Origin of the sequence: Streptomyces sp. NPDC059917, assembly GCF_042730635.1 — a bacterium.
Lineage (GTDB): Bacteria > Actinomycetota > Actinomycetes > Streptomycetales > Streptomycetaceae > Streptomyces.
On record NZ_JBHWLC010000002.1, the window covers coordinates 1 to 56,148 of the forward strand.

The following is a 56,148-nucleotide window of genomic DNA, read 5'->3' on the forward strand; positions in this document are numbered from 1 at the left end:
GTAGGCGGGCGATCCTCCGCCTTGCGATGCACGGCACCAGACGCCGCGAGCCGCGCCCTTCGGGCGCCCGGCGCTACTTTCGAAACACGCCCTAGTGGTTCTCGGTGGGCCGCAGGTCTCGCGGGATCAGCTTCCAGGTGGTGACGGCCGCGATCACCGCGAGGCCACCGGCCAGGAGGAACGCCGGGGTGATGGCCAGGGTGTAGGCCTGTGAGGCGGCGTCGAGCAGGGCCTGCCCGGCGCTGCCGCCGAGCCGCTCCGCGGCGTGCGCGGCCTCGCCCACGGAGGCCCGTACGGCGCCGAGCGTCGAGCCGTCCAGGTCCAGCGCGGGAAGGTTCGCCCGGTAGAGCGCGGCGGCCGTGGAGCCGAGGATGGCCACGCCCATGGCCGAGCCGAGTTCGTAGCAGGTCTCCTCGATGGCGGCCGCGCTGGAGACCTCGTCGGCGGGCGCCGACGACATCAGGGTCACCGACGCGACCGTGGTGGCGAGGCCCGCGCCCAGGCCCATGACCGTCAGGGCCGCGGCGAAGGCGGGGTAGCCGAGGTCCGAGAACTGCTGGAGGCCCCACGGCAGGGCCATGCCCGCGGCGAGCACCACCAGCGCGGCGCCGAGGACGTGCCGGATCGCGAAGCGCTGCATGAGGGCGGGGGCCACCATCGAGGCGCCGATCAGGGCGAGCGGCGCGGGCAGCAGGCGCAGGCCGGCCTCCAGCGGCGTGTACCCCTGGCCGTACTGGAACCACTGGGTGACCAGGAACAGGATCGCGCCCATGCCCACCATCGGCAGGAAGATCGCGGTGGCGGCCACGCTGAAGGCGGGCCTGGCGAAGAGCCGGACCTGGAGCAGCGGGTTGTCCACGCGCAGCTGCCGTCGGACGAAGACGGTCAGCGATACGGCGGCGAGGACGAGCAGCGCCCAGGGCAACGGCTCCGCGACACCGCTCTTGCCCAGCTGCTTGATGCCGCCCGCGAGGGCGAGCATGCCGACGATCGACTGGCCGACGCCCCACCAGTCCCATCGTCCGGCGGCCCGGGGCGAGCGCGATTCGGGCAGGTAGCGCAGTCCGGCCGCGACGATGACCGCGGCGACGGGAAGGTTCAGGAGGAAGGCGGAGTGCCAACCGAAGTCCTGCACGAGCAGGCCGCCGACGACCGGCCCGAAGGCCATGCCGCCGCCGAAGACCGCCGCCCAGACGGCGAGGGCGAAGGCGCGCTCCTTGGCGTCGGTGAAGACGCCGCGCAGGATCGACAGGGTGGACGGCATGATCGCCGCGCCGCCGACGCCGAGCAGCGCGCGGGCGGCGATGACGTGCCAGGCCTCGGTGGAGAAGACGGCGATGAGCGAGGCGACGGCGAAGATGCCGAAGCCGACCATGAGGAGCCGCTTGCGCCCCCACCGGTCGCCGAGGGCGCCCGCGGTGACCAGGAGTCCGGACAGCGCGAGCGCGTAGACGTCGATGATCCACAGCTGCTGGACGGCCCCCGGCTGGAGGTCGCCGACGAGCGAGGGGAAGGCCACGTTGAGGATCGTGGTGTCCATCGAGATGAGCAGGAGGCTGCCGGAGAGGATCGCGAGCACGATCCAGCGGCGCGGGTCCTGCGTGCGGGTGCGCATGGGGATTCCGTTCACGGTGGTGCGGGTGGTGGTGCGGGCCGGTACGGAGGAGCACCTCGACGGGTCGGCCGGCGCGGCTCCTTCACCGCTCACGCCTCCACCAATCGAGCCTCACTCGTCCCAAACGATACAAAGATGTCTCATTTGAAGCAAGCGAGACCCGAAAAGGACCCCGGAACCCTCTCTTCCGCCAGATGAGTAAAGGTTCAACCATGTCCCCTTTGCCCCAGGGGCACGTTCGAGAGGTTAGGTTAGCCTTCCCTTTATGCAGCTCCTACATATGGCCGCCTCGGCCGGCTACACCACGCCTCCGCTGTGGCGCGTCCTGACCAAGGCCGGGTACTTCATCGGCCTGACGGGAGCGATCGGTACCACCGTCACCTACGCCACGTCCGTACGCCCCGCGCTCCGCGCGCCCTCGACCCGGGACGGCGACGCCGAGGTCATGGGACGAAGAACCGCGGGGTACCTCGCCTGGGCCGGGGTCGTCCTGCTCGTCGCGGGCTACTTCCAGCTCGCCGCACGCCTCGCCCGGGCCGGAAAGGGCATGCCGTTCGGCGACGCCCTCTCACCGGCGCGGATCGGCGACTTCCTCGGCGCACCGGCGGCCAAGGGCGCGTGGGTCGCCCAGGGCACGATCTACACGGCGCAGAACGTCCTCCTGGTCCTGACCTCCGCGACCTTGATGGCGCTGTTCCTCCCCCGGGCCCGCCGGCACCTGAACGCGCTGGCCCTGACCGCCCTGCCCCTGAGCCTCGCGGTGACGCTCGTGGGGGCCGTGCCGGCCACCGCGCCCAAGGACTCGGACAAGGTGCTCGACCTCGTCCTCGGCCAGGTGCACATCGTCAGCGGCGTGGTCTGGATCGGCGGCCTGGCCTTCCTCGCGGCCCTCGCCACCGCCCGCGGCCGACTCGGCGAGGGCGCGGGCCTGATGTGGGCCGACGTCTGGCGCCGCTTCTCGCTGGTCGCCCTCGTCTGTGTCGGCGCCGTCCTCACCTCGGGCCTGTGGATGGGCTGGAAGCACGTCGGCGCCATCAGCCAGCTGTGGACGACGACCTACGGACTCTTCCTCCTGGTCAAGATCCTGCTGGTGCTCGGCATGGTCGCGGCCGGCGGCCTCAACCAGTTCTGGCTGATGCCCCGCATCGCCAAGGCCCGCGCGGCGGACGACACGTCCTCGCTCGTGCACCTGACCCTGCGGCACTTCCCGAAGGTCGTCTGGGGCGAGGTCGCCCTCGGCGTCGCCGTCCTGGCCGTGGTCCCGTTCCTCAGCGGCTCCGCCCGCTCCGAGGCGGGCAGCCCGCCCGCCGTCTCCACCGGCAGCATCTTCACGGTGGGCCTCCTGCTCGTCCTCACCCTGGTGGCGTCCCTCTACATCACGGTGCGCACCTCCGACGCCCTGGCCCGCCGCACCACCTCCACCCCTGCCCCCGCCCCCTCCTCCTCCACACCCGCCTCCGCCTGACCCCGCACACACAGGCAAGGCTCAGCTGACCCCACCGGGTCCTCCCCTCCGTCCGCGCGCGGCGGGGCGCCCCGCGGCCCGCGCCGCGGGACGCCCCGCCCGGACCGTCAGGCGACGGTGACGAAGCGGGCGGTGCTCGGCACCCCCTGGGCGTCCAGGGCGAAGAGCATGTAGGTGCCGGGCAGGACCACGCCCTTGTCCGCCGGGACGGAGACCGTGTAGGTGCCGCCGCCCGCGGCCGTGGACACCAGCGGGACCCGCCGCTGGTCGTTGTCCGTGGAGTGGGTCGCGGCCGCGGCCCGCATCAGGACGAAGGAGGCCACCGATCCCTCGGCCGTGACCGAGAGCCGGGCTCCGGCATCGACCCGGGGCGGCACGCCGCCGGTGATGACGGGACGCGGCTTGGCCGAGCCGTCGGCGTTCAGCAGGTACGGCGGGGTGAACACGGCCCCGTCGGCGTGGTTGGTGGCGCAGTCGCCGCACAGGCCGCCGCCGCCGGAGAAGATCCGCCCGTCGGGCAGCAGGTTCGCCACGCTGTGGTAGTTGCGCGGGATGGCCATGGTGGCGAGCTGGGTGAAGCTCCCGGTCGCCGGGTCCCACAGCTCGGGGGTCAGTACGGACGTGGCGTCGCTGAACGGCACCGGGTACGACTGCCCGCCGAAGACGGCGACCTTGCCGTCGGGCAGGACGACGCTGTTGCCGAAGGCGCAGGCGTACCCCATGTCGCCCGTGCGCGCGGCCCGGACCTGGTCGCCGTCGATGCCGACGGTGTACGCGCGCCGGGTGGCGGGCGTCTTCTCGTACGCGGGCGAGCCGCCCAGGGTGAGCAGCTTGCCGATGTCGTACGCGACGGCGTTGCCGGTCATGGCGTCCTGGCTGTCGGCCCGCGCACCGGCGGAGGTGATGCTCCCGTTCCCGGCGGTCGTGATCCAGTTCATCTGCTTGCTCGGCCCCAGCTGGAGCACCTTGCCGCCCGAGGTGGCGTGCAGCCACATGTGGTTGTCCGCGCGGTAGGCGCCCGCCGGGTCGGCCGTCATCGCCGGGAGGGCGGGGGCCCCGGGCAGCCTGCGCCAGGTGCGGGTGTCCGGGGACCAGACCTCCCCGGCCTTGTCGCCCGCGGCTCCGCTCCAGGAACCGCCGAGGACGAAGGCCTCACCGGTGGAGAGCAGGGTCATGGCCTGGTAGCCGCGGGCGATGTTCATGCTGGCGGTCGCGGACCAGGCGTCGGTGGCCGGGTCGTAGATGCTCGCCTTCTCCGCGTTGCTGCCGCCGGTGACCAGGACCCGGCCGTCGGCCAGCATCACGATGCCCGGGCAGAACATGTCGTGGCCGGTGTTGTCGATGCGGCGCTGGGTGACCTTGCCCGTCTTCAGGTCCAGGATCGCGGTCTGCGTGTAGCCGTTGCTGCCGCCGAAGCGGTCGACCGCGTACGCCGACCAGGCCAGGAGCTTGTCACCGGGCAGGACGGCGGTGGCCACCGGCACCAGGGGGAAGCCGGTGATCCGGCCCCAGGAGCCGTGCGCGGCCGGATCGGCCGGGCCGCTCAGGCGTATCTCGGCGGCGGAGGTCCAGGGACCGCGCGCACCGGCCTCGCTGGTCACGCGCAGGCGTATGTAGCGGGCGTTCTCGGTGCGGGTGAAGGTGGCGGTCTTGACGGTGTCGTCGTCGCGCCAGGTGCCCGCGGCGACCGGTGCGCCGAAGGTGGCGCCGTCGGTGCTGGTGCTGATCGTGTAGGCGCCCGCCCGCCCGTTGGGGCCGTCGTTGCGGGGCTGGTAGACCAGGGCGGAGACGGCCGTGGTGCGGTGCGTGTCGATGGTGATGGTGTGCGGCAGCGGGGTCGGGGTCCCGGCGTACTTGCTGTGCCAGATGGTGGCGGCGTCACCGTCGAGGACGTTGGCCGCGCGGCCGTTCGCCGCGCCGGTCTCCTCGTCGCTCGCCGTGGCCGTCCATCCGGTCCGGGGCAGGTCGACGGTGGCGGCCGGGGTTCCGGGGTCGCCCAGCAGGTTGAGCTCGGCGGCGGAGCTCCACGGGCCGCGGTTGCCGGCCTCGGTGGCGGCGGTGAGCCGCACGAACCGGGCGCCCTGCGGGGCGAATCCGAGGGTCTTGGCGCCGGCGTCGTCCGCGAGGGTGCCGGTGGCGACCGGAGCGCCCCAGTTCTGGCCGTCCGCGCTCAGGCTGATGCCGTACTCACCGACGCGCCCGTTGGGTCCGTTGGTGCGGGGCTGGTAGAGGAGCGCCGAGACCACCACCGTGCGGTGCATGTCGATGGTGATGGCGTGCGGCAGCGGGGCCGGGGTCCCGGACCACTTGCTGTGCCAGATGGTGGCCGCGTTCCCGTCGAGGACGTTGGCCGCGCGGCCGTTCTCCCCGCTGGTCTCCTCGTCGCTCGCCGTGGCCGTCCATCCGGTCCGGTCGAGGAGCGGAGCCGTGGGTTCCATGGCGTTCGCCGGGGCCACGCCGTGGTGCGGCGACTGTTTCGCCGTCTGCTGGTCGAAGGGCACGGGCGCAGGTCGCGGCGCCGGGTCCCGACCGGCGCGCCCGGTGCTCGCCACACCGAGCAGGGGGGTGATGCCGACGAGCAGCGAGCCGAGGGCGAAGGCGATGAGCAGATGGGAGCGGCGCAGAGCTCGGGAAAGGGTCAGGGCGCGGGTACGGGTACGGGTGCGGATGCCGGTACGGGTGCGGGCGCTGGTGCCGGTGCGTCTGGGATGCAATCGGAACTCCTGGGCGAAAAGTGAACCGCTGCGGGCCCCTAGAAGATAGGTCAGCGCACTCCAACTCGCCGCTCCAAAGAGGGAGTTGACGCGAACTGGCGCCGCAACGGGCGGAGCCGCCCATTCCGCCGGGCCCGACGGCGCCACGCCTCACCACCTTCGAGTGGTGTCGCCCACACTCCGCATGCCCAGCTTCCAAGGCGGGGGCACCAGAAGGCACTTCGATCCGCAGGGCGAAACGACATCCCACCTTGAAGCCCCAAGGGAAGCCGCTGACACGCGAGTTGTGACCCCGTAAACCCCAGGGGCACTGTCAGAGGCAGGTGGCACCATCTGGGCCGGTGGTCCCATCAGCTACAGGGGGTAGGCATGGAGAGCACGACTGCGTACGCATGGCCTCGCGGGGCGGAGGCGGCGGACAGCGCGGCATTGGAGCGCTGGCTGGCCGACCACGGCTGGGAGGTGGACCCGATGGTGTTCATGGCCGGGGGCCTGGGCCCGGCGGTCCAGGTCCGACCGGTCGGGTCCGCCCCCGACGGCGAGTCGGGGCTGCTCATCCTGCCGGGCGAGACGGTGGAGTTCGCCGGGACCAGGATGCGGATCGCCCACCACGCCGGGGTCCCTGCCGGGGCCTGCGCCTAGCACTGCGGCGGCTCCGCGTACGTCGTCACGCCCGCCCGGTCGGGCGCAGTTCCCGTTCGAGGGCGGACAGGGCGAAGGCGTGCGCGGAGGTGTCCTGCCAGCGGGACCGCCCGAACATCACGTCCTCGGAGAGGCCGCTCAGCATGGCCACGGCCCGGATGGTGAACTCGGGAAGGTCCACCTCGGCGAAGTGCCCCAGGTCCCGACCCTCGCGGAGGATGGCCTCCAGTCGCTCGTCCCAGCCGTCCAGCAGGGCGGTGAGGGTGCGCCGACCCGCCTCGTCGTGGCGCTGGGCCAGCACCTGCGTCCACAGCGCGTAGCGTTCGTCGCCCTGGTGGCGGGGCAGGTAGGCGCGGACGAACAGGTCCAGCTTCTCGGCGGGGGACGCGGCCCGCTCGGTGGCCCGCTCGAAGCCGTCCCAGAGGTCCGCCTGGCTCCAGGCGAGGACCTCGAGCAGCAGCCGGTCCTTCTTGCCGAAGTGGTAGAGGATGTGCCCGGTGCTCATCCCGGCCCGCGCGGCGATGTCCGACATCCTCAGGCCCGCGGTGCCCTTCTCCGCGATCACGCTGATGGCGGCCCGCATCGCCCGCCCCCGCGCTTCGTCCCCGCTGGGCTGACGCTTCCGGTCCACCGGAGGCCGGGCCGGCCAGGCCTCTGACGTCGACATGAGCACACCTCGGTTCGATGGGGTTAGATTCTTAGTCTAGATTATTGCTCTAGACTGAAAATCTAGTCAGTTCCGCCATTCCGGGAGACAGTCGTATGACGCGCCGATTCGATGTTGTGGAGACCTCCGTCGCCGACCTGCGCACGGCGCTGGAGAAGGGCGGGACCACCGCGGTGGACCTGCTCGACGCCTACCTCGCGCGGATCGACGCGTACGACCGGCCCGGTACGGCCACGGCCCTGAACGCGATGGTCGTGATGAACCCGGACGCCCGCGCCGAAGCGGAGGCCTCCGACGCCCGCCGCGCCCGCGGCGAGACGCTCGGCCCGCTGGACGGCATCCCGTACACCGCCAAGGACAGCTACCTCGCCAAGGGCCTGACGGCCGCGTCCGGCTCCCCCGCCTTCGAGCACCTCGTCGCACAGCGCGACGCCTTCGCCATCGAACGGCTGCGCGCGGGCGGCGCCGTCCTCATCGGCCTGACCAACATGCCGCCGATGGCCAACGGCGGCATGCAGCGCGGCGTGTACGGCCGCGCGGAGAGCCCGTACAGCGCCGACTGGCTCACCAGCGCCTACGGCTCCGGGTCCTCCAACGGCTCCGGCACCGCCACGGCGGCGTCGTTCGGCGCGTTCGGCCTCGGCGAGGAGACCTGGTCCTCGGGCCGCGCCCCCGCCTCGAACAACGCGCTGTGCGCCTACACCCCGAGCCGCGGCGTGATCTCGACCCGCGGCAACTGGCCGCTCGTACCGACCATGGACGTGGTCGTCCCGCACACCCGCACCATGGCCGACCTGCTCGAACTGCTCGACGTCGTCGTCGCCGACGACCCGAACGCGCGCGGGGACCTGTGGCGCGCGCAGCCGTGGGTGGCCCTGCCCGCACCGTCACAGGTGCGCCCCGCCTCCTACCCGGCCCTCGCGCCCGCCGACGCCGCAGCCGCGTCCGAGGCGCTGGCCGGCAAGCGCGTCGGCGTGCCCCGCATGTACATCAACGCCGACCCCGGGGCCGGAACGAACCCGACCGGCGGCATCGGCGGCCAGACCGGGCAGCGCGTGGACACCCGGCCTTCGGTCATCGCCCTGTGGGAGGCGGCCCGCCGCGACCTGGAGGCCGCCGGCGCCGAGGTGGTCGAGGTCGACTTCCCCGTCGTGTCGAACTACGAGTCCGACCGCCCCGGCGCGCCCTCCCTGTTCACCCGGGGACTGGTCGGCCGCGACTACCTCACCTTCGAGATCGAGGACCTGTCCGCCTGGGCCTGGGACGACTTCCTGCGCGCCAACGGCGACCCGGCGCTCTCGACCCTGGCCGAGGTCGACGGCGCCCGCATCTGGCCCAAGCAGGAGGGCGAACTGCCCGACCGCTACGAGGGCTTCGACGACACCGTCGGCGACTACCCGCGCTTCGTGCGCGAGCGCCCGTACGCCTCCCTCGCCGACATGCCGCTCCTCGAAGAGGGGCTGCGCGGGCTGGAGGAGACGCGCCGGGTCGACCTGGAGCTGTGGATGGACGGGCTGGGCCTGGACGCGGTGGTCTTCCCCGCCGTCGCGGACGTGGGCCCCGCGGACATGAACGTCGACGCGGCGTCCGCCGACCTCGGTTGGCGCAACGGCGTCTGGGTCGCGAACGGCAACCTGGTCCCCCGCCACCTCGGCATCCCGACCGTGACCGTGCCCATGGGCACCATGGCGGACATCGGCATGCCCGTCGGCCTGACCTTCGCCGGTCGCGCCTACGACGACAACGCCCTGCTGACCCTGGCCGCCGCCTTCGAGAGGACCGGCACCCGACGCACGCCCCCGCCGCGCACCCCCCGCCTGCCGCAGCGGTGACCCGCCCGGCCGAAGCCGCCGTCCGGGGCCTCGGGGCCTCGACGCCCCGGCGGCGTCAGGTCGTCGCGGACGCCTTCGCGATCAGGTCGCGTGCGGCCGGGCCGTAGACGGCCGAGGGCCGCAGGAGCGCGAACGCCTTGCGGAACGGGGAGACCCGGCCCTCGTCCGTGATCGTCTCGGCCCCGCGGTACCCCTCGACCTCGACCCTGCGGTCGTCGAAGATCGAGAACCCGCCTCCCGGATGGACCAGGAGGCGGGCCCGGGCCGGGACGATCCCCAGGGACAGGCCCGGCAGGTCCGTCGCGTCCAGCAGTCGGCGCAGCTGGCCCCGCATGACCTCGGGGCCGCCGAGGTGGGTGTACAGGGCCTGTTCGCCGAGCAGGATGTGGAAGGTCCGCCCGTCCCGGCCGATGTACCGCGCGCGGGCCGTACGGGCGGCCACCCCTGCCTCGACGTCGTCCGGGGTCCCGTAGAAGTCCACGACGAGGCGCAGCACGGCCGCCGCGTACCCGGGCGTCTGCAGGAGCCCCGAGACGAGGTCCGGGCTGTAGCCCTCGTAGTCGCGCGTGGCCCTGACGAGGTCCAGGAACGTCTGCTGCACCGGGCCCGTGCCCGTACGAAGGAGGTCGTCCCACGCCGGGGGCGCGTCCTGCGGAGGTGTCGTCATGCACGCGATCGTGACACCGGGACGGCCCTCCGGCACGAAGGATGGCCTGAACTGCTCGCAGAGCGGCTCACCTTCGGTGCGGAAACGATCAGACGGCGGAGAGGGAGACCTCGGTCGCCTTGATCAGCGCGACGACGGAGGATCCGGCGGCGAGACCGAGGGCCTCGACGGCGTCCTTGGTGATCGCGGCGGTGAGTTCGCCGCCCTCGACGGAGACCTTGACGGAGCCCATGGCGCCGCCGGTCGCGACGTCGGTGACGGTGCCCGGGATCTGGTTGCGGATGGAGATGCCCTCGACGGGGCCGGTGGCGAGGGCGACCTCGGTGGACTTGACGAGCGCCTTGACGGCGGAGCCCTGCGCCAGGCCCAGGTCCTTGACCGCGTCGGTGGTGATCGCGGCGGTGATGTCCTGGCCACCGGCGAGGCGCACCTTCACCGAGGCCATGGCCTCGCCCGTGGTGACGGCGGTGACGGTGCCGGCGATCTGGTTGCGGATGGACAGGCTCATGGAAAACACGCCTCACACAATAGGAAACGAAAATGCAGGCCGTTCTGTGACCTGCGTCATCTTCGACATTACCCGATGAAAAATCATGCTCCACACGGCTGCATCGCATTCACCAGCCAAATGGCCGTAAGTGGCTCGCGCATTCGAACATGGCCTCTGAACTGGGACTTTCGCCTCGCCCCCGTGATCGACTCCCCTGCTGGACGACGGGTCTCCACAGGGCAAATGCGGCGCCCCGATCGGTCGAGCGGCAGCAAATGCCCTGGCGAAATCACCGACTCGCCCCGCATGTGCGCGGGCCGATGTGAAGAGGCGGAACGGAGGGGATTTTCCGCACCTCGGCAGCCGCCGCGGCATGCCGTCCCGTACCTGCCGGTCCTCGCGGCAGGTCCGCCTCTTGGGTGATCCACCGGATCCGCACGGGCCCCACCTGCCCGTTTCCGTGTCCGGATCCAGTCGTCCCACCGGGTCGGCGATTGGTTGACTGACGGGCACAGGCCCCGGGCGCGAGAGCGGCTCCTCCGCCACGGGGCCCACCGCAGGAGACCCCTGCGCGCCGATCGCGGTGTTCGGCGCGCAGGGGCCCTGACGCTCCGGGGAGGCGCGCCTGCCCGGCCGGGACCTCGGGCGGCCGGTCCCGGTGGGGCCGGTGTCACGGGCGCGGGCACGGCTCAGGCGGAGCCCGGCAACGACGGGCGGCCGCGACGCACGGACGGCTCCCGCGTCGCCTCCCTCAGGATGCGGAGCTGCCGTCCGGCGGTCCCGAGCACCCCTCACCGCTGTCCCCCGAAGCCCGCATGCCCCTGGCCCGGGCGATCTCGGCCCCCGTGCCGGAGCCGAAGAAGTCGAGGACCTCGAGGGCGGGGCCGGGCCGGGAGGCCGAGGCCAGTACGCCCCCGCTGAACGTCGAGGTGATGGCGGTGTCCCCCGGCAGCGGTCCGGCGATGGTGACGCCCGGCAGGTCCATCAGCTCGCTGTGCTGCTGAAACGCCAAGTCGGCCCGGCCGCCGGACAGCAGGCTGCCGACCGGCACGCCCGGCGGTGCCTGGACCAACCGACCGGCGAGCGCGTCGGCGAGACCCAGTCGGCCGATCAGATCGAGCAGGGCCGTCCCGCTCGGACCGGTGGAGTAGGCGATCTTCCTCGCGGACCGCAGAGCGGCCCGCAGGTCGGCGTCCGAGTCGAGCGGCGGAACCGGTGATCCCGCCGGTACGGCGGCCACGACCTGGGAGGTCCACAGCGGCCGCGCCGTGCCCACCAGGAGGTGGCCCTCCTGCGCCAGCGCGGTCAACGCCCCGTCGGCGAGCACGAGCAGGTCGGCCTCGGCGCCCTCGCGCACCCGCCGTGCGATGTCGACCCCACCGGCGGCCTCGAAGCGCACGGCGAGCCCGCGCTCGAGCCGGATCCGCTCGGACAGCTCGGCCAGCAGCAGCCGTGTCGCCATCGAGGACAGCCCGCAGATCGCTGTGTTCACGTCGCCTCCTTGGTGTCCGGCAGAGCGTACGGCGCCCGTCGGGGCCGCTCGACGCGGGTCTGCGAAACTGACCGGGTGAGCGCAACCCGGAGCACGGCGGCCGGAAAGGTCCTCGACGTCCTCGCGGCCTTCGACCGCGAGCACACGTCGCAGACACTGTCGGAGATCGCCCAGCGCACCGGCCTGGCCCTGAGCACGACCCACCGCGTGGTGGCCGAACTGGCGGCGTGGGGAGCGCTGGAGCGCGGGGAGGACGGGTCGTGGCACGTCGGGCTGCGGCTCTGGGAGATCGCCTCGGGGTGTCCGCGCACCCAGATCCTGCGCGACGTGGCGCTGCCCTTCATGCAGGACCTCTACGAGGCGACCCACGAGAACATCCAACTCGCGGTGCGCGAGGGCACGGAGCTGGTGTTCGTCGAGCGGATCGCCGGGCACCGGTCGGTGGAGCTGATGACGATGGTGGGAGCCCGCTTCCCGATCGGCTCCACCGGGATGGGGCGGGTGCTGCTCGCCCACGCGCCGCCGGACCTCCAGGAGGAGGTCCTCGGATCGCCGCTGCGGGCCTGGACCCCGCACACCGTCACCGACCCCAGGACGCTGCGCGCGCAGCTGGGCCGCATCCGCCGCGAACAGGTCTTCGTCAGTGACCGGCAGCTCTCGGAGAGCACCGTCGCGGTGGCCGCGCCCGTGCGGATCGGCCGCAACGGGCAGGTCGGCGCCGCGCTCGGGATCGTGATCGCGGCACGTGGGGCGAGCCGTGCGCGCGGACTGCGCGAGCCGCTCCTGAGGGCCGCGCACGAGATCTCCGCCGAGCTCGGCCGCCGCACCCGCCCCGCTCCCTGAGATCCGAACGGGCTTCCGCCTGACGGAAACGCCGGAGACCGGCCACGGCCCCGGGTGCCAACGTTCGACGTGTGCGAAACGTCCATCGTTGCTCAGGAGATGCCATGGCCGACGCCGTCGTCGACACCGTTTCCCCGGTTCCCGTCGCGGTCCTCGGCGCCGGTCCCGCCGGTCTGATGCTCGCTCACCGGCTGGGGCGGGCCGGAGTCGACACGATCGTGGTCGACACCCGCTCCCGGCACGAGATCGAGACGACGCAGCGGGCCGGCATCCTGGAGGCCGACGCGGCCCGGGACCTGGTCGAGACCGGCGTCAGCGACCGGATCCTGCGCGACGGCCACGAACACGAAGGCACCGAGCTGCGGTTCGGCGGCCGGGCGCACAGGATCGACTTCAAGGCGCTGGTCGGCGAGTCGGTGTGGCTCTACCCGCAGACCGACGTGTTCATCGACCTGGCCGACGCGCGGGACCGCGACGGCGGCACGGTCCACTTCGGGGTCGCGGACACCGAGGTCCTCGACGTCACCACCCGCGCGCCGCGGGTCCGGTACACCGCGGCCGACGGAACCCGGCACGAGGTCCGCGCACGGTACGTGGTCGGTGCGGACGGCTCCCGCGGCATGTGCCGGGGCCTCGTCCCCGAGGACCGGCGGGTGCGGTACGGCAAGGAGTACCCCTTCGCGTGGTTCGGCGTCATGGCCGAGGCACCGCCGAGCGCACCCGAGCTGGTCTACGCCCATTCCGGGCACGGCTTCGCGCTGATCAGCCGGCGGACCGAGGCCGTGCAGCGGATGTACTTCCAGTGCTCCCCGGACGAGTCCACGGGCGCCTGGCCGGACGACCGCGTCTGGGAGACGCTCCAGGCCCGGGTGGCCGGCGAGGACGGCTTCCGCCTCCGGGAGGGCCCGATCCTGGACAAGACGGTGCTGCGGTTCCGCTCGTTCGTGCAGGAGCCGATGCGCTGGGGCTCGATGGTGCTCGCCGGGGACGCCGCGCACACCGTGCCGCCGACCGGCGCCCGCGGACTCAATCTCGCGCTGCACGACGTGAAGGTCCTGGCCGACGTCCTCCTGCGGGCGCTCGCCGCCCCGGGCGAGGCCGCGCTGGAGGACTACCAGCCGCGCGCGCTGCGACGGATCTGGCGGGCGCAGAGCTTCTCCCACTGGATGACCCGGCTGCTGCACACCCCGCCCGGCGCCACCCCGTTCGACCTGCGCCGCCAACTCGGCGAGCTCGACGGCGTGGTGGGCACGCGCGCCGGCCGCACCTATCTCGCCGAGCAGTACACGGGCTGGCCCGTCGGCTCCCGGGGCCGACCCCGGCGGCCCCGACGATCCCGAGGGGACAAGCCATGATCATCGACTGCCACGGCCACTTCACCACGGCGCCGCCGCAGCTGGCCCGGTGGCGTGAGCGGCAGGTCGCGGCGGTCGGCTCCCCCGCGGACGCGCCCCGTCCCGACGACCTCGTCATCACCGACGACGACCTCCGCGAGGCCGTCGAGGGCAACCAGTTGCGCCTCATGGACGAGCGGGGCAGCGACCTGACGATCTTCTCCCCGCGGGCCAGCTTCATGGCCCACCACATCGGCGACTTCCGGGTCTCCGCGACGTGGGCGCGGATCTGCAACGATCTGGTCCACCGCGTCAGCGGGCTCTACCCCGACCGCTTCGCGATGGGCGCCATGCTGCCGCAGTCGCCGGGCGTCGACCCGGCCGCCTGCCTGCCCGAACTGCGCCGCGCGGTCGAGGAACTCGGCGCGGTGTCGGTCAACCTCAACCCCGATCCGTCGGGCGGCAGGTGGACCGCGCCCCCGCTGACGGACCGCGGCTGGTACCCGCTCTACGAGGCGCTGGTCGCCTACGACGTCCCCGCGATGATCCACGTCAGCACCTCCTGCAACCCTGCCTTCCACACGACGGGCGCCCATTACCTGAACGCGGACACCACGGCGTTCATGCAGCTGGTCCAGGGCGACCTGTTCGCCGACTTCCCGTCGCTGCGGTTCGTGATCCCCCACGGCGGCGGCGCGGTGCCCTACCACTGGGGTCGCTTCCGCGGTCTGGCGATGGCGCTGGGCCGGCCGGACCCGGAGACGCTGCTGGACAACGTCTTCTTCGACACCTGCGTGTACCACCAGCCCGGCATCGACCTGCTCACCCGGGTGGTGCCCAGCCGGTCCCTGCTGTTCGCCAGCGAGATGATCGGCGCGGTCCGCGACGTCGACCCGCGCACCGGCCACCACTTCGACGACACGAAGCGGTACGTGGAGGCCACCGCGCACCTCACCCACGAGGAACGGGCCGCCGTCTACTGCGGCAACGCCCTGCGCGTCCACCCCCGACTCGCCGCCCGGCTCACCGCCGCCGGCCGCTGACCCCCTGCCCCAGGAGACGCACCCATGGAACACACCCGGCTCGGTGTCGTCCACACCGCGATCACCCGCGCCGACCCGAAGGACGTGGCAGCGCTGTCGGCGTTCGGCGTCGCGACCCTCCACGAGGCGATGGGCCGGGTGGGGCTGATGCGCCCGTACCTGCGCCCCGCCTACGCCCGGGCCCGCCTGTGCGGGACGGCGGTGACCGTGCTGCTGCAACCCGGCGACAACTGGATGCTCCACGTCGCCGCCGAGCAGATCGAGGACGGGGACGTGGTGGTCGCGGCCTGCACGACGGAGAGCGAGGACGGCTTCTTCGGCGAACTGCTCGCCACCTCCTTCCGCGCCCGTGGCGGCCGGGGCCTGGTCATCGACGCGGGCGTGCGCGACGTGGCCGAGCTGGAGGAGATGGACTTCCCGGTCTTCGCCCGCGCGGTCAACGCCAAGGGCACGGTCAAGGCCACCCTCGGTTCGGTCAACGTGCCGGTGGTCTGCGCCAACGCCCTGGTCAGGCCGGGCGACGTCGTCGTGGCGGACCGCGACGGCGTCGTGGTGGTGCCGCGCGAACGGGCCGCCGAGGTCGCCGGGGCGGCCACCCGGCGCGAGGCGGGCGAGGAGGGCAAACGGGTGCGGTTCCGCGCGGGCGAACTGGGCCTGGACATGTACGCCATGCGCGGCCCGCTGGCCGAGCTCGGCCTGCGCTACGAGGACTGACGATGACGGGCTTCGAGAAGACCCCGGGCTGGCTGGACTGGTACGCCGATCCGAGCGGGCCGCGGCTGCGGCTGCCCGAGGGGGCCGTCGACGCGCACTGCCACGTGTTCGGCCCGGGGGCCGCGTTCCCGTTCGCGCCGGAGCGCAAGTACACCCCGTGCGACGCCTCCAAGGAGCAGCTCTTCGCCCTGCGCGACCACCTGGGCTTCACCCGCAACGTCGTGGTCCAGGCGACCTGCCACGGCGCCGACAACAGTGCCATGGTCGATGCCCTGCGGTCCTCGGGAGGGCTGGCCCGGGGCGTGGCGACCGTGCGGCCGGAGGTCCGCGACGCCGAGCTGCGGGAGCTGCACGAGGCCGGGGTGCGCGGCGTGCGGTTCACCTTCCTCAAGCGGCTCGCCGACGCGGCGCCGCACCACGACCTGCGGGACCTCGCCGAGCGGATCGCCCCCTACGGGTGGCACGTCGTCGTCTACTTCGAGGCGTCCGACCTCGCCGACCTGCGCGACCTCTTCCTGTCGGTACCGGTTCCGCTGGTCGTCGACCACATGGGCCGACCCGATGTCACCAAGGACCCGTACGGCCCCGAGTTCGAGGCGTTCCTGGACCTCATGCGGGCCGGGCCGGACATCTGGTGCAAGGTGACCTGCCCCGAGCGGCTGTCCTCGAGCGGCCCGCCGGCCCTCGACGGCGAGCGGTCGGCCTACCGCGACGTGGTCCCCTTCGCCCGCCGCGTGGTCGAGGAGTTCCCCGACCGGGTGCTGTGGGGCACGGACTGGCCGCACCCGAACCTCGCCGCCCACATGCCCGACGACGGCCTGCTCGTCGACTTCGTCCCGCACATCGCGGCGACACCGGAGCTGCGGCGACGGCTCCTGGTCGACAACCCGATGCGCCTGTACTGGCCGGACGCCGGCTGACCCGTCCCACGATCGGAGCCCGACCTTGTCACTGGACAAGAGCTACAAGCTGGTACCGGGGACCACCGTCTTCGACGCCGAGCAGTCCGCCCGGGGCTACCACCTCAACCAGTTCTGCATGTCGCTGATGACGGCGGAGAACCGCGAGCGCTACCTCGCCGACGAGCGGGCCTACCTGGACGCGTGGCCGCTGCGGGAGGAACAGAAGCGGGCGCTGCTCGACCGTGACCTCAACGCCGCGATGGAGGAGGGCGGCAACATCTACTTCCTCGCCAAGTGGGGCGCGACGCTGGGCTTCTCGTTCCAGCGGATGGCCGGTTCGATGACGGGCATGACCGAGGAGGAGTACCGCGCGATGATGGTCGGCGGCGGCCGCTCCGTCGAGGGCAACCGCATCGATCACGCCGTCCTGGAGGCGGCGCACGCCGATCCGGCTCCCCCGGCCGAACACGCCGTGATCACCGGCGCGGTCTTCACCTCGCACGTGCCGGCGATCGGCGCGGCGATGGACCACGGCAGGACCGACGAGCCCTATTGGCGGCCGGTCTTCGAGGGGTACGAGTTCTCCCGGGCATGGGAGCGGGAGAACCTCCCGGACGTGGTCTTCCTGGTCTACAACGACCACGCGTCCGCCTTCGACCTGTCCTTGATCCCGACCTTCGTGCTCGGCACCGGCGCGGCCTACGCCACCGCCGACGAGGGGTACGGCCCCCGCCCGGTCCCCGGCATCGAGGGCGACCCCGATCTGGCCGCTCACATCGCGCACTCGCTGATCAGCGACGACTTCGACCTCACGCTCGCCAACGAGATGACCGTCGACCACGGCCTGACCGTCCCGCTGTCGCTGCTGTTCGGCGACGTCGAGAAGTGGCCGTGCAAGGTGATCCCGTTCCACGTCAACGTGGTGCAGTACCCGGTGCCCTCGGGCGCCCGGTGCTTCACGCTCGGCCGGGCGCTGCGCAGGGCGATCGAGTCCTACGACCGGCCGCTGAGGGTCCAGGTGTGGGGCACCGGTGGCATGAGCCACCAGTTGCAGGGCCCGCGCGCCGGTCTGATCAACCGGGAATGGGACGGGGCCTTCCTCGACCGGCTGGTCGGGGATCCGGTCGGGCTGTCGCGGGTGCCGCACCTGGAGTACGTCGAGGAGGCCGGCTCGGAGGGCATCGAGCTGGTCATGTGGCTGATCGCCCGGGGGGCGATGAGCGACGTCGACGGGGCCGGACGGGTCGAGGTCAAGCACCGCTTCTACCACGTGCCGGCGTCCAACACCGCCGTCGGCCATCTGATCCTCGAAAACCACCCCCGGGCCCAGGAGCCCGCCGAAGGAGTCAACTGACATGAGCGACGACCGGACCCTGCGGGTCGCCCTGGCCGGCGGCGGCGCCTTCGGCGCCAAGCACGCGGCCGCGCTGAAGCGGATCGAGGGCGTCGAGGTGACCGCCGTGGTGAGCGGCACCCTGGAGAGCGCGCGGACGTTCGCCGCGGAGCAGGGCGTCGGCCGCGCCGTGGCCTCCCTGGACGAGGTGCTGGCGATGGACGACGTCGACGCCGTCGTCCTCGCCACGCCCACCCCGCTGCACGCCGCGCAGACGCTGGCCTGCCTCGACGCCGGCAAGCACGTCCAGGTCGAGATCCCCCTGGCCACCTCCCTCGCCGACGCCGAGGCGTGCCTGGAGGCGCAGCGGCGCACGGGGCTGGTCGCCATGGTGGGCCACACCCGGCGCTTCAACCCGAGCCACCAGTGGGTGCGGCGGCGGATCGGGGCCGGGGCGTACGGGATCCAGCAGATGGACGTGCAGACGTACTTCTTCCGCCGTACGAACCTCAACGCCCTCGGGCAGCCGCGCTCGTGGACCGACCACCTGCTGTGGCACCACGCGGCGCACACCGTCGACCTGTTCGCCCACCAGAGCGGTTCCCCGATCGTGCGGGCCAACGCCGTCCAGGGCCCGATCCATCCGGAACTCGGCATCGCGATGGACATGTCGGTCCAGCTGCTCGCGGCGAACGGCGCGATCTGCACCCTGTCGCTGTCGTTCAACAACGACGGGCCGCTCGGCACGTCCTTCCGCTACATCGGCGACACCGGCACCTACCTCGCCCGCTACGACGACCTGTTCACCGGCGGGGACGAGCCGATCGACGTCAGCGGGGTCGACGTCTCGACGGACGGGATCGAGCTGCAGGACCGCGAGTTCGTCGCCGCCATCCGCGAGGGCCGCGAACCGAACTCCTCCATCGCCCAGGTCATGCCCTGCTACCGGACGCTGGCGGCCCTGGAGGAGCAGCTCCGCGCGATCCCGGGCGCCTGAGCCCGCCCCGCGGGCGGCACCCCGCCCGCGGGGCGGAGCCGGTTCAGGCTCCGGGCGGCGCGGGGCGCAGCGCCGCCATCGCGTTGAGCATCAGCTCCAGGGCGAAGGGGTAGCCGCTGTCGCGCATGTCGGCGGCGAGCAGCGGGAAGGCCGCGGCGACGTTCGGGTGGGTGTCGGCCGGCAGCCTGCTGTAGACCGCGTTCCAGACGGCCTCGTCCGCCTCCCTGGCCGCCTTGGGCAGGGCGAGGGCGGCGGCGTCCAGGGTGGCGAAGGCCAGGGCCTGGTCGACGAACGCGTGGTAGGCGCGGACGGCGAAGGGGTCCGGGAAGCCCGCCGAGCGCAGGATCCCGAGGATCCGCTCGACGGCCCGGGTCTCGTGCGGGCGCCCCGTCGTGCGGTAGGCGCCGAGGGCGGCCGCCTGCGGGTGGGCCAGGTAGCAGGCGTGGATCCGCAGGCCCATCGCGCGCAGGTCCTCCCGCCAGTCCCCGGTGGCCCGCCAGCCCTCCTGGGCCCTGCCGATCAGCTCGTCCGCGAGGGCGAGGAGGAGCGCGTCGGTGTTGTGGAAGTAGCGGTAGAGCGCGCTCGGGTCGGCTCCGAGCGCGGCGCCCAGTCTCCGTACGGAGAGCGCGTCGGCGCCGTGCTGGGCGACCAGCCGCAGCGCCGTCTCGACGATGAGCTGTTCCGAGAGGACGGCGCCCTGCTTGGTGGGTCTGCGGCGCCGGCGGCCGCCTTCGGGGATGACACGTTCGGACATGGCCGGGACCTTACGTCAACACCATTGACGTGTAAACGGCCTTGCGGCTTCCATGGCGCCCATCCCCCGCCGCCTCACGCTCTGGAGCTCTCACATGGCCAAGGCCGATCTGGTCTTCACCCGCGGCCCCGTCTTCACGGTGGACCCGGCCCGCACCCGGGCGACCTCGCTCGCCGTCGTCGGCGACCGGATCGCGGCCGTCGGCCACGACGAGGTGCGCGAGCTCGTGGGGCCCGGCACCGAGGTGGTCGACCTGACGGGGAAGCTGCTGCTCCCCGGCTTCCAGGACGCCCACGTGCACCCGGTCTTCGCCGGGGTGGAGATGGCCGAGTGCGATCTGACCGACACCGTCGGCGTGGACGACTACCTGGCCCGGATCCGCGCGTACGCGGACGCGCACCCCGACCGCGAGTGGATCACCGGTGGCGGCTGGTCGATGGAGAGCTTCGAGGGCGGGCTGCCGACGCGGCAGCTGCTCGACGCCGTCGTCCCGGACCGCCCGGTCCTCCTGGCCAACCGGGACCACCACGGCGCCTGGGCCAACACCCGGGCGCTCGAACTCGCCGGGATCACCGCCCGCACCCCCGATCCCGCCGACGGCCGGATCGAGCGCGAGCCCGACGGCGCCCCCAGCGGCATGCTCCAGGAGGGCGCCACCTCGCTGGTCGGCCGGTTGCTGCCGCCGAGCACCCGGGAGGAACTCCTCGCCGGGCTGCTGCGGGCCCAGAAGCTGCTGCACTCCCTCGGCATCACGGGCTGGCAGGACGCGATGCTCGGCGAACTGGGCGGCCGGCCCGACCCCTCGGACGCCTACCTGGCCGCGGCCGGGGACGGCTCGCTGACGGCCCGGGTGACCGGGGCGCTGTGGTGGGACCGGGCCCGGGGCGCCGAGCAGATCCCCGAGCTGGTGGCCCGGCGCGAGAAGCTGCGGGCCGGACGGTTCCGCGCGACCTCGGTGAAGATCATGCAGGACGGGGTCGCGGAGAACTTCACCGCCGCCATGACCTCCCCCTACCTGGACGGCTGCGGCTGCGCCACCGCCAACAGCGGTCTGAGCTTCGTCGAGCCCGGGGCGCTGCGCGGGTACGTGACGGAGCTGGACGCCCTCGGCTTCCAGGTGCACTTCCACGCCCTCGGCGACCGGGCCGTGCGCGAGGCCCTCGACGCGGTCGAGTCGGCCGTGGCCGCCAACGGGCACCGCGGCAACCGCCACCACCTCGCCCATCTCCAGGTCGTCCACCCCGAGGACCTCACCCGCTTCGCCGCGCTCGGCGCCCTGGCCAACATCCAGCCGCTCTGGGCGGCCCACGAGCCCCAGATGGACGACCTGACCATCCCGTTCCTGGGCCCGGAGCGCTCCGCCTGGCAGTACCCGTTCGGCGACCTGGTGCGCGCGGGCGCGACCCTCGTCGCGGGCAGCGACTGGCCGGTGAGCAGCCCCGACCCGCTGGCGGGCATCCACGTGGCGGTGAACCGCCGGGATCCCGGAGCCGGGCACGAGCGGATCTTCTACCCCGAGCAGCGGCTCGACCTGCCGACCGCGCTGGCCGCCTACACGGCCGGGTCCGCCCACGTGAACGGTCACGACGACGCGGGCAGCCTGCGGGTCGGCAACCTCGCGGACCTGGTCGTCCTGGACCGCGACATCCTCACGGCGCCCCCGGAGGAGATCGCCGGGGCCCGGGTGGAGCGGACCTACGTCGGCGGCCGACTCGTCCACTGCGGCTGAGCGGGCCGCAGCGATGACGCCCGTACGTCGAGGCGGGTCGGGACGAGCACGCCCGCCGCCTCCCGGTCGCCGCGTTCCAGGACCGCGACCAGGGCTTCGACGCCCGCCTCCGCGATCGCCTCGGGCCGCAGGCTCAGGGTGGTCACCGGCGGCTCGGTGTGCTCGGCGGTGACGTCCTCGCTCACGCAGACGAGGAGCAGGTCGCCGGGGACGGCGTAGCCGAGCCGACGCGCCGCGTCCAGGACGAGGGGCGGACTCGCCTCGGCCACGACGAGCAGGGCGTCGGGCCGTGCCCCGTCGGCCGCCGGGTCGCCCGCGAGGGCGGTCTCGACGGCGCGGACGACGGGACCGTTGCCCGGTGCGCCGACGCGCACGACCCGTTCGGGCACGCCGAGTTCCGCGCACCACGCGCGGTGCGCGGCGAACACCTCGGTGTGGAAGCGGGTGGTGCTGTCCGGCACCACGAGGACGGGTCGGCGGGCGCCCTGCTCGCGGACGTGGTCGAGGGCGCCCCGCACGGCGGCTCCGGCGTCCACGTCCACCCAGTACGCCCCGGGCCGCCCCTCGACGGAGCGGTCGCTGAAGACGGGGACGCGGGCGGAGAGGAGGTCATCGACGATCGGGTCGTCGGCGACGGGGTCGGCGACGATCACCGCGTCGAGCGACAGGTCCGCCCACTCGCTCTGCAGGGACCCGGCGGGCAGCAGCACCACGGCGTAACCGCGTCGCAGCGACGTCGCCGCGGTGGCCGCGGTCAGCCGGGCGAAGTACGGCGACTCCAGGAAGGTCCAGGGGGCGCCGGCGAACTCCCCGACCACGTATCCGATCAGTCTGGCCCGTCCCGCGCGCAGCCGGCGCGCGGTGGCGTTGGGCCGGTAGCCCATGGTGCGCGCGGTTTCGCGGGCCTTCTCCCGGACTTCGGGAGAGAGTCTTCCGGTGCCGTTCAGTGCCGCCGAGACGGTCGTCTTGGAGAGGCCCGCCTCGCGGGCCACGTCGACCAGGCGGACGCGCGGAAGGGGCGGCGAGGGCTGCCCGCCGGGCAGCGAGGCTTCGGTCATGCCACTGATGCTGCCACCCTCGTGACCTTTGCAAAACCGTTCCCGCACCACCTTGTGCGGGAACGTTCCCGCATCAATACTCGCTCCATCCCACAGCGCCCGTCACTACACCCGTAAAGGGGTGGGTCTGCATGCGCACGTCCCGAACCATCGCGCTCCTCCTCTGTACCGCCGCCCTCGCGGCCACCACCGGTGCCTGTTCCGGGGCCACCGCCCCCAAGGCCGCCGGCGGCTCCGGCTTCGAGGTCACCCCGCTCTCGCCGCCCGCCCAGGGCCCGCTGGACTCCGTCACCTGGTCCCTGTACGCCGAGCCCTACACGCTGGACTACGCCCTCGCCTACGACTACCCGCCGAACACCGTGCTCGCCAACGTGTGCGAGCAGCTCATGCGGGTCACTCCCGACATGAAGGTCGAGCCCGGCCTCGCGGTGAAGTACGACCGCCCCGACCCGCTCACGCTGGTCTACACCCTGCGCCCCGGGGTGAGGTTCCACGACGGCACGACCATGACCGCCGACGACGTGGTCGCCTCGCTCCGGCGCCAGATGGCCCCGGAGACCGGCTCCCCCTGGGGCTCGGCGTTCAAGAACGTCAGGGCCGTCGAGAAGACCGGACCGCTGGAGGTGACGCTCCGGCTCACCAAGCCCGACGTCTTGCTCCACGAGCTGATGGCCGCCTCCCCGGGCACCATCGAGAGCGCCGCCACCCTCGCCAAGGCCGGGAAGGACTACGGCACTCCCGCGGGCAAGGTCAACTGCACCGGCCCGTACTCCCTCGATTCCTGGTCCCAGGGCACCGAGATCGTCCTGAAGAAGCACGGCGCGTACTGGGATCCCCGGCTGGCCCCGAAGTCCGACACCGTGAAGTTCACCTTCGTCGAGGACGTGGCGGCCCGCACCAACGCCTTCCTGTCCGGCACCGCCGACGGCGGGTACATGGTGGCCCCCGCGACCATCGGACAGCTGCGCTCGGGCGGCAAGGGCAGCGTCCTCTTCGGCCCCAACACCGCCGCGTCCAACCTCGCCGTACTCGACTTCGGCGGCCCGCTCGGCGACCTGAAGGTGCGCAGGGCCCTCTCCCTGGCCCTCGACCGGAAGAACATCGTCAAGGCCGCCGCCGGCGGCATCGGCGTCCCCGCCAAGTCCCCCACCGCGCGCGGCGCGTGGGCGCTGGCCCCGGAGCGGACCGCCGCGCTGTACGACACCCTGCCCGAGCCCGGTTACGACCTCGCCGCCGCGAAGAAGCTCGTCCAGGAGGCCGGCGCCACCGGCCGCAAGATCACCCTGGTGACCAGCACGCTCGCCCCCGAGATCAGCGTCGTCGCCAACGCCGTGCAGGCCGCCGGGCGGGAGATCGGCCTCGACGTCGTCCTGCGGTCCGTGGCCCCCGAGGCGTACAGCAGCATCTTCGTCGACCCGAACGCCCGCGCCGGGCTGGACCTGGTCATCACCAACGCGTACGACAACACCCCCGACCCGCTGGAGTTCTACCAGTACCTGCGCACCGGCGACTTCGGGAACTACGGGAAGTGGTCGAACGCCGAGTACGACGCCGCCTTCGACCGGGCCAACGCCGAACCCGACGCCGGCAAGCGCGCGGAGCTGACCGCCGAACTCCAGCGGATCGCCCTGCGCGAGCTGCCGACCATCCCCCTCTACGAGGCGCCGTACCTGGTCTTCCTCGGCAAGCGCGTGACCGGCGCCCCGACCGGGATAGCCCAGCTGTACTACCCGTGGGCCGCGACGATCGGGGCCGCGGCGAAATGACGCGCTACCTCATCGGACGCATCCTCGGCCTGGCGGCGGTGCTGTTCGCGACCTCCCTCGTGGTCTTCGGCAGCGTCCACCTGGCCCCCGGCGACCCGGTGTCGTTCCTGCTCCACGGCCGCCCCGCGACCCCCGAGGCCGTGGCGGCCCTGCGCTCCCAGTACCACCTGGACGACCCGCTGCCCGTGCAGTACGCGAAGTGGCTCGGCGGCGTCCTGCGGGGCGACTTCGGCAGCTCCGCCCAGTTCCACCAGGACGTGTCCGCGCTCATCGGATCCCGGCTGCCCGGCACGGCCCTGCTCGTCGGGTACGCGGCGCTGCTCGTCGCCCTCATCGGCGTGGCGGCCGGGGTCCTCGCCGCGCTGCGGCCCGGCCCGCTGGACCGGGCGGTGCTCCTCGGCAGCGGCGTCGCCACCGCCACCCCGTCCTTCGTGACCGCGATCGCGCTCGTGTCCCTGTTCTCCGTCCGGCTGGGCTGGTTCCCCGGCCCCGGCGGCACACCCGTCGGCCTCTCCGAACGGCTGCACCACCTGACCCTGCCGGCCTTCGCCCTCGCGCTGACCTTCGCCGGTCTGCTCGCCCGGGTGACCCGCTCGGCGATGCTCGACGAACTCGGCCGGGAACACGTCGAGGTGGCCCGCGCCCGCGGCGTCCCGGGCCGGACCGTGGTCCGTCGGCACGTCCTGCGCAACGCGCTCGGCCCCGTCGTCACCGTCGGCGGCACGATGCTCGCCGGACTCCTCATCAGCACCTCGATCGTCGAGACGGCCTTCGACGTGCCCGGCCTCGGCTCCCTGCTCGTCCAATCGGTCACCGCCAAGGACTTCGCCGTCGTGCAGGCGATCACCCTGCTCAGTGTGGGCGCCTTCGTCCTCGTCAATCTGGCGGTCGACCTGCTCGCACCCCTCATCGACCCCCGGCTGTCGCTCCACGGGGAAGGCTCCCTATGACCACCACCGCTCCTCCGGAGCCCGCGGTCCTGCGCCGCCGACCCGGCCTGCGCCCCCTGCGCCTCCTCGCCCAGGGGCCGTTGTTCACCGCTTCGGTCGCGGTGCTCGCCCTCCTCGTCCTGATCGCCGCGCTCGCCCCCGTCCTCGCCCCGTACGACCCCGAGGCCCTCGACCTCACCGCGAGCCTGACCGGGACCACCGGCGAACACCTCCTCGGCACCGACCAGTCCGGACGGGACGTCCTGTCGCGGCTGATGTACGGGGCGCGCACCGGACTGCTCGGCCCGCTCCTCGTCGTCGGCGTCTCGACCCTGGTCGGCACCCTGCTCGGCGTGGCGGCCGCCTGGCGCGGCGGGTGGGCGGACTCCGTGCTGTCCCGCTCGATGGACATGGTCTTCGCGATCCCCGGACTCCTGCTCGCGATCCTGCTGGTCTCCGTCGTCGGCCCGGGGATGACGGCGCCCGTGATCGCGATGGCGGTGGCCTACACCCCGTACGTGGGGCGGCTGGTGCGCGGCATCGCGCGCCAGGAGAAGGCCCGCCCGTACATCGAGTCCTACCGGGTCCAGGGCTGGTCCGGCTGGACCGTCTGCCTGCGCCACCTGCTGCCCAACATCGCCGCCACCGTCTTCGCCCAGTCCGCGATGAACTTCGGGTACGCGCTGATGGACCTGGCGGCCCTGTCCTACCTCGGCTTCGGCGTGCAGCCGCCGACCGCCGACTGGGGCGCCATGATCAATGAGGGCCAGTCGGCCGTCCAACAGGGGGCGATGCTGCCCGCCCTCGCGCCCTCCGCGTGCATCGTGCTCGCGGTGGTGGCGTTCGGCATCGTCGGCGAGGGCCTCGCCGACCGGATCGCGAGGCGGAAGCGGTGAACCGTGTGAAGGCACGACGCGAGGAGCAGGGCGCGGGCGCGGTCCCGGCCGACGACGCACGTCCGGTCCTGGAGATCGAAGGGCTCGACGTCCGACTGCCCGGCGACCGGGCCGCGCGGCCGATCCTGGACGGGGTCGGCCTGCGGGTGGGCCCCGGGGAGAGCGTCGGCCTCGTCGGCGAGTCCGGCTCCGGCAAGTCGGTGGCGTGCCGCAGCGTCCTCGGGCTGCTGCCCGGGGGCGCGCGCGTCAGCGGCGAGGTCCGGGTCGCCGGGCGGGACGTGCTCACCATGAGCCGTACGGAGCTGGCCGCCCTGCGGGCCCGGCAGGTCGCGATGGTCTACCAGGACCCGCGCGCCTGCGTGAATCCGCTGCGCCGCGTGGGCGACTTCCTCACCGAAGGGCTGCGCGCGGCCGGAACCCCGGCCGCCGCGGCGGACGCGCGGGCCCTCGAACTCCTCGACGCGGTCGGCATCCGGGACCCTCGCGGCGCCCTGCGCCGCCGTCCCCACGAGTTCTCCGGCGGCATGCTCCAGCGGGTGGTCATCGCCGCGGCGCTCGCCGCCGAACCCGCGCTGATCGTCGCCGACGAGCCGACCACCGCCCTGGACGTCACGACCCAGGCGGAGATCGTCGAACTCCTCGCCCGGCTGCGGGCCGAGCGCGGCACCGGCCTGCTCTTCGTCACCCACGACCTCGAACTGGCCGCCACCGTCTGCGACCGCGTGTACGTGATGTACGCGGGCCGGATCGTGGAGACCCGCGGCACCGACGAACTGTTCGACCGGCCGCGGCACCCGTACACCGCGGGGCTGCTCGCCTGCACGCCGAGCATCGAGGCGGGCGCGCCCGCGCCCCGCCCCATCCCCGGGCGTCCCGTCTCCCTGGCCGAGGCGCCGCCGGGCTGCGCCTTCGCCGCGCGCTGCGCCCACGCGCTGCCGCGCTGCCGCGAGGAGAAGCCCGCACTGACCCGGCACGGCGACGGACTCGCCGCCTGCCACCGCGCCGACGAAGGGATCACGCCGTGACCGCAGAGGCGAAAGGAGGCCGGGCCGCCGAAGGACTGGTCGTCGAGGGACTGCGCAAGCACTACGGGGACCACACCGCGGTCGACGGCGTGTCCTTCCGCCTGGCGCCCGGGGCCTCGCTCGCGATCGTCGGGGAGTCCGGCAGCGGCAAGACCACCACGGTCCGGATGCTCGTCGGCCTGGAGCGCCCGGACGGCGGCACCGTCCGCCTGGACGGTCGGGACCGCTCCGCGCCGCCCCGGCGACGGGCGCGGCGGCTGGCCAGGGCCCGGGAGATCCAGATGGTCTTCCAGGATCCGTACCTCTCGCTGGATCCCCGGGTGACCGTGACCGGATGCCTGGACGAGGTGCTGCGCCTGCACACGGACCTCGACAGGGCCGCGCGCGGCACCCGGGTCACGCGCCTCCTGGACCAGGTCGGCCTCGGCACGCGCGAGGCCGCCGCCCTTCCCCGCGACCTCTCGGGCGGCCAGCGCCAGCGCGTGGCGATCGCCCGCGCCCTCGCCGTGGAGCCCAGGGTCCTCGTCCTCGACGAGGCCGTCGCCGCGCTCGACGTGTCGATCCAGGCCCAGATACTCGAACTCCTCGCCCGGATCCGCACCGCGTCGGGCATCGGCTACCTGTTCGTCACGCACGACCTGGCGGTGGTCCGACACATCGCCGACGAGGTCCTCGTCCTCAAATCGGGCCGGATCGTGGAGTCGGGCCCGGTCCCGCAGGTCCTGGAAACCCCGGAACACCCCTACACCCGAACCCTCCTGGCCTCGGTCCCCCGCCGCAGACACTTCCCCACAGACCGCTGACCACCCCGAGGCGGGCGCGCCCGCACCGAGGTGTGCGTGCCGTGCTGCCGTGCCAGGCTGGAAGAGGAGCAAGAATCGCCTACCCGAGCGTCATGACGGATTCTCACCTCGGGTAGCCCGCACTGTTTCCAGGCCTGGCCCAGGAATCAGGCATCGACCTAACCCTGACTCGTCAAGATGGGAGGTGCCGACATGATCAAAGGTCGGACCACCTCCGTATGCGTAGCAGCGTTCCTTTCCCTTTTCGCCGGCTCCGCCTCCGCCGCGCCGCTTCCGCCACCTCCTCCTCCAGAAGGATGGATCAGCCTCTTCAGAACGATCGGCGGGAAAGCAGAAAGCGAAATTACACATCTGCCACATTCCGCGAACAGCGATGACCTGTCCAGACTGACGAGCAGACTGAACGGGCTGTCGGACCAGCTCGCCAGTGCACCACGGGACCAAGCCCTACCGTCCGAAGAGCTCGCCGCACTGATCGCAGCCAGAGCGGCGCAAGACAGGCTTCGGGCGGCAGTCGATTACCTGTCGATACCATCGTCTACCGATGCCCTCGTCGACAGTCTCCGGTCTCCATACATGCCCAGCACGTATACCGCTGACTGGCTGAGTCTGAAAAACGACCTAAAGAAGAACGCCGAGGGCTACATCAAGCAGTTTGCCTGCGAAAAATCCTGGGATGCCTTGACGCCGGAAAAGAAGCAGGAACTTCAGCCTCTTCCAGCCGAATACTTCACCAATGCATCAGAGGAGACAGTCAAGAAGTACGTCGACGCCGTATTCAAGACCTGGAAGTCGACTCTCGTCGGGCAGTACGTCGCCTGGAACAACTACGGCACCGACCTGTTCAAGAAGATGGAACAGTTCTTCTCACAGGGCCACCTCGCTGCGCCTCCACAGGCGTATTTCTACTACGCCCGCTACTGCCTGACTCCCCCCATACCGCCCGCCTAGCCGCGGGGCCGGTTCGGACGAGCGGGGCGAGCTGCTGTCCAGAACGAACGAAAGCCCTGCCTCACCGAAGTGAGACAGGGCTCTGATCTGCGACTACAAGGCGAACCTCTAGTCGGGACGACAGGATTTGAACCTGCGACCCCTTGACCCCCAGTCAAGTGCGCTACCAAGCTGCGCCACGTCCCGCTACGTGCTGACCTGCGGCTTTCGCCGCAACCGCTCGTGCACGAGAACGATACCGCACTTCGGGCGGTGGTCGCGCGCACCTTTCGGCGACGGGTCTCGGCCTCGGTGGAGGAGGCGGGGTTGACCTCAAGCGCGGTTGAGGTTGCACGATCCGTGTATGACACAAACGACCGCGGACACCGGGTTCCGCTTCCAGGATCTGGACCGGCTCATGGGGCTCATGACCGGGGACGAGAAGCACGGGCCGGCCGCCACCTCGACGCTGGACGTGCTGTGGGTGCTCTACGACCGGGTGCTCCGCGTGGACCCGGCGCGCGCCGCCGACCCGGACCGGGACCGGTTCCTGCTGTCCAAGGGGCACGGGCCGATGGCCTACTACGCCGTGCTCGCCGCCAAGGGGTTCTTCCCCGTCGAATGGCTGCCCGGCTTCGGCGGGTACGCGTCCCCGCTCGGGCACCACCCGGACCGCACCCTGGTCCCCGGCGTGGAGATCGGCAGCGGCTCCCTCGGCCACGGGCTGCCCCTCGCCGTGGGCAGCGCGCTCGGGCTGCGGGCCCGGGGGCTGGCCGATCCCGCGGTGTGGGTGCTGATCGGTGACGCCGAGCTGGACGAGGGCAGCAACCACGAGGCCATCGCCTACGCCGGCCCGGCCGGCCTGGACCGGCTGCACACCGTGGTGATCGACAACGACTCCGCCACCCACGGCTGGCCGGGCGGCATCGCGTCCCGGTTCGAGTCGGCCGGGTGGTCGGCCGTCACGGTGGACGGGCGCGACCACGAGGCACTGCACGCCGCTTTCACCGCACCGCATCCCCGGCGGCCGCACGCCGTGGTCGCCCGTGTCGAGACGAAGGGCTGAGGAATCCATGGACATCGTGGCGGGCAACTCCATGCGGGAGCGCTTCGTCTCCTTCACCACGCGCCGGCTCGACGAGGACCCGCGGCTGGCCGTGGTGCTCGCGGAGATCACCATGGACGGGTTCCGCCCCGCCCGCTCGCGGCACCCGGACCGGGTGATCAACGTCGGGATCCGCGAGCAGCTGCTCGTGGGCGTCGGCGGCGGGCTGGCGCTGACCGGTCTGCGACCCGTGGTGCACACCTTCGCGAGCTTCCTCGTCGAGCGGCCGTTCGAACAGATCAAGCTGGACTTCGGGCACCAGGGAACGGGCGGGGTCCTGGTCAGCGCGAGCGCCTCGTACGACTGGCCCGCAGGCGGGTTCACGCACATGGCGCCCGGTGACGTGGCCCTGCTCGACACCCTGGACGGCTGGACCGTCCACGTCCCCGGGCATCCGGACGAGGCCGAGGAGCTGCTGCGCCACGCGTACGCGGCCGGGGACGACAAGGTCTACGTCCGGCTCTCCCAGCAGTCCAACGCCGCCCCGCGCCCGGTCGACGGCAGCCGCTTCCTGACCGTGCGGGAGGGGAGCGCGGGCGTGGTGGTGGCCGTGGGGCCGCTCCTGGACAACGTCCTGGCGGCCACCGAGGGGATGGACGTCACGGTGCTCTACGCGACGACCGTACGGCCCTTCGACGACGCGGCCCTGCGCGCGGCCGTCGGCTCCGGCCCGGCCGACGTGGTCCTGGTCGAGCCCTACCTCGCCGGTACGTCCGCGGGCCCGGCCGCCGGGGCCCTGATCGAGGTCCCGCACCGGATCCTGGGCCTGGGCGTGGGCAGGGCGGAGCTGCGGCGGTTCGGCACGATGGACGAACACACCGCCGCCCACGGCCTGGATCCGCACGGGCTCCGCGAGCGGATCGCCGCCTTCCTCAAGCACTAGGGCGGCCGGCGCCGCCCAGCTCCGGGTGGGCCTGGACCAGGCGCTTGGGGGCCGCCTGGAGCCAGGAGTCGACCAGGATGGCGCGCAGCTCGGCGGCCCCGTCCAGGGCCGCCAGACGGACCCGCAGCCAGGCGTAGTTGTCGTCGTGACCCGCCCGCATGAAGAACTTGGCGGGCTCGGCGGCGATCAGCTCGGCGCGCTCCTCCTTGGGGCACTTCACCCCGACGGAGGCGTCGTCCTCCGCGAGCGCGGCGAACATCTTGCCGCCCACCCGGAAGGTCGGCATGCCCCACGCCGGCTTCTCGGTGCTGTCGGGGAGCGCCAGCGCGATCGTGCGGACGTCCTGCGCGGTCAGGGTCGTGGCCATCCCCACGGCTCCTCTCCGGCCGAGGCCGAAACTGGGTCGAATCCGGTGTCGAACCCTCGCGTTCGACGGTAGCCCCCGGCACCGACAACCGCCCCGCATCCGCGCTCCACCCCTCAGCCCGCCCGCAGTCCGTCCTCCCGCGCGTGGAAGACCGAGACCAGCTCCGCCGCCAACGCCTTCACCGTGGCCAGGCCCTCCGTCCCCCACCGGCGCGGCACCACGTCCACCGCGCACACCGTCCCGAGCACCACCCCGCGCCGGTCGGTCAGCGGCGCGCCCAGGTAGGAGCGCACCCCGCTCTCGTCGACCACGGCGTTCCCGGCGAAGCGCGCGAAGTCGCGGACGTCCTCCAGGACGAGCGCCCGCCGCCGCACCACCACGTGCGGGCAGTACCCCTGGTCGCGGGCGAGCACCCGGGCCGGGTACCCGCTCGCCGGGGCGTCGCCGCCGTGGTGCAGCCCGGCGAAGAACTGCCGTTCCTCGCCGATGAAGTTGACCCCCGCGTACGGCGCTCCCAGCGTCGCCGCGATCCGCCGCGCGAAGGCGTCCAGCTCGCTGTCCACCCGCTCCCCCAGGCCCAGTTCGCGCAGCCGCAGGACGCGCGCGGGAGCTTCCCGGTCCACCGGGGTGAGCAGCAGGTGTCCGGTCGATTCGTAGTAGGTCATGGCGGTTCCCCCGACTCAGAAGACGTGGCCCTGGACAGCAGATGGTGGACGAGGACGGCCAGCGCCCCCGTGCCGGAACCGGTGAGCCGCGCGTCGCAGCGCACGACGGGCACCTCCGGCGCGAGGCCCACCGCCCCGCGGATCTCGTCGGTCGTGTAGCGGTGTCCGCCGTCGAACTCGTTGACGGCGACGATGAAACCGATCCCGCGCCGCTCGAAGAAGTCGACCGCCGCGAAGCAGTCGGCGAGCCGCCGGGTGTCGGCGAGGACGACGGCCCCCAGCGCGCCCGCGCACAGCTCCTCCCAGAGGAACCAGAAGCGCTGCTGACCGGGCGTGCCGAAGAGGTACAGCACGCGTTGGGCGTCCAGCGTGATCCGGCCGAAGTCCAGCGCGACCGTGGTCCGCGTCTTGGCCTCGACGCCGTCCAGCGGATCGGCGTCCTCGCCCGGCCCGCTCAGCAGCTCCTCCGTGCTCAGCGGCTCGATCTCGCTCACGGCGCCCACGAAGGTGGTCTTGCCCGCCCCGAACCCGCCCGCGACCAGGATCTTCAGCGTCAGCGGCACTCCCGATCCGGACGGCCCGGACGGCCCCGGCGCCCCGGACGGCCCGCCCGGGGCGCCCCCCTCACAGCCGGCGACGTAGGCCATCGAGCACCGCCCGCAGCAGGGACTGGTCGTCGGCGGCGATCCCCGTGACCCCCGGGGCGCCCGGGAAACGGGGCGCGCGGGCCGCGACGGCCCCGTGCTCCATGAGGTCGGACAGCAGCACCTTGGTGACCACCGCCGGCAGCCGCAGCTGCCCGGCCACCTCGGCGACGGTGACGGCCGCCGCACCGGCGCACAGCCGCAGCGCGAGGCTGTGGTCCGGGCCCAGCGGCGCACACGGCCGCACCCCGGTGGCGCTCACCAGGGACAGCAGGTCGAGCGCCGCCGCCGGGCGGGTCCGGCCGCCGCTCGCGGTGTACGGGCGCATCACCCGGCCCGCCGTGTCGTCGAGCCAAGGCGTGTCCCGGACGACCCCCACCGGGTACGGAACCGACGCGCGTGCCCCCGTGGCATGCCGCCTCATCGCTCCGCGGCGGCGGCCGGGCGCCGGGGCGGGGCCGCCAGGTACGGACGTACGCTCTTGACCAGCATCGCCATCTCGTAGCCGAGCACACCGGCATCGGCCTCCCGATCGGCGAGGACGGCCAGGCAGGTTCCCGCACCGGCCGCCGAGACGAAGACGAGCGCCGAGTCGAGCTCGACGACCACCTGCCGGACCTCGGCCCCTTCGGCGAAGCGGGATCCGGCGCTGCGGCCGAGCGAGTACAGGCCGGACGCGAGCGCGGCCAAGTGGTCGGCGGCGTCGGCGTCGAGGCCGTGCACACAGGTGACGAGGCCGTCCGAGGTGAGCAGCACGGCGCTGCGGGTGTAGGGCACCCGCTGCACCAGGCCACTCAACAGCCAGTCCAAATCGGAGAGTTGTGTGATTTTCGTGGCCGCTTCGGCTGTCATCGGAGGTTCTCCTCGCTGCGGGACGTCGGCATGCGGGTGGGCGGGCGGGTGCGTGGGAGCTGACGCGGTGGTGCGCGAGGCCGTCATGACGGGTGCTCCGCCTGCGCGCGGCCGAAGCCCCGCTGGAAGGCGGCCATCAGGCCCGGATCGTGCAGGGGCGGTTCACCGTCCGCGGCGCGGAGGTCCGTACGGCGCGGTACGGGCGCCTCGCGCAGCTGCGGCGCGAGGTGCTCCTGGGCACGGCGCCGGGGCAGCGGCGGGCGGCCGCTCCCGCCCCGGGCGGCGGGCACCACGGCGGCGATGCCCGTGACCGGGACCGACACCATGGGGAACGGCGCCGGTTCGGGCCGCCGCTCGGCCTCGACCGCCGGTTCCACCACCAGCTCGAGCACCGGCTCCAGCTCGGGCTCGGGCTCCAACTCCGGGTCCGGCTGCGGCTCCCGCTCCTGCTCCTGCTCCTGCTCCTGCGCGGACACGACCGCCGCCTCCGAAAGCGGGCGCGGGTGCGGGAGCGGATCCGGGAGCGGCTCGAGGAGCGGATCCGGGATCGGGAGCGCGAGCGGCACCGCCGCGGTCGTCCGTACGGGCTCCAGCGCGGGCGCGTACGCGGTCCCGCCCGTCCCCCACGAGGTGGCCCGCGAGCCCCCCGCCGCATCGGCCGCGCTCGGCGCCTCCGCGCCCAACAGCTCCTGCGGCAGCACCAGTACGGCGAGCACCCCGCCGTAGATGTTGGACTTCAACTCGACGGCGATCCCGTGCCTGCGGGCCAGCGCCGAGACCACGAACAGGCCGATCCGCCCGTCCGCCAGCAGCCGCCGGACGTTGATCTGATCGGGGTCGCCGAGCAGCGCGTTCATCCGGCGCTGCTCCTCGGGCGGCATGCCGAGGCCGCGGTCCTCGACCTCGACCGCGATCCCGGCGGTGACCCGCTCGGCGCGCACCACGACATCGGTGTCGGGGGCGGAGAACACCGTGGCGTTCTCGACGAGTTCGGCCAGCAGGTGCACCACGTCGGCGACGGCGTGCCCGCGCACCGTGCCGCCCCCCGGCGGCACCACCTTCACCCGGGTGTACTGCTCGACCTCCGCCACCGCGGACCGCAGCACCTCGCTGAGGTCGATCGGGCGGGTCCACTGCCGTCGGGAAGCGGCGCCGCCGAGCACCGCGAGGTTCTCCGCGTGGCGCCGGATCCTGGTGGCGAGGTGGTCGACGTGGAACAGCTCCCTGAGCAGGTCCGGATCCTCGACCGTGTCCTCGAGGTCGTCGAGCAGCGAGATCTCGCGGTGCACCAGCGACTGGAGGCGGCGCGCGAGGTTCACGAAGACCTCGACCTTCTGGTCGCTGTCGGAGGGCGCCGCGGGTCCGGCCAGCCGCACCAGCGTGGCGTGCGCCTGTTCCCGGGCGCCGCGCAACTCCTGGGACAGCAACCAGAATTCGTCCACGTGTTCGTGACCGGGGCCGCTTCCCGCGACCGCCGGACCCCCGGCGCCGCCGCGCGGCGGGCGGGGCGGGGTCTCCCCGCGCTCCAGCCGGTCCGCGACCGTCCCGAGCTCCTGGCGGCCGCGCACGCTGGACCGGCGCAGCGCTTCGCAACGGTCCCGTACGGCCTTCCCCGCGCGCTGGGCGCCGAGCAGGGCGGCGGCGAGCGCGCCGACGACCAGGAGGGCGCACCCGGTGAGCACCGGCCAGAGCCGGGCGTCGCGCGCTCCCGCGCCACCGCCGAGCTGGAGGGTGAAGATCACCGCCGCGGCGCCGCTGAGACCGGCGGCGAGGGTGGGGAGTACGGCGGCCCTGATCAGCTGGGGCCGTATCTGCCGGGCCGGACCGGTGACGGCGTGTCTCGACGGGGAGTGGCGGGGGCGGGCGGCGCGGAGTCCGGACATCGGCGTCCTCGGTACGGTACGGGGGCCCGGGCCCCCGCGGTACCGGGACCCGGTGTTGATCACCGGGTACCCACGCTAGACCGCGCCCTCCTGCCGCAGGCGGCCAGTTGGGGAACTTCACCGGGGTGCGTCCCGCTCCGGAAGGAGCGCTCGCACGACAGCCCGAATACCCCTTCGGGCGCCGCCCCAGCGCCCCCCGCCACCGCGCGAGCCCCCCGCCCCACCGACCTTCGACGCCCGCGGACCGGTCCGGCCCGACCCGCGGGTCGGGTACCCGTCAGGTCCCCACGGCCTCCGGCTCCTCGTTCGCCTTCGGGCCCTCGTTCGCCTTCGGGCCTTCGCTCACCTTCGGGCCCGCGGCGGGCGGCGCCGTGCGGGCGGGGGACGTCGCCGCCGCGGACACCGGCGCGGCCCCGGGGCCGGCGGTCGGAGCCGGGGTCGAGACGAACGGGCGCCACCACGGCTCGGCCGGGGCGTCCGGCGCTCCCGGCTCGAACGGTCTGCCCGGTACCGGCAGCGCGATCGCCGCGCCCGCCCGGCCCGCGGCCGACAGGGTGCCCTCGCCCGGCTCGTCCCACGGGTGCGGGGCCAGGTTGAAGGTGCCCCAGTGGATCGGCAGCATCGTGCCGTGCGGGGCGCCGCCCTGGAGGTCGAGGTGGGCCCTCATGCCCTCCTCCGGGGTCATGTGGATGTCCGGCCAGTACTCCGAGTAGGCGCCGATCTGGATCATCGTCGCGTCGAAGGGGCCGTGCGCGGCGCCGATCTCCTCGAAGCCGGGGAAGTAGCCCGTGTCACCGCTGTGGAAGATCCGGTGCTCGTCGCCGGCGACGACCCAGGACGCCCACAGCGTGTACTGCTGGTTGCGCAGGCCGCGTCCGCAGAAGTGGCGTGCGGGGGTGGCGGTCAGCGACAGCCCGGCGACCTTGGTGGTCTCGTTCCAGTCCAGTTCGCGCAGCCGGTCGGCCGGGACGCCCCAGTGCTCCAGGTGCGCGCCGACGCCGAGCGGGACGGCGAAGACCGTGTCCGTACGGGCCAGGGCCTTGATCGTCGGCAGGTCGAGGTGGTCGTAGTGGTCGTGCGAGATGACCACGACGTCGACCGGCCCGAGCGCGGCCAGCGGGACCGGCACGGGGTGCAGCCGCTTGGGCCCGGCGAAGGGGAAGGGAGAGCAGCGCTCACCCCACACCGGGTCGAACAGCACCCGGCGGCCGTCGATCTCCGCGAGGACGCTGGAGTGCCCCATCCAGGTCAGTCGCAGGCCGCTGACCGGGGGCTTCGCCAGGTCGGCCAGCGTGGTCGGATGCACCGGGACCGGCGCGCCGGGATTGCGCCGGACGCGCTGTTCCTTGTGGAAGTAGATCTTGGCGAACTCCAGCATCGAGCCGGAGGGCCTGGTCCTGGCCCCGACCGGATTCTGGAAGACGCCGTCGGCGAAGTTCGGCGAGCGCAGGATCCGCTCCAGCCGAGCGCCGGACGGATCCGCGCCGAAGGCTTCGGGCCGCATGGCGCGCAGCCGTGGACGCAAGGGACGGGAGCCGGGGCCGGAGCCGGTCAAGGCGCCTCCAGAGAGGAAGTGGGCGGGGCGGGTGGTACGTGCTACCACCATGCCAACGCGCACCGGCCCCGAAGGATTCCGCTTCCCGCCCGTCGGCCTCCTGTCCCCCGCCCGGCCCCGTCACAGCGGCAGGAGGTCCGGCCGCTTCGCCTCCATGTGGTCGCCGGAGGACTCGCCGCGCAGGCGTCGGCCGATCCACGGCACGAGGTACTCCCGCGCCCACTGGATGTTGTCCCGGGTCACCTCGGCCGAGCCGCGCGGCTGCTGCGGGGGCCACGGCTGGTCCGGGTCGGCGGGCACGTCCAGCCCCAGCACCTGGGCGGCGCGCAGCGCGACCCGGGTGTGGCCCTCGGGCGAGAGGTGCAGCCGGTCGTCGTCCCAGGCCCGCCGGTCCTGGACGGACTTCAGCGACCAGAGGTCGAGCACCGGGCACCCGTAGCGGTCGGCGATGGACCGCACGTGCGCCGAGTACGTCGCCACCTTGCCGCGGATGTGCTTGAGCACCGGCACGTCACGGGTGTCGAAGCCGGTGGTGATCATCACCTGGCCGACGGACCCGACGAGGTCGGCCAGGGCCGCCTCGAAGCGCTCCGCCACGTCATCGGGGTCGCTCCCGGGCCGGATGATGTCGTTGCCCCCGGCGCAGAAGGTGACCAGGTCGGGCGCCAGCTCCTTGGCCCGCGGCACCTGCTCCGCCACGATCTGGTCCAGGAGCTTGCCCCGCACGGCGAGGTTGGCGTACCGGAAGTCGTGCTCGTCGCGCTGATCGGCCAGGAGCACCGCGAGCCGGTCGGCCCAGCCGACGAAGATCTCCCCCGGGCCCGGGTCCCCCACGCCCTCGGTGAAGCTGTCGCCGATCGCCGCGTACGAGCCGTAGCCCTGGAATGCCGTCTTCATCGTCTTCGTCTTCGTCTTCGTCGTCTTCGTCGTCGTCTTCGTCGTCATCGCTGTCGTCGCTGCCACGAGAAGACATCCTTCACCCCAGGGCGTGACCTACGCCACCGTAGCCACCCCTTGACGGACCGTGATCTATACCACCCGGTAGGTAAGGAATAAGTGAGGCCTGCGCCAGGTACACATGTCAGGTACATGAAAGAGGGGCCGGGACCCCCCTCGGGTCCCGGCCCCTCCTCGTGCCGAACGGCTGTCGCCGGTCAGACGTTCACGCCCTTCGAGCGCAGGTAGGCCAGCGGGTCGACGTCCGTGCCGTAGCCGGCGCCCGTGCGGATCTCGAAGTGCAGGTGCGGACCGGTGACGTTGCCCGTGGCCCCGGACAGGCCGATGCTCTGGCCCGCGCCGACGCCCTGGCCGACCGACACCGACAGCTGGGACAGGTGGCCGTACTGCGAGTAGCGGCCGTCCGCGTGCCGGATGACGACCTCGTTGCCGTACGCGCCGCCCCAGCCCGCCGAGACCACGGTGCCCGCGCCCACGGCGCGGACGGTGGTGCCGGTGCCCACGGCGAAGTCGACACCGGTGTGGTGGCCGCTGGACCACATGCTGCCGCTCGCCCGGTACTGGGTGGTGATGGAGGCGGAGACCGGGGCGACGAAGCCGGAGGCCGAGGCGGTGCCCGCACCGGAGCCCTTGCCCGTACCGCTACCGGAGGCCCGCGCGGGCTTGCCGCTCGTACCCTCGTCGCTCGTACCCTCGTCGCCCGCGCTCTCGTCCGCCCCCGTGTCCGATCCCGCGTCCGCCGCCGGGGCGGACTCCTCGGCCGCGGTCGCGGCCGGGGCCTGCTCCCGCTGCTCGGCCGGAGCCGGCTCCCCCAGGGTCAGCTTCAACCCCGGGTGGATCAGCGAGGGGTCGGAGCCGACGGCCTCGCGGTTGTCCGCGTACACCTGCTGCCAGCCGCCGCTCAGGTGCCGCTCCGCGGCGATCTTCGAGAGGTAGTCGCCCGGGACCACGGTGTAGACCGAGGAGGTCCGCGGCGCGGCGACCGGCGCCTGGACCGGCGGCGCCTGGGTCGCAACGGCGGTGGCCGCGCCCGCCGTCGGGGCGGTCGAGGCCGCCCCGACGGTCGTGGCGTGCGCGCCAGTGGCACCCATCAGCGGCAGCGCGAGCGCCGCGCTCCCGGTGCCCGCGACGACGAGTCCGCGGGCTATCGGGCTGGACTTCGGGCGGCGGTGCTTTCCCTTTGCGGGCATGGCGAATTCCTCTCCGTCGCCTGCGAGGTGAGCTGTCGGGTTCGGACTGGAGATGTCCGGCCGTACGCGTACGGCTTCACCCCGAGCCGTCCGGAGGAAAAGATCCATTCCGGTGACGGCGGCTTACCTGGTTCCCCCGCTCCTGCCGGGCGTGTGGATCGTCGGGTGCGGTTTCGGATGGTGGCAGGATTAGGCGGTCCATCCGGGTCGACGCGAAAGGTATTCCGTCCGGCCCCCCGGAACAAGCCGCGAATTCCCCGCAGGAAAGGCCCGGGTGAGGGATCGACGGAATTCCGGTCACCCTCCGTCGAATCCGCCGCGGCAACGACCGTCCCCACAAGGGAATTCGACTTTCGTGATCACACACTCACGGTGACCGTATGATCCTGCTCACGGGGGCGATCCGATCTCCCCGTCCCTTATGGCAAGTTGCGCTCAACTAGTGTAATTCGGACATGCCGCGACGATACGGAGGAGTCCCCGTGACCCAGCAGATACCCCAGGCCCCGTCCACGGAGCCGCAGCTGACCGGAGTGCGCAACTTCCGTGACGTGGGCGGACTCCCGACCACGGACGGACGGAGGGTCAGAGCGGGACAGGTCTTCCGAAGCGGACATCTGGCACATGCCACCGAAACCGATACGGAATTCCTCGCCTCGCTCGGGCTCCACACCATCTTCGACTTCCGCAACGCCGCCGACCACGCGCTCGAAGGCCCGGACGTCGAGCTGCCCGGGGTGCGCAACGTCAACCTCCCGCTCTCCGACCCGGCGGACGGCACGGAGTTCTGGCGGATGGTGCGCGACGGCGACCTCGACCAGCTGCGCCAGGTCCTCGGCGAGGGCAAGGCCGCGCTGCGGATGGCCAACTCCTACCGGGAGATCGTCACGAACCGCACCGCGGAGCACCGCCAGGTCGTCCAGGCGCTCGTCCAGGACCAGGTGCCGGTGCTGATGCACTGCGCGGCCGGGAAGGACCGGGCCGGCCTGTCGATCGCCGTCACCCTGCTCGCGCTCGGCGTCGAGCGCGAGGCGATCGTGGCGGACTACCTGGAGTCGAACGCCCCGCACCGGCGCTACAAGGTGCGCCGCAGCAGCGAGTCCGCCGAGGCCCGCTCCCCCGAGGTGATGGAGCTGCTCGCCCCGCTCTTCGACGCGCGCGCCGAGTACCTGATCGCGGCCTTCGACACCCTGGAGGAGATCTGGGGCAGCCTCGACCGCTACCTCGCCGAGGGCCTCGGGCTCACGCCCGAGACCCTCGACCGGCTGCGCGACCAGTACCTCGAGTCACCGGCCTGACCGGCCGGGCCCGGCCGTCAGCGGTTCGCGACGGCCTGCTTGACCAGGGTCCTGCCGAAGTCCCACATCAAGGAGCCCCCGCCGTGGGCGTCGTCCATGACCTCCCGGAAGGCGCCCACGAAGCGGTCCACGTCCGCCTCGTCCACGATCAGCGGCGGGATCAGCTTGATCACCTCCAGGTGGTCGCCGGAGACCTGGGTCAGGATCCGGTGCTTCTGGAGCAGCGGCACGACGACCATCTGCGCGAAGAGCCCCTTGCGGGCCGCCTGGAGCATGGTCCACCGGCTGCGCAGCCCGAGCGAGGACGGGCGGCCGAACTCGATGCCGATCATCAGCCCCCGGCCGCGCACCTCGTGGAGCAGCTCGTACTCGTCCACCATCGCCGCGAGCCGCCCGCGCAGCAGGTCGCCCATGGCGCGGGCGTTCGCCACCACCGACTCGTCCTCCATGACGGAGAGCACCGCGAGCCCGGCCGCCATCGCCTGCGCGTTGGCACCGAAGCTGGCCGAGTGCACGAGCACCCGGTCCATGGACGAGTAGACCTTCTTGAAGATCCAGTCCTTGCCCAGGGTCGCCCCGACCGGCACGTAGCCGCCCGACAGCGCCTTGGCCACGCAGACCAGGTCCGGTTCCACCCCCGGCTCGTGCTGGTAGGCGTAGAACTCCCCGGTCCGGCCGAGGCCGGTCTGCACCTCGTCCGCGATGAGCAGCGCCTTGTGCCGGTGCAGCAGCTCCTGCGCGGCGCGCAGGAAGCCGGGCGGGGCCTGGAGGACCCCCTTGCCCTGGATCGGTTCGACGACGAAGGCGGCCACGTCACCGCGCGCCAGTTCGCGCTCCAGGGCCGCCAGATCCCCGAGCGCGATCTTCGTGTCGGGCAGCAGGGGCGCGAACCCGTCCCGGAAGCCCGCCTCCCCGTTCACCGACAGCGAGCCGGTGGTGAGCCCGTGGAAGGCGTGGTCGCAGTACAGGATCCTGGGCCGGCCCGTGGCGAAGCGGGCGAACTTGAGCGCGGTCTCCACGGCCTCGGTGCCGCTGTTGCCGAAGAAGACCCGGTCCAGGTGGGGGCTGTGGGCCAGCAGCTTCTCCGCCAGCAGCCCGGGCAGCGGCGGGCAGTCGAAGCGGGTGAGATCGGCGAGCTGCGCGTCGAGCACGTCGTGCAGCGCCCGCCGGACGACGGGGTGGTGGCGGCCCAGCCCCATCACGCCGAAGCCCGCCAGCATGTCGAGGTAGTCGTTGCCCTCGGCGTCCCAGAAGTGGGCGCCCTCGGCCCGCTCGTACACCTTGTCGAAGCCGATGGTGTGGAGCATCCGCGGCAGCTGGTGGTTGAGGTGGCGCGCGTGCAGTTCGTAGCGCTCGCCGCCCCGCTCGGCCAGCAGGGAGCCCAGGTCGAACTCCTTGCCCGGGCCCCCCGTGGCCGCCGTCACGGCCGCTTCTCCCGGTTGCCCCCCACCGTCTCCCGGGCCGCCCGCAGCGATTCCTTCAGCGAGCCCATGGTGGCGAGGACGGCGGTCGGTTCGTACCCGCAGTGCGCCATGCAATTCGCGCAGCGCGGGTCCTTTCCGCGGCCGTACTTGCTCCAGTCGGTGTCCTCGATCAGTTCCCGGTACGTCGGCACGTACCCGTCGCTCATCAGATAGCAGGGGCGCTGCCAGCCGAAGAGCGAGTAGTTGGGAATGGCCCACGCGGTGCAGGGGAAATCGGCCTTGCCTTCCAGGAAGTCCAGGAAGAGCGGCGAGTGGTTCAACCGCCAGCGGGCGCGGTTGCCGCCCGAGAACGCCTTGCGGAAGAGTTCCCGGGTCTGTTCCACGCCCAGGAAGTGCTCCTGGTCGGGGGCCTTTTCGTAGGCGTAGGCGGGCGAGATCATCATCTCGTCGACCTGGAGGTCGTCATTGAGGTAGTTGAGCACCTCGATGATGGTCTGCGGGGTGTCGGTGTTGAAGAAGGTGGAGTTCGTGGTCACCCGGAACCCGCGCCTCTTCGCCTCCTTGATGGCCTCGACCGCCTCGTCGAAGACCCCTTCCTTCGCGACGGATTCGTCGTGCCGTTCGCGCAGGCCGTCGATGTGGACGGCGAACGCGAAGTAGGGCGAGGGGGTGAACTTCGCCATCTTCTTGCGGAGCAGCATCGCGTTGGTGCAGAGGAACACGTACTTCCGCTTCGCCACCAACTGGCGCACGATCTCGTGGATCTGCGGGTGCATCAAGGGCTCGCCGCCCGCGATCGACACCATGGGGGCGCCGGACTCCAGTACGGCGCCGACCGCCTGGGCCACCGGCATGCGCTGCTTGAGCACCCCGGCCGGGTGCTGGATCTTCCCGCACCCCTCGCAGGCCAGGTTGCAGGCGTAGAGCGGCTCCAGCTCGACGATCAGCGGGAACTTCTCCCGCTTGCGGAGCTTCTGTTCGATGAGATACGTCCCGACCCTGATGGACTGTCGCAACGGCATGGCCATCTGGCTCACCTCCTGGGGAGCAGCGAAGAACGGTGCCATTCATAAAATGCGGGCAGTACGGCACGCAATACACGGAAAGCCGATATTCCACCGCGTACGGTGCCGATTCGGACCAGCTCATGCTCCGGAGCGTCCACGATCACCCGGACGGCGGCAACCGGGCGCGGCCCGGTGACGTCGCCGGTGTGGGCGGCGGTCCAGAGGGTGGCAGCCGATTCCATGTCGACCGCGATGGCGCCGGTGGCGCGCAGGTGGGCGCGCTCCTGGCCGCGGACGACGTGGTCGGAGCCGATCAGGGGGCCGGTGTGGACGGTCCGGCCGGGTGCCGCCCGGGCGAGCGCCTCGGCGAGGCGCTCGGTGGCGACGCATGCGACGGCTCCGCGCGGGTCCCGGGTCTCCTCGGCGACCACCAGGTCGCCGGGGTGCATGCCGGGGACGAGCCCGGCGCAGAAGCCGGTGGCGAGGACCGCCGCCCCGCGCATCCGGGGTGCCTCCAGCGAGCGGGCCACGGCCCGCTCGGCGGCGCGCGGCCCCATGCCGCTGCGCAGGACGGCGTACCCGCCGGGCGCGCCGCGGTGGCGGCCGCTGCGCAGGGCCAGCTCCTCGATGCGCAGGGCGCAGGCGATCAGGAGGGGGGCCCGCGGTCCGGTCTCGGGCCCGACGGCCCGGGCCGCGGTCATCGGGGTTCCCCGTCCGCGACGGCCGGGGCCGTGGCCGCCCCGCCCCCCGCGCGGGCGGCCGCGCCGTCGGCGAAGGGCTCGCCGTACAGGTAGCGGCCGAGTGCGGTCAGGGGGAACACCTGCCGGTAGAGGTGGTAGTTGATGGAGAAGTCCCAGGGGAAGCCGGTGCCGGTGAAGTAGGGCTCGTCCCAGGAGCCGTCGGCCCGCTGGGTCTCCACCAGGTAGGCGATCCCGCGCCGCACGGCCCCGGTCTCGCGCTCCCCGGCCGAGAGCAGGGCCATCAGCGCCCACGCGGTCTGCGAGGCGGTGGAGGCGCCGCGCCCCGCCCAGGAGGGGTCCTGGTAGGAGCGCTGGTCCTCGCCCCAGCCCCCGTCCTCGTTCTGTACGGTCTCCAGCCAGGCCACCGCGCGCCGGATCGCGGGATGGCCGAGCGGGGTCCCGGCGGCGGTGAGCGCGGGGACCACCGACCCCGTGCCGTAGACGTAGTTGGTGCCCCAGCGGCCGAACCAGGCCCCGCCGGGCTCCTGTTCGGCGAGCAACCAGTCGATGCCGCGCCGGGTGCGGGGATCGCCCGACCTGCCCTCGACGGCGAGCATCTCCACGACGTGGGCGGTGACGTCGGCCGAGGGCGGGTCGATGACCTCGCCGAAGTCGCAGAAGGGCAGCCGGTTGGGCAGCACGCTGGTGTTGTCGGCGTCGAAGGCGCCCCAGGCCCCGTTGCGGGACTGCATGCCGAGGTTCCAGGACACCCCGCGGGCCACGGCCGCCTCCAGCCGCGCGGGGTCCGGGTGGCGGATCCGACGCAGGGCGAGCACGACCTCGGCGGTGTCGTCGATGTCGGGGTAGTTGTCGTTGTGGAACTCGAACGCCCAACCCCCGGGGGCCAGTCCCGGGCGTTTGACGGCCCAGTCGCCGCTGCGGACGATCTCCTCGCCGAGCATCCAGTCGGCGGCCTTGACCAGGGCGGGGTGATCGGGCGCGAGTCCCGCGTCGGCGAGCGCGATCGCGGCGAGGCAGGTGTCCCAGACCGGGGACTGGCAGGCCTCGATCATCCGCGCCCCGTCCTCGCGCCACACGGCGAACCGGTCGAGGGACTCCAGCCCCGCGCGCATCACCGGGTGGCGCAGGTCGTAGCCGAGCAGGTGCAGCGCGATGACGGAGTACACGGCGGGCGGTTGGATGCCGCCCCAACAGCCGTCGTTCTCCTGGCGTTCGATGATCCAGCGGGCGGCCGCGGCCATGGCGGCCTTGCGCAACCGGCGCGGCGCGAACCGGCGGTAGAGGTGCAGGGCCCGGTCCATGCGCTGGAAGGCGCCGTCCCAACTGGCCAGGCGGGCCAACTGCCGCGCGGGATACGGGTCCCGCGCGTCGGCGTGCAGTTCGTCGAGGGCGAAGGGCGCGGGGCGGACCGGCCGCTGGGCGGAGACGATCGTGAGCGGCACGATGGTCTGGCGGGCCCAGCAGCCGAAGTCGTAGATGTTGAGCGGCACCCACTTGGGCAGGAACACCAGCTCGGGCGGGAGTTCGGGCAGGTGGTCCCAGCTCCACCAGCCGAACAGGGCGAGCCAGATCCGGGTGAACACCCGGGCGGCCGCGATCCCGCCGTGGGCCCGGATCCAGGCCGAGGCGCGGGCCATGTGCGCCTCGTCCGGATCGTCCCCGGCCAGGCGCAGGGCGACGTACGCCTCGATGGTCGCGGACAGGTCCGACGGGCCGCCGTGGAAGGTGGCCCAGGTGCCGTCGGGGCCCTGCTCGCCGCGGATGAACAGGCCGGCCGCCCGGGTGGTGGCCTCGTCCTGGACGCCCAGGAACTGCCGCAGGAACAGGTCCTCGGCGTCCATGGTGACGTTGGTCTCCAGGTCGCCCTTCCACCAGCCCTCGGGGTCCTGGCGGTCCAGCAGGTTGCGGGTGGCCCGGTCCGCGGCCTCCCGGACGCGCTCGTCGGTGGCCCGGGCCCCGGCGCGTGCGGGGCCCGGCGGTGCGCCGCGCTCCGGGCACGGCGGTGGTGCGGTGTCGCTGTCCGAGTCGGTGCCGCAGTCCCCGGCACCGCCGTCGGTCGTCGCTGTCATGACTTCCCCTTACGTGGCAGTGTCCTCTGCTGTGCTGGGGTCCGCCGTCGGCCGGTGCGCGCTACCCGTGGGAAGCGGCTCCGGCCGGCGACTTGCGCGTCATATCCGCGTTCGGGTGGCGATCACCTCTTGCGCACGACGACGAAGTCGGCGAGGGCGACGAGCTGGTCGCGCACCTGCTGCGGCATGTCCACGTCGTCGAGCGCCTTGACGGCGATCACGTGCTGGCGGCGCGCCTCGTCCGCGGTCCACTGGCGACCGCCCGCCGCCTCGATGAGCGCGGCGCGGGCCGCGAACTCCTCCTCCGAGAAGTTCTCGAAGTCGTTGCTCTTCGCATCCGCGGCGAGGAGTTCGGCCAGCTCCTGGGAGGCCGGGCCGCCCGCGGCGAGCGCGGCGACCACGGGCAGGGACTTCTTGCGCTGGCGCAGGTCGCTCCAGGTCTGCTTGCCCGTGGACTCGGGGTCGCCCCAGATGCCGAGCAGGTCGTCGACGGCCTGGAAGGCGAGGCCGAGGTGGTAGCCGTACTCCTCCAGCTTGTCGGCCGTACGGTCGTCGGCGCCGCCGAGCACCGCGCCGATGGAGACCGCGCAGGCGAGCAGCGCGCCGGTCTTGTTGCCCTCCATCTCCAGGCACTCCTCGACGCTGACGCGCTCGCGGTGCTCGTAGGAGATGTCCTGGGCCTGACCGTCGATCAGCTTGCGGCTGGCGGTGGTCAGTCGCAGCGCCGCCCGCCCGGCCTCGACGGTGCCCAGTTCCAGCAGCAGCTCGTTGGCGAGCGCGAACAGCGCGTCGCCCACCAGGATCGCCAGGGCCGGGCCGTGCACCTTCCACACGGTGTCGCGGTGGCGGCGCTGCTCGTCGCCGTCCATCAGGTCGTCGTGCAGCAGGGAGAAGTTGTGCACCAGCTCGACGGCGACCGCGCCGGGGACGCCGACCTCGGCCGCCGCGCCCGCCGCCTCGGCGGAGAGCAGCGCGAGCGCGGGGCGCACGGCCTTGCCGCCGTCGCCGTCGGCCGGGTTGCCCTGGGCGTCGATCCAGCCGAAGTGGTAGGCGGCGACGGTGTCCATGGGCGGTGCGAGCCGCTCGACCGCCGCGCGCAGGACGGGAGTCGACAGGGTGCGACCGCGCTCCAGGAGCGCGACGGTGTCCGTGCGCTCCGCTCCGCCGCGGGCCGCGCCCGCGGCGCTCGCTGCGCCCTCGGCCTGCTCGGCGCTCCCGACAGCCGGGTTCCCCGGGTTCACTGGCTCTCCTCTGGTTCCTGTACGTGCGGTACCGGTCGTGCTGGTGATCGTCATGCCGCCTCCTGCAGCGGGTGTTCGCGGGGGCGGCCGAGGGCGGCGAGCGCGGCGTGGGCCGCGTTCAGTCCGCTCCGTACGGCGCTCTCCATCGTGGCGGGCCAGCCGGTGGCGGTCCACGCGCCGGCCAGGTAGAGCCCGGGCGCGTCGGTGCGGGCCGCCGGTCGCAGCCTGCCGACGCCGGGCGTGGGGGCGAACGTGGCCGTCCGCTCCCGGGTGACGAAGAAGTCGCGGACCTTGGCGCCGCGGGCGGCGGGCAGCAGCCGCTCCAGCTCGGGCAGGTACTTCGCGCGCAGCACCGAGACGGGTTCGTCGATGTCGTCCTGGGCGACGGACTGGGACAGGGCCAGGTACTGGCCGCCGTCGGCCAGGCCGGAGCTGTCGGTCCGGTCGAAGACCCACTGGACCGGGGAGCCGAGCGCCGCGAAGAAGGGCTGCTTGAGCACCTTGCGGTCGTAGACGACGTGGACGTTGAGGATGGGGGCGGTGCCGATGTCGAGGAGCTTGTCGGGGTCCTCGAGGGCGCCGGGGGGCAGCAGGCCGTGGGCCTCGCGCTGCGGGACGGCGAGCACGACGGTGTCCGCGTCGATGCTCCGGTCCTCGGTGTCGACGCTCCAACCGCCTTCCGCGGTGCGGGTGATGTCGGTGACGCGGGCGCGCAGTTCGGTGCGGACGCCGGCCGCGTCGAGGGCCTTGCGGGCGAGGGTGTCGTGGAGTTCGCCGAGCGGTACCCGGGCCCAGCCGATGTCGGCCGCGCCGTTCTCGGAGAGCAGTCCGGTCTTGAAGACCATGGCGGCCAGTCCGAGCGAGGACTGTGCGGCGGTGGCGTTCAGGGTGGCGATGCCGACGAGGTCCCACAGGGCCTCGATGGCCCGCGGGGACTGTCCGTAGCGGCCGAGCCAGGTCGCGAAGTCCAGCCCGTCGAGCGCCGGGTCGGCCGGGTCGAGGCGGCGCAGCGCGAGGGCCGCCCGTCCCACGCTCGCCCGCTCGGCGAGGGAGAGGTGCGGGTACCGGGCCAGCGACGCGGCGAGGTGCAGGGGGACGGGCAGGGCGCTGCGGCGCAGTCGGCCCAGTCGGGGCCCGCCGGGGTGCGCGACGTCGAGGACGGGTACGTCGAGCCGGTCCTGGAGCGGGGCGAGGTCGGCGCCGTCGATCCGGTCCAGGAACCAGCGGTAGGCGGTGCAGCAGCGCAGGTAGACGTGCTGGCCGTTGTCGACGTCGAGGTCGCCGCGCTTGAAGGAGAAGGCGAGCCCGCCGAGCCGGGGGCGGCCTTCCAGCAGCGTCACGCGCATGCCGGCGTCGGCGAGCTGGAGCGCGGCGCTCACTCCGGCGAGGCCGCCCCCGATGACCACCGCTCGGTCCGCGGTCATTGATCCTCCTTGTTCGCCCCGACAGACGCCGGGGCGCCGCTCGGGGTTGCGCCGGTTCGCATCAGGGCCGCCTCCGGGTGCTCTGGCGCGAGATGGTCCGGGCGTCGAGGCCCGAGAGGCCGCGCACGGCGACGTACGCTTTTTCGCGCGCGGGCAGCGAGACGCGCCCGCGCAGCACCGCTTCGGGTTCGCGCTCGATCCGGTCGAGCAGGCGCCGGTAGATCCCGGCCATGGCGGCGACGCAGGCGCCGCTGCGCCGGTCGAGCATGGGCAGCAGCCGGTAGCCCTCGACGAACAGGGCGCGGGCGCGGCGCACTTCGTGGTGGACGAGTCCGGCGAAGTCCGCTCCGGCGGGGGCCCGGTCGCTGTGGAAGCCGTCGGAGCAGCCGAACTTGGCGAGGTCCTCGGCGGGCAGGTAGGTCCGCCCGTTGCCCGCGTCCTCGCGAACGTCCCTGAGGATGTTGGTGAGTTGCAGGGCGAGGCCGAGGGTGTCGGCGTACTCGCCCGCGCGTGCGGCGTCCGGCGCGCCGGGCGTCGTGCCGAACACGCCGAGGGAGAGCCGGCCGATGGCGCCCGCGACGCAGCGGCAGTAGACCTTGAGGTCGTCCCAGGTCTCGTAGCTCTCGCCGCGGACGTCCATCAGGACGCCGTCGATGAGTTCGTCGAGGCCGCCGAGGGGGATGGGGAAGCGGCGGGCGGCGTGGGCGAGGGCGACGGCGACCGGGTCGGTGTCGTCCTCGTCGACGGCGCCGTCGATGACCCGGGCGAGCAGGGCGCGGGTCTCCTCCAGCCGGGCGAACTTGGCTTCGGGCGGGAGCGTCCCGTCACCGATGTCGTCGACGCGCCGGGAGAAGGCGTACAGCGCGGACATCGCCTGCCGCTTGTCGGTGGGCAGCAGCCTGATGCCGTACGCGAAGTTGCGCGCCTGGGAGCCGGTGACGGCTTCGCAGTAGCTGTAGGCGGCGAGTACCGGTGCCGACGGGGCGGACGGTGCGGACGCGTGCGTGGGGCCCTCCACGTTCGGGCTCACCTCTTTCTCGGCGCTGTGCGCAGGACGGCGGCCACCTCGCGGAGCAGGCCGCTCTTGGTGGGCTTGGGCGGGCCGGGTGCCACGTCGAATCCGGCGGCTGCCACGGCGTTCAGGGCGGCGCGCCCGCCTCCCACGAAGCCCGCGAGCAGCACCCGGAGTCTGCCGTGCACGCTACCCACCAGGGGGGTGCCTTCATTCAGCAGCCGGCGGGCGCGTTCGGATTCGAACGCGACCAGGGAGCGGACGGACGCGTTCGCGACCGGGGCGCGCAGGTCGGCCTCGGTGACGCGGAAGCGGCGCATGTCCTGGGCCGGGAGGTAGATCCGGTCCCGGTCCAGGTCCTCGGTGATGTCCTGGAGGTGTTCGACGATCTGCAGGGCGGTGCAGATCTCGTCGGAACGGCGCACGCGTTCGGGGGTGCTGGTCCCGGTGAGGGAGAGCACGAGGCGGCCGACCGGGTTGGCGGACAGTTCGCAGTAGGCGAGCAGGTCCTCGTACGTCGCGTAGCGCGCCACGCGCTGGTCCTGCCGGTTGGCTTCGAGGAGCCCGAGGAAGGGTTCGGGGGTGAGCCCGTGCGCGCGCACGACGGGCCGCAGGGCCCGGAGCAGCGGGTGGCGCGGGCCTTCGCCCGAGGAGGCGAAGACCCGGTGCAGGTCGGCCTCGAAGGCGTCCAGCATGGCGAGCCGGTCGTCCACCTGTTCGGGGTCCAGGCCCAGCAGCACGGCGTCGCGGCCACCGGGGGCGAGGTCGCCGTCGCCGATGTCGTCCACCAGGCGGGCGTAGCCGTAGACCGCGGTCAGGCCGTCGCGCCAGGCGCGGGGCAGGAAGGCGGGCGCGACGGGGAAGTTCTCCGCGGCGGCCTTGCGGAGGGTGGCGCGCGCGGGGTCGGCGTCCTCCCGGGGACGGGTGCGCTGCCCCGGGGTCACCGCCCGCCGCCCGGGGCGGGGACGGCCAAAACGCCTGGGGGCCGGAGAATTCCCGTAGCCATTGCCGTCACAACTCCCGTTCTACACTGCCGACCCAATACATCCTATTTCGGACACGCCGCCGGACTTTACCCGGGGTGCGCCGGGCCGTTCACCTGCGGGGAATCCGGCCCGCATACCGCGATTCAGGACCGGTCCAGCTTACGTTGTACAACGGCGCCGGGGCCTATCGGGTATTCGCCCCATTACGAGATGTCACAGCGGGGGAAATATCACCACCGCGCGCCCCCGCGGAAGCCGGTGGGAAGAGGACATCGCGAGTCCGCCCCGACCGCGCCCCGACACGCCGAAGGCCCCGGCCGCTCAGCACGGCGGGGGCCTTCGGCGTGTCGCCCTGGGAATACCGGCTAGCGCCCGGTTTCCTTCTCGTAGGCGGAGACGACCTCTTCGGTCGGTCCGTCCATGAGGAGTTCGCCGCGCTCCAGCCAGAGCACCCGGTCGCAGGTGTCGCGGATCGACTTGTTGCTGTGGCTGACGAGGAAGACCGTGCCGGCCTCCTTGCGCAGTTCGCGGATGCGCTCCTCGGAGCGGATCTGGAACTTCCGGTCGCCGGTGGCGAGCGCCTCGTCGATCATCAGGACGTCGTGGTCCTTGGCCGCGGCGATGGAAAAGCGCAGTCGGGCCGCCATGCCGGAGGAGTAGGTGCGCATCGGAAGGGAGATGAAGTCGCCCTTTTCGTTGATGCCCGAGAAGTCCACGATCCCCTCGTAGCGCTCCTTGATCTCCTCGCGGGACATGCCCATCGCGAGGCCGCCGAGCATCACGTTGCGCTCGCCGGTCAGGTCGTTCATCAGCGCCGCGTTCACGCCGAGCAGCGAGGGCTGACCGTCGGTGTAGACCTTGCCGGACTCGCAGGGCAGCAGCCCGGCGATGGCCCGCAGCAGGGTGGACTTGCCGGAGCCGTTGGAGCCGATCAGCCCGATGGCCTCGCCGCGGTACGCGGTGAAGGAGACGCCGCGCACGGCGTGCACCTTGCGCACCCCGGGCGTGTCGCCCTTGTTCTTGCGGCGGCGGATTATTTTGCTCAGGGCGGCGGTCGCGCTGCCCTTGCCCCCGCCGCCGGTGTTGACGCGGTAGACGATGTGCACGTCGTCCGCGATGACGGTGGGGACCTGCCCCACGGTGGTGTCAGCCACGGCCGTAACGCTCCTCGGACTTCCAGAAGTAGACGAAGCCCAGCCCGCCGACGACGACCGCCCAGCCGAGCGCGAAGGCCCACACGTGCGGCGGCAGCTTGGCGGCGGTGTAGTTGTCGATCAGCGCGTACCGGATGAGGTCCATGTAGATGGCCGCCGGGTTCCACTGCAGGACGTCCGAGATCCACTGCGGCTTGCCCTTGAGGAAGGCCTCGATGGAGAACATCACGCCGGACGTGTACATCCAGGTGCGCAGCAGGAACGGCATCAGCTGGGCGAGGTCGGGGGTCTTCGAGCCCATCCGCGCGAAGACCAGCGCCAGCCCGGTGTTGAAGACGAACTGGAGCACCAGCACGGGCACCACCAGCAGCCACGACAGCCGCGGGTAGTTGCCGAACCCGATGGTGATCACGACGACCACGATCATCGAGTACAGCAGCTGCTGGAGCTGCTGGAGCGAGAAGGAGATCGGCAGCGAGGCGCGCGGGAAGTGCAGGGCGCGCACCAGACCGAGGTTCCCGGAGATCGCCCGGACCCCGGCCATCACGGAGCTCTGGGTGAAGGTGAAGACGAAGATCCCGATGACCAGGAAGGGGATGTACTCCTTCAGGGTCATGCCCTTGGACGCGCCGAGGATCACGCCGAAGATCAGCAGGTAGACACCGGCGTTCAGCAGTGGGGTCGCCACCTGCCAGATCTGGCCGAGCTTCGCCTGGCTGTACTGGGCCATCAGCTTGGCCTGGGAGAAGGCCATGATGAAGTGGCGACGTCCCCAGAGCTGCCGGACGTACTCGCCGAGCCCGGGCCGGGCACCGCTCACGGACAGGCCGTACTTCTTGGCTAGCTCCGCGGCCGTGAGGCCTTCGTCGGCTGACGGCGGCCTGCTCGTGGCGAGGGCGCCGTCGTGGGTTGTGTCACTCACAAGTTGAAACTTTCGTCTTCAAGATGCGGCAGGGGGCGTCGGGCCGGGGCGCCGAGTGCCAGGGATAGGCACCCATGCTCCCAGACCCGGCGTTGTCGTCAGATGACGGGTGGTCGGCGCCGTCAGATGACGGGGGGCCGACCGAGCCTGGTCAGCCGCCATACGGTCCGCCACTTCATGGGGCGGCGGGGACCGCACGGGGTGACCCAGCCCTCCTTGAACCCGCCGAACCACGCCTTGAGGGCGCTCGCGGAGGGGCGGCGGGCCAGCGTCAGCAGCAGCCAGACGCCGACGTACACGGGAACGAGCGGGGCGGGCAGATTGCGCCGGGCCAGCCACACCCGGTTGCGGGCCACCATCCGGTGGTAGACCGCGTGCCGGGAAGGGGCCGTCTTCGGGTGCAGGAGCACCATGTCGGCCCGGTAGTCGATCAGCCAGCCCGCGTCGAGCGCGCGCCAGGCCAGGTCGGTCTCCTCGTGCGCGTAGAAGAACTCCGCGGGAAGCGCCCCGACCTGATCGAACACCTTCGTCCGTACGGCGTTGGCGCCGCCGAGGAAGGTGGTCACGCGGGAGGAGCGCATCGGGTCGGAGGCGCGCAGCCGGGGCACGTGCCGGCGCTGGGTCTCGCCGCTCTCCGGATCGGTGATCCGGAAGCTGACGATCCCCAGTTCCGGGTCCTCGGCGAAGGCCCGGCGGCACAGTTGCGCGGTGTCGGTGCGCTCCAGCAGTCCGTCGTCGTCGAGGAAGAGCAGGGCGTCCACGTCGCGGCCACCGGGGCCGAAGGCCTCGATGCCGACGTTGCGGCCGCCGGGGATGCCCAGGTTCTCCGGCAGGTCGACGGTGCGGACCCCGTCGGGCAGGCCGGTGACCCGTACGCCCTGGCCCACGACGACCACCTCGACGGGGTCGCCCTCCTGCCGGGCCACGGAGTCGAGGAGCGCCTTCAGCTCGTCGGGCCGGTTGCCCATGGTGATGATCACGGCGCCCAGCCGCAGCGGCGCGGTCACTTGAGCCTGCTGGAGGCCAGGATGGAGACCAGGTGCAGCACGGTCTGGAGCATCGCGATGCCCGCCAGCACGGCCACGCCGAGCCGGGAGAAGTACAGGTCGCCCCGGATCTGGTCCACGACGGCCAGCGCCAGGATCAGCAGGGAGGCCTCGATGCCGAGGACCAGCCGGTGGAACTTGAGCGCGGCGGCGGCCTTGCGGGCCAGCGCCATGCCGGAGGAGCGCGGCTCGGCCGCCGCGTCCTTGACCACGGGCTTGCCGGCCTGGTGCCGGGCGACGCCGACCAGGTCGGTCTCGGCCTTGATCAGGATCGCGCCGAGCGCCGCCAGGGTGCCGAGGAAGGCCCACAGCCAGTCGATCCGCCCGCCGCCCCACAGGTCGGCGGCGCGCAGGCCGAAGCCGACGAGGACGGCGGCGTCGCACAGGTAGGCGCCGACGCGGTCCAGGTAGACGCCGGAGAGCGAGAACTGCTTCTTCCAGCGGGCCACCTCGCCGTCGACGCAGTCGAGCAGCAGGTAGAGCTGGACCATGACCACGCCGAGGACGGCGCCCCAGACGCCCGGCAGCAGCAGCGCCGGGAGGGCGAGGACACCGGCGAGGGTCATCACGTAGGTCAGCTGGTTCGGCGTGACCTTGGTGGTGACCAGGAGGCGGGTGATGCGCAGGGAGATCTCGCGCATGTAGAGGCGCCCGCCCCAGTGCTCGCCGCTGACCCGGTCCTTGACGCCCGCCGGGTGAACGACGGGCCGGAGTTCAGCTACGGATGGTCTCTGCATAGTCGGAGTAGGCGTCCCTGATCTCGGCGGCGGACAGGTTGAGGTGCTCCAGGATGGTGAAACGTCCCGGGCGGGTCTGGGGTGCGTACTCCACGGCCGCGACGAACTCGTCCACGCTGAAGCCGATCTCCTCGGGCAGCACGGGCAGCGCGTGGCGGCGCAGCACCTCGGCGAAGAGCCCGGCCTGCTCGGTGGCCCCGCGCAGGTGCATCGCGAAGGCCGCGCCGAGGCCGACCTGCTCGCCGTGGAGCGCGGAGCGCCCCGGGTACAGCAGGTCGAAGGCATGGCTGATCTCGTGGCAGGCGCCGGAGGCCGGGCGGGTGTCCCCGCTGATCGACATGGCGATGCCGGTGAGCACCAGGGACTCGGAGAGCACGGTGAGGAACTCGTCGTCGCCGACGCCGCCGGGGTGGCGCAGTACGGCTTCGCCCGCGGTGCGGGCCATGGCGGCGGCCAGGCCGTCGACGGGCTCGTCGGTGATCTTGTGCGACAGCTCCCAGTCGGCGATGGCCGAGATGTTGGACAGCGCGTCGCCGATGCCGGAGCGGACGAACCGCACCGGGGCGTCGCGGACCACGTCCAGGTCGATGACCAGGGCGATCGGCGTGGGGACTCCGTAGGAGCCGCGGCCGTTGTCGTTGTCCAGCGTGGCGACCGGGGAGCAGATGCCGTCGTGCGAGAGGTTCGTGGCGACGGCCACCATGGGCAGTCCGACCCGCGCCGCGGCGTACTTCGCCACGTCGATGATCTTGCCTCCGCCCAGGCCCACGACGGCGTCGTAGCGACGACCCTTTATGTCGTCGGACAGCTTGACGGCGGAATCGATCGTGCCGTCGACGACCGGGTACCAGTCGGCGTGCGGCAGGACGGGCTCCAGCTTGGCGCGCAGCGCCACCCCGGAGCCGCCGCTGATCGCGATCGCCAGCTTCCCGGACGCGGAGATCCGCTGGTCGGCCAGCAGGCCGGCCAGGTCGTCCATGGCGCCGCGACTGATGTCGACGACGACCGGCGAGGGGATGAGCCGCGTCAGTACAGGCATGCGATCGTCCGGCCCTTGGCGAGGTCGTCGTGGTTGTCGATCTCGACCCACTTGACGTCGCCGATGGGGGCCACGTCGATCGTGAAACCGTCGTTGACGAGCTGCTGGTAGCCGTCCTCGTAGTAGAGGTCGGGGTCGCGCTCGAAGGTGGTCTTGAGCGCCTCGGCCAGCGCCTCGGCGGCCTCCGGCTCGATCAGGGTGACGCCGATGTACTCGCCGGTCGCGGTGGCGGGGTCCATCAGCTTGGTGATCCGGCGCACGCCCTGCTCGCCGTCGGTGATGACCTTCATCTCCTCGTCGGCCAGGTGCTTGACCGTGTCGAGGGCGAGGATGATCTTCTGGCCCTGGCCGCGGGCGGCGAGCAGGGTCCGCTCGACGGAGACCGGGTGCACGGTGTCGCCGTTGGCGAGGATGACGCCCTGCTTCAGGACCTCACGGGCGCACCACAGGGAGTAGGCGTTGTTCCACTCCTCGGCCTTGTCGTTGTCGATCAGCGTGATCTTGACGCCGTACTTGGCCTCCAGGGCCTCGCGGCGCTCGTAGACGGCTTCCTTGCGGTAGCCGACGACGATGGCGACCTCGGTGAGGCCGACCGCGGCGAAGTTGCCGAGGGTCAGGTCGAGGACGGTGATGCTCTCCTCGTCGCCTGCGGGGCCGACGGGCACGAGGGCCTTGGGGAGGGTGTCGGTGTAGGGACGCAGGCGGCGTCCGGCACCGGCCGCGAGGACAAGGCCGATCATGCTGGTTCTCCTTCGTCATGTACGGCGGGTGCTCCCGAGGAGACCCAGAACCGGATGCTCTCCACGAGCACCACGAGTGCCACGAACACGGCCAGGGCCGTGAGCGCGACGGGGAAGTCCGAGGCGCGCTCCGCCAGGACGGTGGCCAGGGCCGTGGTCAGCAGGACCCGGCCCTCGTGGCCGCCCGTCGTCCGCACCAGCCAGTGCGGGGGCGCGCCGGTGCCGCCGCGGATGCGGTACACCGTGTCGTAGTGATGGTAGGCGACCGCCGCGACCAGTCCGAATGCCGCCGGAAGGGCTCCGGGGACGTCCGACTTCGCCGCCAGGATCAGGACCGTCGTGTATTCGGCGGCCCGGAAGACGGGCGGGACGAGCCAGTCGAGGGCGCCCTTCAGCGGGCGGGCGACGGCCGCTCCCGCGAGGACGGCGTAGAAGACGGCCGCGACGAGGACCTGGCGGGCTCCGAAGGCGGACGCCCACGCCGTCCACACCAGGGCGACCGATCCGATGACGGCGGCGGCGATCCCGGCGCCGGGCGCCATCTTGCCGACCACCCGCCCGGCCAGCTCGGCGAGCGGGCCGGAGTCGGCGAGGTCGGCGAGGGCCC

52 protein-coding genes, 1 tRNA gene and 1 riboswitch (1 of these 54 only partly in view) are annotated in these 56,148 nt (G+C 72.6%); of the genes, 20 read left to right on the forward strand and 33 right to left on the reverse strand.

The features are described 5' to 3' along the window. Positions 1–91: 91 nt before the first annotated feature. Positions 92–1,708: an MFS transporter gene (locus ACFWAR_RS01210; protein ID WP_385772180.1), complete on the reverse strand. Its 1,617-nt coding sequence runs from the start codon at positions 1,706–1,708 to the stop codon at positions 92–94. A gap of 172 nt (positions 1,709–1,880) precedes the next feature. Between ACFWAR_RS01210 and ACFWAR_RS01215 the strand changes: the two genes are divergently transcribed. Beyond that, entirely contained in the window at positions 1,881–3,080 is a 1,200-nt protein-coding gene (locus tag ACFWAR_RS01215) for a copper resistance D family protein (RefSeq protein WP_385772181.1), read from the forward strand. A gap of 107 nt (positions 3,081–3,187) precedes the next feature. Here ACFWAR_RS01215 and ACFWAR_RS01220 read toward each other — a convergent pair whose 3' ends face one another. Then, positions 3,188–5,794 (reverse strand): discoidin domain-containing protein, encoded by a 2,607-nt coding sequence (locus ACFWAR_RS01220; protein ID WP_385772182.1) that lies wholly within the window; start codon positions 5,792–5,794, stop codon positions 3,188–3,190. Positions 5,795–6,163: 369 nt separating this feature from the next. Here ACFWAR_RS01220 and ACFWAR_RS01225 point away from each other — a divergent pair, with 369 nt between their 5' ends. Further along, the gene (locus ACFWAR_RS01225) at positions 6,164–6,436 is read left to right on the forward strand and encodes a hypothetical protein (protein WP_385772183.1); all 273 of its coding nucleotides are present in this window, start codon (positions 6,164–6,166) and stop codon (positions 6,434–6,436) included. Between the two features lie 25 nt (positions 6,437–6,461). On the opposite strand, the gene ACFWAR_RS01230 is transcribed toward ACFWAR_RS01225, so the two are convergent. Then, a complete protein-coding gene (locus ACFWAR_RS01230) occupies positions 6,462–7,103 on the reverse strand; it encodes a TetR/AcrR family transcriptional regulator (RefSeq protein ID WP_385772184.1) in 642 nt (213 codons plus the stop codon). 95 nt (positions 7,104–7,198) lie between these two features. Here ACFWAR_RS01230 and ACFWAR_RS01235 point away from each other — a divergent pair, with 95 nt between their 5' ends. After that, complete coding sequence (locus tag ACFWAR_RS01235; RefSeq protein ID WP_385772185.1) at positions 7,199–8,935, forward strand: amidase; 1,737 nt, start codon at positions 7,199–7,201, stop codon at positions 8,933–8,935. Positions 8,936–8,990: 55 nt separating this feature from the next. Here ACFWAR_RS01235 and ACFWAR_RS01240 read toward each other — a convergent pair whose 3' ends face one another. The 3 genes from ACFWAR_RS01240 to ACFWAR_RS01250 all read right to left on the reverse strand — a co-directional run bounded on the left by ACFWAR_RS01240 (position 8,991) and on the right by ACFWAR_RS01250 (position 11,584). Continuing rightward, complete coding sequence (locus tag ACFWAR_RS01240) at positions 8,991–9,602, reverse strand: DUF5753 domain-containing protein (RefSeq protein ID WP_385772186.1); 612 nt, start codon at positions 9,600–9,602, stop codon at positions 8,991–8,993. Between the two features lie 88 nt (positions 9,603–9,690). Beyond that, positions 9,691–10,110 (reverse strand): molybdopterin-binding protein, encoded by a 420-nt coding sequence (locus ACFWAR_RS01245; RefSeq protein ID WP_385772187.1) that lies wholly within the window; start codon positions 10,108–10,110, stop codon positions 9,691–9,693. 733 nt (positions 10,111–10,843) lie between these two features. Then, a complete protein-coding gene (locus tag ACFWAR_RS01250; protein WP_385772188.1) occupies positions 10,844–11,584 on the reverse strand; it encodes a substrate-binding domain-containing protein in 741 nt (246 codons plus the stop codon). A gap of 75 nt (positions 11,585–11,659) precedes the next feature. On the opposite strand from ACFWAR_RS01250, the gene ACFWAR_RS01255 reads away from it, so the two are divergent. From ACFWAR_RS01255 to ACFWAR_RS01285, 7 genes are all read left to right on the forward strand, one after another. After that, complete coding sequence (locus tag ACFWAR_RS01255; protein WP_385772189.1) at positions 11,660–12,427, forward strand: IclR family transcriptional regulator; 768 nt, start codon at positions 11,660–11,662, stop codon at positions 12,425–12,427. A gap of 104 nt (positions 12,428–12,531) precedes the next feature. Further along, the gene (locus tag ACFWAR_RS01260; RefSeq protein WP_385772190.1) at positions 12,532–13,782 is read left to right on the forward strand and encodes a 4-hydroxybenzoate 3-monooxygenase; all 1,251 of its coding nucleotides are present in this window, start codon (positions 12,532–12,534) and stop codon (positions 13,780–13,782) included. After that, positions 13,779–14,804 carry an amidohydrolase family protein gene (locus ACFWAR_RS01265; protein ID WP_385772191.1) on the forward strand — a complete coding sequence of 342 codons (1,026 nt, stop codon included), beginning with the start codon at positions 13,779–13,781 and terminating at the stop codon, positions 14,802–14,804. The genes ACFWAR_RS01260 and ACFWAR_RS01265 overlap by 4 nt, the downstream gene beginning before the upstream one ends. Before the next feature lie 24 nt (positions 14,805–14,828). Beyond that, positions 14,829–15,518, forward strand: coding sequence for a 4-carboxy-4-hydroxy-2-oxoadipate aldolase/oxaloacetate decarboxylase (gene ligK / locus ACFWAR_RS01270; protein ID WP_385772192.1), 690 nt, complete (start codon positions 14,829–14,831; stop codon positions 15,516–15,518). 2 nt (positions 15,519–15,520) lie between these two features. Further along, positions 15,521–16,438: an amidohydrolase family protein gene (locus ACFWAR_RS01275; protein WP_385772193.1), complete on the forward strand. Its 918-nt coding sequence runs from the start codon at positions 15,521–15,523 to the stop codon at positions 16,436–16,438. 25 nt (positions 16,439–16,463) lie between these two features. Continuing rightward, positions 16,464–17,774, forward strand: coding sequence for a protocatechuate 4,5-dioxygenase subunit alpha (gene ligA / locus ACFWAR_RS01280; protein ID WP_385772194.1), 1,311 nt, complete (start codon positions 16,464–16,466; stop codon positions 17,772–17,774). Position 17,775: 1 nt separating this feature from the next. After that, positions 17,776–18,750: a Gfo/Idh/MocA family oxidoreductase gene (locus ACFWAR_RS01285; RefSeq protein ID WP_385772195.1), complete on the forward strand. Its 975-nt coding sequence runs from the start codon at positions 17,776–17,778 to the stop codon at positions 18,748–18,750. 43 nt (positions 18,751–18,793) lie between these two features. Here ACFWAR_RS01285 and ACFWAR_RS01290 read toward each other — a convergent pair whose 3' ends face one another. Further along, entirely contained in the window at positions 18,794–19,504 is a 711-nt protein-coding gene (locus ACFWAR_RS01290; RefSeq protein ID WP_385772196.1) for a TetR/AcrR family transcriptional regulator, read from the reverse strand. Between the two features lie 94 nt (positions 19,505–19,598). On the opposite strand from ACFWAR_RS01290, the gene ACFWAR_RS01295 reads away from it, so the two are divergent. Then, positions 19,599–21,233, forward strand: a complete 1,635-nt coding sequence (locus tag ACFWAR_RS01295) for an amidohydrolase (RefSeq protein WP_385772197.1) — start codon at positions 19,599–19,601, stop codon at positions 21,231–21,233. Here ACFWAR_RS01295 and ACFWAR_RS01300 read toward each other — a convergent pair. Further along, positions 21,200–22,291 carry a LacI family DNA-binding transcriptional regulator gene (locus ACFWAR_RS01300; RefSeq protein ID WP_385772198.1) on the reverse strand — a complete coding sequence of 364 codons (1,092 nt, stop codon included), beginning with the start codon at positions 22,289–22,291 and terminating at the stop codon, positions 21,200–21,202. The two genes, ACFWAR_RS01295 and ACFWAR_RS01300, sit on opposite strands and share 34 nt — an antisense overlap. A 131-nt stretch (positions 22,292–22,422) precedes the next feature. On the opposite strand from ACFWAR_RS01300, the gene ACFWAR_RS01305 reads away from it, so the two are divergent. From ACFWAR_RS01305 to ACFWAR_RS01330, 6 genes are all read left to right on the forward strand, one after another. Then, positions 22,423–24,057 (forward strand): ABC transporter substrate-binding protein, encoded by a 1,635-nt coding sequence (locus ACFWAR_RS01305; RefSeq protein ID WP_385772199.1) that lies wholly within the window; start codon positions 22,423–22,425, stop codon positions 24,055–24,057. Next, complete coding sequence (locus tag ACFWAR_RS01310) at positions 24,054–25,007, forward strand: ABC transporter permease (protein WP_385772200.1); 954 nt, start codon at positions 24,054–24,056, stop codon at positions 25,005–25,007. Before ACFWAR_RS01305 ends, ACFWAR_RS01310 begins: the two co-directional genes overlap by 4 nt. Continuing rightward, a complete protein-coding gene (locus tag ACFWAR_RS01315) occupies positions 25,004–25,882 on the forward strand; it encodes an ABC transporter permease (protein ID WP_385772201.1) in 879 nt (292 codons plus the stop codon). The genes ACFWAR_RS01310 and ACFWAR_RS01315 overlap by 4 nt, the downstream gene beginning before the upstream one ends. Positions 25,883–25,887: 5 nt before the next feature. Further along, positions 25,888–26,907, forward strand: coding sequence for an ABC transporter ATP-binding protein (locus tag ACFWAR_RS01320; RefSeq protein WP_385772358.1), 1,020 nt, complete (start codon positions 25,888–25,890; stop codon positions 26,905–26,907). Next, positions 26,904–27,710 (forward strand): ABC transporter ATP-binding protein, encoded by an 807-nt coding sequence (locus tag ACFWAR_RS01325; protein ID WP_385772202.1) that lies wholly within the window; start codon positions 26,904–26,906, stop codon positions 27,708–27,710. The genes ACFWAR_RS01320 and ACFWAR_RS01325 overlap by 4 nt, the downstream gene beginning before the upstream one ends. A 192-nt stretch (positions 27,711–27,902) precedes the next feature. Beyond that, on the forward strand, positions 27,903–28,661 hold the full coding sequence (locus ACFWAR_RS01330; RefSeq protein WP_385772203.1) for a hypothetical protein: 759 nt from the start codon (positions 27,903–27,905) through the stop codon (positions 28,659–28,661). A 112-nt stretch (positions 28,662–28,773) separates the two neighbouring features. Here the strand turns inward: ACFWAR_RS01330 and ACFWAR_RS01335 are convergent. Beyond that, a tRNA-Pro gene (locus tag ACFWAR_RS01335) sits at positions 28,774–28,847 on the reverse strand. 157 nt (positions 28,848–29,004) lie between these two features. Here ACFWAR_RS01335 and ACFWAR_RS01340 point away from each other — a divergent pair. Together ACFWAR_RS01340 and ACFWAR_RS01345 are read left to right on the forward strand one after the other, a co-directional pair. Next, positions 29,005–29,706 carry a transketolase gene (locus tag ACFWAR_RS01340; RefSeq protein ID WP_385772204.1) on the forward strand — a complete coding sequence of 234 codons (702 nt, stop codon included), beginning with the start codon at positions 29,005–29,007 and terminating at the stop codon, positions 29,704–29,706. A gap of 7 nt (positions 29,707–29,713) precedes the next feature. Further along, positions 29,714–30,628 carry a transketolase family protein gene (locus tag ACFWAR_RS01345; RefSeq protein WP_385772205.1) on the forward strand — a complete coding sequence of 305 codons (915 nt, stop codon included), beginning with the start codon at positions 29,714–29,716 and terminating at the stop codon, positions 30,626–30,628. Here the strand turns inward: ACFWAR_RS01345 and ACFWAR_RS01350 are convergent. The 9 genes from ACFWAR_RS01350 to ACFWAR_RS01390 all read right to left on the reverse strand — a co-directional run bounded on the left by ACFWAR_RS01350 (position 30,618) and on the right by ACFWAR_RS01390 (position 38,741). Continuing rightward, positions 30,618–30,995 carry an MmcQ/YjbR family DNA-binding protein gene (locus tag ACFWAR_RS01350; protein ID WP_385772206.1) on the reverse strand — a complete coding sequence of 126 codons (378 nt, stop codon included), beginning with the start codon at positions 30,993–30,995 and terminating at the stop codon, positions 30,618–30,620. The two genes, ACFWAR_RS01345 and ACFWAR_RS01350, sit on opposite strands and share 11 nt — an antisense overlap. 113 nt (positions 30,996–31,108) lie before the next feature. Continuing rightward, positions 31,109–31,660, reverse strand: coding sequence for a GAF domain-containing protein (locus ACFWAR_RS01355; RefSeq protein WP_385772207.1), 552 nt, complete (start codon positions 31,658–31,660; stop codon positions 31,109–31,111). Then, positions 31,657–32,307, reverse strand: a complete 651-nt coding sequence (locus tag ACFWAR_RS01360; RefSeq protein ID WP_385772208.1) for an ATP/GTP-binding protein — start codon at positions 32,305–32,307, stop codon at positions 31,657–31,659. Before ACFWAR_RS01360 ends, ACFWAR_RS01355 begins: the two co-directional genes overlap by 4 nt. Beyond that, entirely contained in the window at positions 32,285–32,728 is a 444-nt protein-coding gene (locus ACFWAR_RS01365) for a DUF742 domain-containing protein (RefSeq protein ID WP_385772209.1), read from the reverse strand. Before ACFWAR_RS01365 ends, ACFWAR_RS01360 begins: the two co-directional genes overlap by 23 nt. After that, positions 32,725–33,156 carry a roadblock/LC7 domain-containing protein gene (locus ACFWAR_RS01370; RefSeq protein ID WP_385772210.1) on the reverse strand — a complete coding sequence of 144 codons (432 nt, stop codon included), beginning with the start codon at positions 33,154–33,156 and terminating at the stop codon, positions 32,725–32,727. Before ACFWAR_RS01370 ends, ACFWAR_RS01365 begins: the two co-directional genes overlap by 4 nt. An 83-nt stretch (positions 33,157–33,239) precedes the next feature. After that, positions 33,240–35,039: a sensor histidine kinase gene (locus tag ACFWAR_RS01375; protein WP_385772211.1), complete on the reverse strand. Its 1,800-nt coding sequence runs from the start codon at positions 35,037–35,039 to the stop codon at positions 33,240–33,242. Between the two features lie 277 nt (positions 35,040–35,316). Next, the gene (locus ACFWAR_RS01380) at positions 35,317–36,543 is read right to left on the reverse strand and encodes an MBL fold metallo-hydrolase (RefSeq protein WP_385772359.1); all 1,227 of its coding nucleotides are present in this window, start codon (positions 36,541–36,543) and stop codon (positions 35,317–35,319) included. A gap of 171 nt (positions 36,544–36,714) precedes the next feature. Beyond that, positions 36,715–37,491, reverse strand: coding sequence for an SGNH/GDSL hydrolase family protein (locus ACFWAR_RS01385; RefSeq protein ID WP_385772360.1), 777 nt, complete (start codon positions 37,489–37,491; stop codon positions 36,715–36,717). 257 nt (positions 37,492–37,748) lie between these two features. Beyond that, entirely contained in the window at positions 37,749–38,741 is a 993-nt protein-coding gene (locus ACFWAR_RS01390; RefSeq protein ID WP_385772212.1) for a peptidoglycan DD-metalloendopeptidase family protein, read from the reverse strand. 4 nt (positions 38,742–38,745) lie between these two features. Next, a riboswitch (cyclic di-AMP (ydaO/yuaA leader) is annotated at positions 38,746–38,915 on the reverse strand. Positions 38,916–39,223: 308 nt separating this feature from the next. Here ACFWAR_RS01390 and ACFWAR_RS01395 point away from each other — a divergent pair. Then, entirely contained in the window at positions 39,224–40,039 is an 816-nt protein-coding gene (locus tag ACFWAR_RS01395) for a tyrosine-protein phosphatase (RefSeq protein WP_385772213.1), read from the forward strand. 17 nt (positions 40,040–40,056) lie between these two features. Here the strand turns inward: ACFWAR_RS01395 and ACFWAR_RS01400 are convergent, their stop codons facing one another. From ACFWAR_RS01400 to ACFWAR_RS01470, 15 genes are all read right to left on the reverse strand, one after another. Then, positions 40,057–41,463 carry an aspartate aminotransferase family protein gene (locus ACFWAR_RS01400; protein WP_385772214.1) on the reverse strand — a complete coding sequence of 469 codons (1,407 nt, stop codon included), beginning with the start codon at positions 41,461–41,463 and terminating at the stop codon, positions 40,057–40,059. Beyond that, on the reverse strand, positions 41,460–42,491 hold the full coding sequence (gene hpnH / locus ACFWAR_RS01405) for an adenosyl-hopene transferase HpnH (protein ID WP_385772215.1): 1,032 nt from the start codon (positions 42,489–42,491) through the stop codon (positions 41,460–41,462). The genes ACFWAR_RS01400 and hpnH overlap by 4 nt, the downstream gene beginning before the upstream one ends. 5 nt (positions 42,492–42,496) lie before the next feature. Next, entirely contained in the window at positions 42,497–43,171 is a 675-nt protein-coding gene (locus tag ACFWAR_RS01410; protein WP_385772216.1) for a 1-hydroxy-2-methyl-2-butenyl 4-diphosphate reductase, read from the reverse strand. Further along, positions 43,168–45,240, reverse strand: coding sequence for a squalene--hopene cyclase (gene shc, locus ACFWAR_RS01415; protein WP_385772217.1), 2,073 nt, complete (start codon positions 45,238–45,240; stop codon positions 43,168–43,170). Before shc ends, ACFWAR_RS01410 begins: the two co-directional genes overlap by 4 nt. 122 nt (positions 45,241–45,362) lie before the next feature. Beyond that, complete coding sequence (locus ACFWAR_RS01420) at positions 45,363–46,481, reverse strand: polyprenyl synthetase family protein (protein ID WP_385772218.1); 1,119 nt, start codon at positions 46,479–46,481, stop codon at positions 45,363–45,365. A gap of 50 nt (positions 46,482–46,531) precedes the next feature. Further along, on the reverse strand, positions 46,532–47,905 hold the full coding sequence (hpnE, locus tag ACFWAR_RS01425; RefSeq protein WP_385772219.1) for a hydroxysqualene dehydroxylase HpnE: 1,374 nt from the start codon (positions 47,903–47,905) through the stop codon (positions 46,532–46,534). 61 nt (positions 47,906–47,966) lie between these two features. Continuing rightward, on the reverse strand, positions 47,967–48,935 hold the full coding sequence (hpnD, locus tag ACFWAR_RS01430; protein WP_385772220.1) for a presqualene diphosphate synthase HpnD: 969 nt from the start codon (positions 48,933–48,935) through the stop codon (positions 47,967–47,969). After that, complete coding sequence (hpnC, locus tag ACFWAR_RS01435) at positions 48,932–49,861, reverse strand: squalene synthase HpnC (RefSeq protein WP_385772221.1); 930 nt, start codon at positions 49,859–49,861, stop codon at positions 48,932–48,934. The genes hpnD and hpnC overlap by 4 nt, the downstream gene beginning before the upstream one ends. Positions 49,862–50,268: 407 nt before the next feature. Beyond that, a complete protein-coding gene (locus ACFWAR_RS01440) occupies positions 50,269–51,057 on the reverse strand; it encodes an ABC transporter ATP-binding protein (protein WP_385772222.1) in 789 nt (262 codons plus the stop codon). Beyond that, positions 51,050–51,979: an ABC transporter permease gene (locus ACFWAR_RS01445; RefSeq protein ID WP_385772223.1), complete on the reverse strand. Its 930-nt coding sequence runs from the start codon at positions 51,977–51,979 to the stop codon at positions 51,050–51,052. Before ACFWAR_RS01445 ends, ACFWAR_RS01440 begins: the two co-directional genes overlap by 8 nt. A 122-nt stretch (positions 51,980–52,101) precedes the next feature. After that, positions 52,102–52,947 (reverse strand): glycosyltransferase, encoded by an 846-nt coding sequence (locus ACFWAR_RS01450; RefSeq protein WP_385772361.1) that lies wholly within the window; start codon positions 52,945–52,947, stop codon positions 52,102–52,104. Positions 52,948–52,982: 35 nt separating this feature from the next. Further along, entirely contained in the window at positions 52,983–53,762 is a 780-nt protein-coding gene (locus ACFWAR_RS01455) for a CDP-alcohol phosphatidyltransferase family protein (RefSeq protein ID WP_385772224.1), read from the reverse strand. After that, positions 53,740–54,801, reverse strand: a complete 1,062-nt coding sequence (locus ACFWAR_RS01460; RefSeq protein WP_385772225.1) for an iron-containing alcohol dehydrogenase family protein — start codon at positions 54,799–54,801, stop codon at positions 53,740–53,742. Before ACFWAR_RS01460 ends, ACFWAR_RS01455 begins: the two co-directional genes overlap by 23 nt. Then, the gene (locus ACFWAR_RS01465) at positions 54,789–55,541 is read right to left on the reverse strand and encodes a sugar phosphate nucleotidyltransferase (RefSeq protein ID WP_385772226.1); all 753 of its coding nucleotides are present in this window, start codon (positions 55,539–55,541) and stop codon (positions 54,789–54,791) included. Before ACFWAR_RS01465 ends, ACFWAR_RS01460 begins: the two co-directional genes overlap by 13 nt. Beyond that, positions 55,538–56,148 carry the end of a DUF5941 domain-containing protein gene (locus ACFWAR_RS01470; protein WP_385772362.1) on the reverse strand. It continues 1,183 nt past the right edge of the window, so 611 of the gene's 1,794 nt are visible here — the last part of the coding sequence; its start codon lies off the right edge, out of view; its stop codon occupies positions 55,538–55,540. The genes ACFWAR_RS01465 and ACFWAR_RS01470 overlap by 4 nt, the downstream gene beginning before the upstream one ends.

Bases quoted from the DNA above. Each gene is read 5' to 3' on its own strand.
- ACFWAR_RS01215 (WP_385772181.1), top strand. From the start codon at position 1,881: ATGCAGCTCCTACATATGGCCGCCTCGGCCGGCTACACCACGCCTCCG.
- ACFWAR_RS01225 (WP_385772183.1), top strand. From the start codon at position 6,164: ATGGAGAGCACGACTGCGTACGCATGGCCTCGCGGGGCGGAGGCGGCG.
- ACFWAR_RS01230 (WP_385772184.1), bottom strand. From the start codon at position 7,103: ATGTCGACGTCAGAGGCCTGGCCGGCCCGGCCTCCGGTGGACCGGAAG.
- ACFWAR_RS01235 (WP_385772185.1), top strand. From the start codon at position 7,199: ATGACGCGCCGATTCGATGTTGTGGAGACCTCCGTCGCCGACCTGCGC.
- ACFWAR_RS01240 (WP_385772186.1), bottom strand. From the start codon at position 9,602: ATGACGACACCTCCGCAGGACGCGCCCCCGGCGTGGGACGACCTCCTT.
- ACFWAR_RS01245 (WP_385772187.1), bottom strand. From the start codon at position 10,110: ATGAGCCTGTCCATCCGCAACCAGATCGCCGGCACCGTCACCGCCGTC.
- ACFWAR_RS01260 (WP_385772190.1), top strand. From the start codon at position 12,532: ATGGCCGACGCCGTCGTCGACACCGTTTCCCCGGTTCCCGTCGCGGTC.
- ACFWAR_RS01265 (WP_385772191.1), top strand. From the start codon at position 13,779: ATGATCATCGACTGCCACGGCCACTTCACCACGGCGCCGCCGCAGCTG.
- ligK (WP_385772192.1), top strand. From the start codon at position 14,829: ATGGAACACACCCGGCTCGGTGTCGTCCACACCGCGATCACCCGCGCC.
- ACFWAR_RS01275 (WP_385772193.1), top strand. From the start codon at position 15,521: ATGACGGGCTTCGAGAAGACCCCGGGCTGGCTGGACTGGTACGCCGAT.
- ACFWAR_RS01285 (WP_385772195.1), top strand. From the start codon at position 17,776: ATGAGCGACGACCGGACCCTGCGGGTCGCCCTGGCCGGCGGCGGCGCC.
- ACFWAR_RS01290 (WP_385772196.1), bottom strand. From the start codon at position 19,504: ATGTCCGAACGTGTCATCCCCGAAGGCGGCCGCCGGCGCCGCAGACCC.
- ACFWAR_RS01295 (WP_385772197.1), top strand. From the start codon at position 19,599: ATGGCCAAGGCCGATCTGGTCTTCACCCGCGGCCCCGTCTTCACGGTG.
- ACFWAR_RS01300 (WP_385772198.1), bottom strand. From the start codon at position 22,291: ATGACCGAAGCCTCGCTGCCCGGCGGGCAGCCCTCGCCGCCCCTTCCG.
- ACFWAR_RS01305 (WP_385772199.1), top strand. From the start codon at position 22,423: ATGCGCACGTCCCGAACCATCGCGCTCCTCCTCTGTACCGCCGCCCTC.
- ACFWAR_RS01310 (WP_385772200.1), top strand. From the start codon at position 24,054: ATGACGCGCTACCTCATCGGACGCATCCTCGGCCTGGCGGCGGTGCTG.
- ACFWAR_RS01315 (WP_385772201.1), top strand. From the start codon at position 25,004: ATGACCACCACCGCTCCTCCGGAGCCCGCGGTCCTGCGCCGCCGACCC.
- ACFWAR_RS01330 (WP_385772203.1), top strand. From the start codon at position 27,903: ATGATCAAAGGTCGGACCACCTCCGTATGCGTAGCAGCGTTCCTTTCC.
- ACFWAR_RS01340 (WP_385772204.1), top strand. From the start codon at position 29,005: ATGACACAAACGACCGCGGACACCGGGTTCCGCTTCCAGGATCTGGAC.
- ACFWAR_RS01345 (WP_385772205.1), top strand. From the start codon at position 29,714: ATGGACATCGTGGCGGGCAACTCCATGCGGGAGCGCTTCGTCTCCTTC.
- ACFWAR_RS01350 (WP_385772206.1), bottom strand. From the start codon at position 30,995: ATGGCCACGACCCTGACCGCGCAGGACGTCCGCACGATCGCGCTGGCG.
- ACFWAR_RS01355 (WP_385772207.1), bottom strand. From the start codon at position 31,660: ATGACCTACTACGAATCGACCGGACACCTGCTGCTCACCCCGGTGGAC.
- ACFWAR_RS01360 (WP_385772208.1), bottom strand. From the start codon at position 32,307: ATGGCCTACGTCGCCGGCTGTGAGGGGGGCGCCCCGGGCGGGCCGTCC.
- ACFWAR_RS01365 (WP_385772209.1), bottom strand. From the start codon at position 32,728: ATGAGGCGGCATGCCACGGGGGCACGCGCGTCGGTTCCGTACCCGGTG.
- ACFWAR_RS01370 (WP_385772210.1), bottom strand. From the start codon at position 33,156: ATGACAGCCGAAGCGGCCACGAAAATCACACAACTCTCCGATTTGGAC.
- ACFWAR_RS01375 (WP_385772211.1), bottom strand. From the start codon at position 35,039: ATGTCCGGACTCCGCGCCGCCCGCCCCCGCCACTCCCCGTCGAGACAC.
- ACFWAR_RS01380 (WP_385772359.1), bottom strand. From the start codon at position 36,543: ATGCGGCCCGAAGCCTTCGGCGCGGATCCGTCCGGCGCTCGGCTGGAG.
- ACFWAR_RS01385 (WP_385772360.1), bottom strand. From the start codon at position 37,491: ATGAAGACGGCATTCCAGGGCTACGGCTCGTACGCGGCGATCGGCGAC.
- ACFWAR_RS01390 (WP_385772212.1), bottom strand. From the start codon at position 38,741: ATGCCCGCAAAGGGAAAGCACCGCCGCCCGAAGTCCAGCCCGATAGCC.
- hpnH (WP_385772215.1), bottom strand. From the start codon at position 42,491: ATGGCCATGCCGTTGCGACAGTCCATCAGGGTCGGGACGTATCTCATC.
- ACFWAR_RS01410 (WP_385772216.1), bottom strand. From the start codon at position 43,171: ATGACCGCGGCCCGGGCCGTCGGGCCCGAGACCGGACCGCGGGCCCCC.
- shc (WP_385772217.1), bottom strand. From the start codon at position 45,240: ATGACAGCGACGACCGACGGCGGTGCCGGGGACTGCGGCACCGACTCG.
- hpnE (WP_385772219.1), bottom strand. From the start codon at position 47,905: ATGACCGCGGACCGAGCGGTGGTCATCGGGGGCGGCCTCGCCGGAGTG.
- ACFWAR_RS01450 (WP_385772361.1), bottom strand. From the start codon at position 52,947: ATGGGCAACCGGCCCGACGAGCTGAAGGCGCTCCTCGACTCCGTGGCC.
- ACFWAR_RS01455 (WP_385772224.1), bottom strand. From the start codon at position 53,762: ATGCAGAGACCATCCGTAGCTGAACTCCGGCCCGTCGTTCACCCGGCG.
- ACFWAR_RS01460 (WP_385772225.1), bottom strand. From the start codon at position 54,801: ATGCCTGTACTGACGCGGCTCATCCCCTCGCCGGTCGTCGTCGACATC.
- ACFWAR_RS01465 (WP_385772226.1), bottom strand. From the start codon at position 55,541: ATGATCGGCCTTGTCCTCGCGGCCGGTGCCGGACGCCGCCTGCGTCCC.